The sequence below is a fragment of the candidate division WOR-3 bacterium genome (genome assembly GCA_016926475.1).
Taxonomy (GTDB): domain Bacteria; phylum SDB-A; class SDB-A; order SDB-A; family SDB-A; genus JAFGIG01.
On sequence record JAFGON010000038.1, the window covers coordinates 1 to 40,698 of the forward strand.

The window sequence follows — 40,698 nt, forward strand, 5'->3', positions numbered from 1 at the left end:
AAACCATCTTTTGTTTTCAAAATACGCCAAATAATCCAAAGCTTCTGTTACGTGTTCTTTGAACATATCAAAAAACTTTTGGAGGTCCTTTTCTGAATATTTAGTGCATTTGGGCTCATAAATTCTCTGGGCTTGAAATTTTTCTATGAAAATATCGTCGTAGAAATCGGCGTTTATGCAGATTTCGTAAAATATGTTGTATAACTTGTATGGTTCACAAAGCTCAAGAGGAATTTTTATCCTGAAGAAAAGTTTGCTTTCTTCGAGAACTATCTGAGTTAGAAACAGTATTGAAAAATTTATTTCTGAAACCTGCCTTAAAAGAGGATTAACTTTGCTTTCCGGAATACTCAGGAAAGGGGCGTCTATATACAGGGAATCTTCGGAGATTTTCAAGTTCAGTACTATAGAACCGTGAGGTATGCTGAATTGGTCTCCGGTTTTATTTCCGTATTTCTTAATAACTTCCGGATTCAGGTAATTTAAAAAGTTGATGACTGTTTGTCTGAATTTCTTGTCGTTGAAGGAATCGATGGTGACTTGCCATCTATTGGTAAAATCTGTCAGACCTATTAAACCTCCGATAGGTTTTTCATAAAGATACGAATTGTTCATCATACCTCCGTTCCCTGAGATTGTTTTTAGCCAACATTTACGAAAGAAAGATTTTTTTGTTCAGAAGTTAAAACTATCACTTTCTCCGGTTTAAAACCTATTACTTTATTTTTGCACAAAAATCAACGATATACCTTCCCGAAGCGAAACTTCAGCTGTGTCGCTTGTGAAAACATTGCTCAAACCCCTGCTGCCTAACCTGATGTCGGTGTTGATGACTTCGTATTGGAATCCTTTCAAGGAAAGACCTTTTATGTTTTCGCCAAAAGGAAAAATTGAAAATATTTTGTCTTTGAAGTTTCCTTTCAATGTTATTTCGCAAGGACCAGAAACGGCAGAAATAGACCATTCGTCGTCAACAATTTCAATTACTTGGGGCTTTTTGAATAGAAGAGATAGATTTGAAAAATAATGATCAGGTCTTTTTCCAAGTGCGTTTACAAGATAAATTTTTTCAGGATGAAACGAAAGCGCGAAATCAACAGAAAGTTCTGCGTCGCTGAAATCTTTTTCAGAGGGAAAAATAATTTTTTTTGTCTTTTCAGGAACTTCCAACGAGGATGAATCGTTGTCTCCAATAAAATAGTCGGGAATTATGCCGTAAATTGCCAATTTATCGTAGCCTCCGTCAGATGCAATTACAATATCGGATGCATGGGCTACTTCTGGGGTCTTTTTAGTGTTTTCTCCGGAGAGGGAAATACAAATTTTCATTTGATTAGAGATGATCCTGCGACTTCATCGGCTAAAATTTTGTTTTTGAATTTTTCTAAAATTGAAAGGGCAAAATCAAATACTGTGCCGGGGCCCTGGCTTGTCAAAATACTGCCGTCAAGACAAATCCTTGAATCTGAATAACTGCCGCTATGAATCTGGCTTTTTACAGACGGGTGACACGTGAATGATTTTCCTTGAAGGATTCCGGCTCTGTCCAAAATCAGCGGAGCTGCGCAGATTGCGGCAATGTTTTTTTTCTCGCTGTAGAAATAATTCACGAGATCGAGTATCGATTGTGATTTTGCAAGCGTTTGGACTGCTTTTAACCCTCCAGGAAAAATCAGAGCATCGAATTCTTTGGCTGTTGAATAGTCATATATAGAATCGGTCTCGATAACTATTCCATGGCTTCCGCGGACTGTTGAATTTTCGAAACCTGAAGATGTGATTTCCAGACCGCCTCTTCTTAAAAGGTCAATCACAGAAACCGTTTCTATCTCTTCAAACCCTTCGGCTATTAAAATCACGGATTTAATTTCAGTCATTTGAACTCCATTCAAAGTTTCAACCCATCAATTTTGAGACAAGGCTAAAAAGAGCGAATTTGTATAGAACGGCGGAGAGAATAGCCGCCGCCGGAAGCGTCAAAAGCCAGGAAACAATAATTTTTTTCAAAACCCCGTAATCCACGACTCCAAATCCTCTCGCGTATCCGACTCCGACCACTGCGCCTACCACTGCGTGTGTAGAAGATACTGGAAGACCTAGAAATGAGGCGATCATCACAGATGTCGCGGTAGAAATGTCTATTGTGAAGCCCCTTGTGTTGTTCAAAACTGTTATTTTTTCTCCTACTGTTCGCATGACTCTGTATCCAAGAACAGCCACTCCTATGGCTATTCCTATACCTCCTAAAGCAAGAAGATACTTGTTGACGGACACTGGAGTGGAACAGGCAATAATTCCGGATTTGACTATCAGTATTATTATTGATATAGGTCCGATTGCGTTAGCTACGTCGTTTGCTCCGTGTGCAAAAGAAACAAAACAGGAGGTCAAGACCTGGATCTTTTTGAAAACCTTTTCGACGGAATATTCCTCGGTATTTTCAAACTTTATAAACTTTATCAGAATTAATCCAGCTAAGTATGCGGCTATGGCAATGAGAGCAGAAGTGATAAAGGATAATAAAAAACCTTTTGACATAGTCTTTGCAGTGAAAAGCAGCGATAGGACAAAAAAGGAAAGTCCCACGATTACTGGCATGGTTTTAGTGGTTGCGAGGAAAGGATTTTTTTTTCTCAATATGAAAATTGAAATAGCCTTGAAAACCATGAAAGAGAGCAATCCTCCCAAAACGGGGGAGAGAACCCAGGATACGACGATGAAGACAACTTTAAACCAGTTGATAAATTTTACCCCCCCTGCGAGCAACCCAAAACCGATAAGACCTCCGACTATCGAATGGGTTGTAGAAATTGGCATGTCGAATCGTGTCGCTGCAAGAATGAATATTGCCGAAGCAATTATAGCGGAAAAAGCCCCAGCAACAAGGACAGCCGGGTCTGTAAAATTCGTCAGGGGGACAATTCCTTTGCATATCGTCTCGGTGACGGTTTTCCCGAAAAAAAATGCGCCGGAGAACTCGAGGACAGCTGCTATAAATACGGCTTGTTTTATGGTTATTGCTTTTGCTCCTACAGCCGTCGCCATCGAATTCGCAACATCGTTGGCGCCTATGGCAAAAGCAATAATAAAACCTGCGGCTATTGCAGAAATGTATATGACGGTCATCAGCTTTTTATGAATCTCAGGAGAAGTTCTGCGCCGTTCTCCGCGTAATCACCCATTTTCGAGAGTATAATAAGAACACTTTCTATAAAATAAAAGTCCACGGGTTGTATTTCATGTTTTTTTGTGTACAATATTTTCGCTATTTCTATTGACTTCTTGTCGACAAGAGACTCAATCTTTTCGACCTTGAAAACCTCTTCTTTTTCAATTTCAGATTCTTTCGAAGAAAAAGAAAAATAGACAAGAGGTTTAAGAGTTCGAATGGCATTTTCCAGATAATCAACCGCTTTAATGACTTCGTCGAGAAGTTCAAAAATATCAGCAATGAGTTTTTTTTCGAGGGTGACTCTGTTCAGTGAAAGTTTTTTTGCTATGTCTTTCGTTTGGTCGATCAATGTTTCCTGCATGCACAGATAATCAAGGAAATCGCTTTTGTCAAAAGGAATTTTGATGCCTGAAGATATTATCTCACGGATATTGAACTTCAAGTCATCTGCGCGACTTTCGTTGGTGCAGATGACCGCTGAGTGCTCTTCTATGCTTTCACCAGCGAAATATTTCTCGAACATAGGTTTTAGGTGTTTGATTGATTCTTCGAGAAGCTGCGCGTGTTCAACGAGGAGGTTTAATGGTTCGCTCTGGGGAAAAAGTTTTTTGAAAATTGACGTATTCATTTTTTTACTCCAAGATTAAAACTGACTTTCTGGATTCGTTTATTTTAGGTAAAATTGGTGAAAAGTTCAATGTTAAAAAAGGAGACATTTTGAAACCTTTGATTTCAGTGTTTATAATTATGTTTTTATTTTCACATTTATGCGCTTCTTTGTCACAAGATGTCGTCTCTTCTCTTGAAAATGCTGCACCATCTTTTGGCGCTTTGATTGCAAGTTACAGCCTTTCTACAGGCAACACTCCGGGTTTTGGGCATATTTCGTTTTCTCTGGGGATGAGTTTTACGAAGATGAGTGTATCGTCTCCAATCCATGGAATTGAACCATATGAAATTTCTTCACCGTCTTTTCACGGTGAAATTCAAGCCGGAATTTGGAATGGAAGGTATATGCCGATGACAGGAATCAGGCTTTTCAGAACCGCCGTATTAGCCAGGTATGGTATGTATTTTCACCCTTCTGCGGTTGGAAGACCGGCCGAGAATTCATCTTCTTATTATTATTCTTTGGGTTTGAAAATAGGAGTACTGCAGGGAGGTTTACTTTTTCCAGACGCATCATTGAGCGCAATTTATACTGCCACCGACGAAATGGATATTTATTCGATGCCTGTAACAGAGCACGACACTTCGTTTTCAATCTCCGCCAGACCTAAAGTTTTAACAATTTACGCAGATGTCTCCAAAAGACTTTTTTTTATGTGCCCGTATATTGGAATAGGCATGAATTTCACAGACATAGGAGGTGAATTCAGCCTGTATCCTCCTTCGGCGAGTTCAAACATCGAACCTTATTCAAGGGGAGAAGTCGGCGGTTTCGAAAATTCTTATGTGTGGAGGATTGGAAGCGAAATTTCCCTGATGCCGTTTGTCAACCTTGACGCTGAAGCGGGTATGTCAGGAGGAAAATGGACTTTGTCAATCGGAGCAAGAGCCGGTATTTAGATTACGAGCCAAAAAACTTGCACGATTTGTTGTGGTGTTGATAATATTGCATAGCTCAAAAACAATCAATGGAGAGATAATTGAACTCTGAGAATTCAAAGTGGATGAGAATAGTGAACTTCAAGAAAGGATTTCCTTCCAACGATGAATTACTCCAGGCTTCCGTTTTTTCCGGATTCAGTGGAGTTGAAAACATTGCCGAAGGCAGGGTTTATCTTGTAAAAGGTCTGCTGAAATCTGAATTGGAAGAAATCAAATACAGCCTTTTTTGCAACGGATTAACCGACATTATTCTCGAGGAATATTATCCTTTAAGTCTTGGTAAACCGCTCGAGATAGCTTTTTTTCAAGGCGTCATGGATCCAGTCGCGGTAACAATGGAAAAAATTCTTTCGGATTATTTCAAAAAAGAAGTAGAAATCAAAACCAGGAAATTGTTTTTAGTAAAAGGTGATTTTGATAAAAAAATGCTTGTTCAGAAAGTGCTCTCCAACCCCATAATAGAAGAAGAAATACAAGTAGGCTCTTTACCTGAAGAAATCAGTAAGTTCCACAGAACAGTCGTCAACAGATTCAACATATCCGACAAGACTTCAAAGGAACTTCTAAAATTGTCCAAAAACATGGTGCTGAGTTTAAACACGGAAGAGATGATTGCAATCCAGGAATATTATTCAGGGTTGAAAAGATCTCCGACTGATGCTGAAATAGAGACCATTGCCCAAACATGGTCAGAACACTGCGTTCATAAAACCCTTAAAGGTGTTTTTAATTTTGAAGGCGAAGTGATTGATGACCTTTTCAAGAGCACTATCGTCGAAGCGACGAAAAAGATACAAAGAGAAGATTGCGTAAGTGTTTTTAAAGATAACGCAGGTATTGTCTCTATTGACGGTGAAATGGCTTATTGCGTAAAAGTAGAAACTCACAACCACCCTTCAGCTTTAGAACCATACGGAGGAGCTGGAACAGGATTAGGCGGGGTAGTAAGAGACATTCTTGGAACGGGGCTGGGAGCAAAACCTGTCGCCGGAATGGATGTTTTTTGCACTGGAGATCCGTGGAATAATACAGATTCTCTACCTGAAGGGACATTGCATCCCAGAAGAATACTTCAGGGAGTTGTTTCGGGAGTGAGGGATTACGGAAACCGGATAGGAGTGCCCACACTAAGCGGCGCGATTGTTGTCGATCAGGGTTTTATGTGCAACCCTTTGGTGTTTGCCGGATGTATAGGTTTATTACCTGTCAAAGACGCTGAAAAAAGAGTCATACCCGGAGACAGAATTGTTCTCATCGGAGGCAAAACCGGCAGAGACGGGCTTCATGGCGCAACATTTTCGTCAGTTACTTTGGATACAAATTCAGAAAAAAAATCGCAGGGGTCTGTTCAGATCGGAAACCCTATTGAAGAGAAAAAAATAATAGAAGCGGTTCTAAGAATAAGAGAAGAAGGCCTTTTAAACGCCGTCACAGATTGTGGAGCGGGTGGATTGTCTTCCGCTGTTGGGGAAATGGGCGCACAAACAGGGGCTTTGGCGAGGCTCGAAAATGTTCCGCTGAAATACGAATACATATCTCCCTGGGAAATATGGCTAAGCGAATCACAAGAGAGAATGGTTATGGCTGTACCGCTTGAAAACATCGACAGGGTTTTTGAAATTTGTGAACAAGAGGAGACAAATGTCAGTGTCATAGGGGAATTTACCGACACCCAAAAGTTGGAGGTTTTTTACTACGATGAAAAAATAGTGAACCTCGATATGAAGTTTCTCCATGAAGGTGTTCCTAGAAGGCACATACACGCAAAGAGAAAATTTTCACACGAACAAAAATGCGTCAAGGAAAAGCCCTGCGTTGAGAAAACAATTTTAAAACTCTTATCCCTGCCAGATATCGCGAGTAAAGATTGGATTGTAAGGCAGTATGACCATCAAGTTCAGGGAAAAACTGTCAACGGACCTTTTTCGGGAAAAGCTCAAAAATCCCATAGCGACGGATGTTCGTTTTCGGTTGACTACGGTATGGACCATGAAATTGCTATGGGCCTTGGGATAAACGTTCAGTTCGGAAAGTATGATTGCTTCAGGATGGCAACCTTTTCCGTTGAAGAAGCTCTCAGAAACCTCGTATGCGCAGGTGGAAATCCAAAAAAAGCAGTTTTACTCGACAACTTTTCCTGGGGAAGTTCCGAAGATCCTGAAGCAATGGGGGACCTTGTCCTTGCGTGCAGAGCTTGCCATGATTCTTCTCTTGCTTACAGAACCCCTTTTATCAGCGGTAAAGACAGCTTGAACAACACCTACAAAGTGAAAGACAAAACCGTGAGTATTCCCCCAACTCTCCTGATAACGGCAGTTGCCGTTAAAGACAGAAAAACTCCCTTGAATGTCTTTTCATCCGAGGGAGATTCTGTTTTTCTCATAGGCCCCGACCCCAAAGGTCTAAAAGGGGGAGCTTTGGAGAGGATAACAGGTCCTTTGGGGAGTTCTCTACCGGATATTGACTTTGAGCTTTCGAGGGAAGTTATCGGATGGATTCACGATAATCTCGAAAAGTTTTCTTCGATTCACGATGTGTCCGACGGAGGGTTGGCTGTATGCCTCTCCGAAATGGCAATCGGGAGCAATCTCGGGGTTTTCATTAAAATACCAAAGGAAACTGATGAAATTGAGTACCTTTTTTCCGAGTCACCGAGCAGATTCGTAGTGACTATCAAGGAAAATAGCGAAATGAATTTTCTAAATGGAATAAAGGCGACCAAACTGGGAGTTGTTGAGAAAAAACCGGTGTTGACGATTTTGGGTTCCAGTTCAGAAATCCAAATTGGTGTTGACGAAATGGAGAAGGCGTATTTTTCCAAAAGACTATAAAAAAATTGCAATAATCCAGGCGCCCGGAACAAATTGCGACGCGGAAACATTTTATTGTGTTTTTAAGTCGGGTTTTGATCCAGTCAAAGTCAAACTTCGGGATTGTATCTATTCCAGTGATCTTTTTAGTGAAATCCGGGGATTGATATTTCCTGGCGGGTTCACTTACGGTGATTATTTGGGGTCAGGTGTAATATTCTCTTTTATCGTCAAGACGAAATTGGAAGACACGCTGAATGATTTTATAAGGAGGAAAGGTAAAATACTCGGTATATGCAATGGATTTCAAATACTCGCCAGGCTTTCAATATTGCCCTTTCCGGGAAAAAGCCCTTCTATGTCTCTTGAAGAAAACGAAAGGGGAAGGTTTGAATGCAGGTGGGTGCCGATCAAAAAACACGACTCTAAGATCCAGACTTTTAGAGAGTTGCCAGGTAAATTTCATCTGCCTGTAGCTCACATGGAGGGAAGGGTCGTTTTCAAAGACGATAATTCATTGGAAAAAATCATCGCTGGAGACCAGATAGTCTTCAGTTATGGCGAAGGCGGCGAAAATGTCAAGTATCCTCAAAATCCTAACGGTTCGATAATGTCCATAGCCGGAGTGACCGATCCGACAGGTTCGGTCCTGGGGCTGATGCCTCATCCGGAAAGATTTCTTGATAAAAATCAATACCCTTTCGAGGATTGGAGATTTGAAGAACCTCTGGGGGTGACTTTCATGAAAATGTTTTTCAAGAACGCGGAGGAATAATGTCCGAATACCCTTTTTCTGAAGTTGAAAAAAAGATACAGCAAAAATGGGAAGAAAATGAAGTTTTTAAAACGAAAGAAAACCCCCAAAAAAAATATTATGTCCTCGAAATGTTCGCCTATCCTTCGGGCGACCTCCACGTCGGACACCTGAGAAATTACGTTATAGTCGATTTGCTCGCTCGTTATTATGCTCAGAACGGATTCGACGTTCTTCATCCTGTGGGATGGGATGCGTTCGGACTCCCGGCTGAAGAAGCCGCCATCAAAAAAGGGATACACCCCCTCAAGTGGACTAAGTCAAATGTTGAAAAATCAAAAAATACTCTAAAATCGATCGGCATAGGTTATGATTGGAACACTGAAATAATGACCTGTTCACCCGATTATTACAAATGGACGCAATGGATTTTTTTGAAACTTTATGAAAACGGTCTGGCTTATCAGGACACCTCTCTGGTCAACTGGTGCCCTAAATGCCAAACTGTCCTCGCTAACGAACAGGTTGAAGGCGGTAGGTGCTGGCGTTGTCACTCCGAGGTCACCAAAAGAGACCTCAAACAGTGGTTTTTTAAGATAACCCAATACGCGCAACAACTCTTGGACGATTTGGTAACCTTAAAGGGAAAATGGCCGGAGCAGGTAATAACTGCGCAGAAAAACTGGATAGGCAGAAGCGAAGGCGCAGAGATAGATTTTTCGGTTATTGGGAAAGATATCAAGCTCAGGGTATTTACTACCAGGCCTGACACTCTTTGGGGTGTTACTTTCGCTGCGATAGCTCCCGAACACAAAAAAATCCGAGAGATAATTTCAGATTCCCCTAAGCTTAAAGATGTTGAAAATTATATCAATAAATCAGTATTGAAAACTGAAATAGAGAGAATTTCCACCGCTGAAGAGAAAACCGGGATCTATTCCGGCATAGACCTTGAACATCCGATGACAGGCGAAAAAATACCTTTGTTTGTTTGCGATTACGTTCTCGCATCTTACGGTACAGGCGTTGTAATGGGTGTTCCCGCTCACGATTCGAGAGATTTTGCTTTTGCGAAAAAGCATGGTATCGCTGCTATACGGGTAATCATGCCTTCGGCGGGTGTTTCAAATGAAATTACCGAAGCGTTCACTGATTACGGGATACTCGAGAACAGTGGAGAATTTTCTGGGATGACTTCCGAAGAAGCGATTCCGGAGATTATCAAAAATCTCGAAAATCAAAAAAAAGGAAATAGGAGAATTAATTTCAAACTTCACGACTGGTTAGTCAGCAGGCAAAGGTACTGGGGCGCACCAATACCCATGATTCACTGTGAAAAATGCGGTGTAGTGCCTGTACCGGAAGAAGACCTACCTGTTTTGCTGCCTGAAAACGTAGAAGAATACACACCAAAGGGTAAATCGGTTTTAGCGGCTGTGGATTCTTACATAAACGTTAAATGTCCCAAGTGCGGCGCCGCCGCGAAAAGAGACCCCGACACACTCGACACCTTTGTCGATTCTTCATGGTATCAGTTCAGATACCCCGACTCTAAAAACGATTCAGAACTGATAAACCCGAAAAAAGCGGCAAAATGGCTTCCTATTGACAAGTATGTCGGCGGTATAGAACACGCGACCGGTCATTTGATTTATTTCAGGTTCATAACAAAGGTACTCAATAGATTAGGAATAGTACCGTGTTCAGAACCCGCACTTCAATTGTTCAACCATGGCATGGTCTGCGGAGCGGACGGTTCTGTCATGTCAAAATCAAAAGGAAACGGAGTAGAAGCCGGGCAATTTGTCCTGAATTACGGAGCAGATGTATGCAGGGTGAACACTCTTTTCTTGGCTCCTCCCGGTAAAGATGCTATTTGGAGCGAGCAGGGGGTTTCGGGTGCCAAGAGATTCTTGGACAGGATTTGGAGGCTTGGAGAGAAGTATTCTGCAGGAATTTCCAAAACCCGGATTACCGCTGAAGAGGAGAAAAATATCCGAAGGTCAATGAACATGACCGTAAAAAAAGTCACCGAAGACATTGAAAACTGGAGCTTCAACACGGCGATAGCTTCGATGATGGAATTTGTCAACGATCTCGTCCCGTTGGAAGATTGCTCCTCTCAAATTTACAGAGAAGCTTTTGAAAATTTAATTAGACTGCTCGCGCCTTTCGCGCCGCATATAGCAGAAGAACTTTGGGAGATGTCAGGTATGACAGGTTTTGTTGCAGATTCCGGATGGCCATGTTTCGATACACAATACTTGCAGCCTGAAAACGAAGAAATCGCGGTTCAGGTGAATGGAAAATTGAGAGACGTCCTGGTTTTACCCCATGAAGTGGATGAAGAAACAGCTTTCAGAGCCGCGTTTGAATCTCCAAAGGTAAAAAACCATGTAGATGGCAGAAACATAATGAAAAAGATTTTTGTGCCTCACAGGATGATAAGCATTGTCATCAAATGAAAAAAAGTTTCGGGTTGGTTTATATAGCCTGTTTTTTTGTGCGGCTTTTTTGTCTTCTTGTTCTAAAGACAGTATCTCAGAATCGAACAGCAGATGGGGTGTGAACGGAACTGTCATCGGAATGAAGATATCTTCTTCCGAAAAGGGTATGTTATCATGGACTCTGGAGTCCGATAGCCTTGTATCCTGGACGGACGACACAAACGATGTTTACGGTATAAAACTCTTCTTTTTTGATGCATCGGGAGGTTTAAGTTCGACGATTGCTGCAGATTCAGGCCGGCAAGTCGTTGCAAATGGGGATTTATCTGCTTCGGGTGATCTTCTTATAAATATTTACGAGAACGGGTTTATAAAGTGGCGGATAGACGCCGACAGTGTATGGCAGAAGAACAGGCAACGAAGGATTGATATTTTTGAGCTGAACATGACCGTTTTGGATTCTACCGGAAAGGAAATCGCGTTTATTAAATCCGATTCAGGAACCTATTTTCTGAACAGCAGAGATTTAAGAGCGTCTGGTAATTTAGTTGTGACGCTATCTTCTGGCGCCAATCTTACGACGGACAGCCTTTACTATAGTGAACAATCTCAAACTTTCAACACCAATGGCAGGATAGTCTACGTAGAAAAAGACAATTCGATTGAAGGAGTAGGTTTTGAATGCGACAAGGAAATGAAAAATATTAGGGTTTTCAACGCGGTATCGGGTAAAATCAAAACAGATGAGATATAGAATTCTTTTTTTAAGCGTATTATCGACTTCACTTCTCGGGCAAATCTCCGAAGATCCTGAGGACATGATTGCTTCCGATGAACCTTTTTCTGTAAACGCCGGAATGATGACAACCCAAATCACGGGAGAGGGGTATGTTGTCCATTTGATGGAGGGAGTCCGAATAGTTCATGGTTCGGCTGTTATCACTGGAGATTCAGGTTACGCCGATCAGGAAAAGGGAATAGTTAAAGTTCTCGGGCAGGTCAGTGTAAGAGATGAAGGAGTTGTCATAACATCTCCAGCAGTATTTTATTACAGAGACTCAAGGAGGGCTGAGGCTTCCGGAGGCGCAAAACTCATCAGTCAAGGGCAGGAAATAATGGCGCGAAAACTGCAATATGACAGAAACACGAGAATCAGTTCGGCTTTGGAAGAAGTTACTATGTTCGACCCCCAGAACAACACCTACCTTTTCGGAGATACTGGCCGTTATTATATGCAGGAAGACTACGGAATTATGACTGGAAATTGCAAAATGCTTTCGATTTCCGGAGATGACACATTTCAGGTCACAGGGGACACAATGGAGAATTTCGCCGACAGCGGGTTTTATTCAGTCACAGGAAATATTTCAGTCCAAAGGGGAACGATAACAGCACAAAGCCATGAATTGCTGTATTTTCCGGATGAAGAGAAGGTTGTCTTGTTTGGAAGGTTGCCCTGGATAAGTAACCAACATTCAAAAATTTGGGGTGATTCGATAATCGTCTGGCTTGACGGAGAAGAAATAGCGAGACTTGTATCATGGATAAACGCAGGAGGAACTTTTGAAGAAAACCAGAGCGTAAACCAGATCTACGGCGACAAAATCACGCTCGATTTTTACCACAACAAACCGAGGTTTCTCGAAGTCATCGGCAGAGTAAATGGTTCTCAGCGAACACGGGAAGAAGATGGAATTTAAGAAACTTTATACGAGAGGACTTGAAAAGAAATACGGCAACAGAAAAGTCGTGAACAGTGTCTCTCTAGAAGTTTCCACAGGTGAAATTGTCGGGCTTTTGGGACCGAACGGAGCAGGTAAAACGACGACTTTTTATATGATGCTGGGAATAATAAAACCTCTCATGGGCGATATTTTCCTCGATGAAGAAAGAATAACCAAAACTCCGATGTATATGAGGGCAAGAAAGGGAATATCTTATTTACCTCAGGAAGCTTCGATATTCAGGGGTCTTTCTGTTCGGGACAACATTCTTTCTGTGATGCAGCTCAGAGGAGTAGGGAAAAAAGCTATACAGTCAAAACTTGAAAACATAATGGAAGAACTCGATATAAAACACATTGAAAAAAACAGAGGAGATTCGCTCTCAGGAGGCGAAAGAAGGAGAGTTGAAATAGCCAGAGCCCTGGTCATACAGCCTCAATTTCTGCTTCTCGATGAACCTTTCACGGGAATAGATCCGATTGTGCGATCCGATATTCAGAAAATTGTCTTAAAGTTGAAAGAAAAGGGGATAGGGGTTCTTATCACAGATCACAATGTCAGAGAGACTCTGGAAATTACCGATAGAGCTTATATTATGTACGAAGGGAAAATTCTGCTTTCCGGCGACGCTCAGACTTTGATAAACGACGAAGAGGCAAAGAGACTTTATTTAGGCGACAATTTCAGAATGTGAAATGGCTGAAAAAGGCAAGAATACTTATTTCTCCGGGATTTACCCTTCTCTCTCTGCAAAACTGTCCCTGAAAACTGAATTAAAACTGACGCTTCACCAGAAGCTTTTCGTTGAACTTCTTCCACTGACTTACCTCGACCTTTTAAACGAAGTGACTGTAAGGGCTGAAGAAAATCCACTCTGTGAAATTGAAGAAGAACCTCAAAGGGAATCCGAAGAAGAAGACTATGAATTAGATGATCCCGAGGAGGAAGGAAACATTCAAGCAACAGAATTTTCCATCGAAAATTTTGAAAAAAACAGCGATATTGACTTAGAGGAAGTTTTCAACGATTCGGTCAAAACTCAGTGGGACAGGGATAAAGAAGACTTTTCTCCTTTCTCTTTTCTTTCTTCCCCTAATGATGGAAAGGAAAATTTGAAAATCCAGTTTCATGTCCAATGCCAGGATAAATCTTTGTACTATGCGGGAGAGTTCATAATTGATTCCATAGGTAAAGATGGTTACATGACACTGAATTTAGCTGATCTATCGATGATATCATCTGAATCTCTCGAAAACCTCAAACACGCTTTGGAAATAGTCAAGGGTTTGGATCCTCCCGGGATAGGCAGTTATGACCTTGAGGAAAGCCTGAAAATCCAACTCGAAAGAGCTGGTGAGAAAGAATCTCTCGCATACAGGATTGTCAGCCAAGGAGGGCTTGACTATCTGAAGAACAAAGATTATAAAGCGTTGGCGCGTCTGTTTAAAGTCTCAGCTTCAGATATAGCCAAAGCAAACATGAGAATTAAAGCTCTTGATCCAAGACCCGGAGCTTCAATTTTTCAAAATTCACCCCAATATATCATACCTGACTTCACAATATCGGCAGAGGGAGAAGACCTCGTCATCTCGGCGATTTGGAGAAAAGAAGAAATTCCTTTCGTAAAATTGAAGATATCAAGGTCTCAATACAATGAGATAGTCCAAAATATGAGGGCGGAAATTGAAAAGGGGCAACGGGACAGAAAAGACCTTGTTGATTTCGAGAGACAATACAACGAAGCGCTCTTTTTGAGCAGGCTGCCCAGATATATTCGAGACAGGGAAAATTCTATTGAAAAGGTAGTGAGAGCTATCGTCAGCAGACAACTGGATTACCTAAAAAGAACCGGACCATTGAAGCCGCTGACAGAAAAAGAAATCGCTGAAGAAACTAAGCTTCACCCTTCGACGGTGTCGAGGATAATTCAGAACAAATACATCGAAACGGAGAATGGTCTGATCTCTCTGAAAAGTTTTTTCAGCACTACTGTAAAATCACAATTTTCTTCTCCCAAATCATCAGCCCAGGTGCAGGAGATAATAAAAAAAATCGTCGGAGAGGAAAATACCCTGACTCCTTTAACAGACGATGAAATTTCAAACGTTTTGAAACAAAAGGGTTTTGACGTTGCGAGGAGAACTGTTGCGAAATACAGAGCTGTTTTGGGTATTTTGCCCTCCAACATGAGAAAAAAAATTGATTTTCCCGAAGATTAAACCATCTGTATAATCTTTATTATGAAAAAAGTAATAGTAAGCGGCGACGTCCAGGGCGTAGGTTTCAGATATTTTGTTTTAAAACACTGCAGGCGAATGAACTGCAGGGGTTGGGTCAGAAACCTATTCGACGGGACAGTAGAAATTGTATTAGATCTAAAAGACGAGCCTCTTGATGATTTTTTGGATTATGTTAAGAAAGAATCGCCAGGTTATGTTTATGGTTACAATTTAGAAGATATTCCAGACCAAAATTGCAAATCTTTCGAAATTCATTTTTAATATGAACTTATCCACGCTAAGTCAAGGGAGATAAAATTGACAGGGCTGTTATTTTAATGTAAAGTTAATAAAATGGATGTTTTTAAATTAATTATAGCAATCGACATATCAGTCGTATCGTTGGCTCTGGCGGTTGTAATTTTCAGGCTCTTTTTTCTTATCAGGAAGACGGAGGGAGTTTTGGAAGAAGCCAGAAAGACGGTTTATCTCGCCAACGTTGAGATTCCCAGGATTATTGCTGAACTTCAGGGAGCGATTGCGGAACTGAAGAATATTTCTCATGAAGCCAAGAATATACTCCAGGGTGTAAGCCACTCGATATCTCAATCTATGCAAAGAATTCCTCAAAAATCATCCTCCATGAATTTAGCAGGATACGCCGCTACGAATCTTATTCCTCAAATTGGGAGAATAAGAAATTTTTTGACGATTGCAATTTTCATGTATAGAACTTTTAGCACGATTAGGAAATTTTTCGGTTTTTTGAAAAACAGACGTAAAAGGAGGTAAGAATGTCAAGAGATTCAAACTGCCTCGGTGAAATATTGGTTGGTTTTCTGGCGGGTGCTTTTGTCGGTGCCGGTGTTGCGCTGTTATTCGCCCCCTACAGCGGATCCGAGACGAGAGGAAAAATAAAAGGGATGGCTTCCGATATTTCAAATAAAAGCGTGGATTTATATGGAGACGCTAAAGATAAATTTGAAAATTTTAAGGAAGATGTCGCAAAACTGGTAGATGAAAAGATAGCCAAACTACATCCAAAACATCAGAAATCAGCAGAGTAAAGGATAAGATCAAATGTCAGTCAGAGTTGGAATCAACGGGTTCGGAAGAATAGGAAGACTTGTACTTAGAAACGGAATAAACGCACCAGGTGTTGATTTTGTGGCGGTAAACGACATTACAGATTCGAAAACTTTAGCCCACCTTTTCAAATACGACAGCGTTCATAAAATTTTTCCAGGCAAAGTTGAAGTCGCTGATTCGGAAATAATCGTTGACGGCAAGAAAGTTAAAGTTATCGCGGAAAAAGATCCGACGAAATTGCCTTGGAAAGAACTCGGGGTTGATATAGTGGTCGAATCCACAGGTATATTTACTACGAGAGCAAAAGCCGCCATGCACCTTGAAGCGGGAGCAAAAAAAGTAATCATCTCGGCTCCCGCGAAAGACACTGTCGATGCGACGATTGTTATGGGCGTGAATCACTGTGTATACGACAATTCCAAGCATCATGTGATATCAAACGCTTCTTGTACCACGAATTGCCTCGCGCCGGTGGCTAAAGTCCTGAACGATAATTTCGGTATTGAAAAAGGACTTATGACTACGATACATTCCTACACCAATGACCAGAAAATTCTCGATTTACCTCATAAAGATTTGAGAAGGGCGAGAAGTGCAGCTCTATCCATGATTCCTACTTCAACGGGGGCTGCAAAGGCGATAGGTCTTGTCATACCGGAATTAGATGGAAAGCTCAACGGCATAGCTATACGAGTTCCAACTCCTGATGCGTCGCTTGTGGATCTGGTGGTGAGGTTGAAAAAACCTGCGGAAAAGGATAAGATCAACGAAATGTTTATCAAAGCCGCTGAAGGACCGATGAAACCCTACCTTCAGGTTTCTAATGAACCTCTTGTGTCTGCTGATTTTATAGGCAACCCGGCTTCGAGCACAGTCGATCTTCTTTCGACAATGGTGTTAGGAGATACTGTAAAAGTGTTATCCTGGTATGACAACGAACTGGGTTATTCCAATACAGTCATACACCTCGTGGATTTGATCTCAAGCAAGATGTAATAAATGAAACTTGACTTTTTGACTCTCGACGATGTCGATTTTCACGGAAAAAAAGTATTGCTTCGGGGGGACTTTAATGTCCCCCTTGACAAAGATACAGGTGAAATAAGCGACGATACCAGGCTTGTTGAATCTCTCGAAACAATAAAAAAACTATTGTCAAATAACTGTGCTGTAATCGCTTGCAGCCATCTTGGCAGACCTAAAGGCGGGGCGGATCCTAAATTTTCGTTGAAACCTGTTGCGGAGAGATTCTCCAGACTTCTCGGTGAAGAAGTTCGATTCGTCACGGAGAGTGTAGGTCATATTGCCGAAAAAAGCGCGGGTGAAACTGTTCCCGGGCAAATGCTCCTTCTTGAGAATTTACGTTTTCATCCGGAAGAAGAATCTAACGATCCCGTTTTTTCTAAAAGCCTTTCATCGTTGGCCCAGATTTATGTCAACGATGCTTTTGGAACAGCTCATAGAGCGCACGCTTCAACATATGGAGCTGCGCTTGTTTTTAGAGAAAGAAGCTATGCTTTGGCGGGTTGCCTGATGAAGAGAGAAGTAGAGTATTTAACCAAAGCTATGAAATACTACGAAAGACCGGTCGTATCGATTATTGGCGGCTCAAAAATAACGGGAAAAATTGAGTTGATAGAGAATTTCGCGAGATTTGCCGACACAATACTGATAGGAGGAGGTATGGTCTATACCTTCTTAAAAGCGCAGGGATTTGAAATCGGAAGGTCTATACTCGATGTAAAAGCTATGGACATGGCGAAAAAGATCATAAGAGAAATAGGTTCTGAAGCAAAAGTTAATTTTATATTGCCGAAAGACAGTGCCGTGGTTGAAGAAATCAGTGAAGGCGCAGAAATAGAATATTGCGACAACGCAGAAATACCCCAAAACAAAATAGGCGTAGACATAGGACCACTGAGCATGAGGATATTCTCTAAAGCTATTGAGGACGCAAAGACAATAATATGGAACGGACCTATGGGAATATTCGAAATTGAAAGTTTTTCCACGGGAACAAAAGAAGTCGCGGCGGCTGTCGCAAACGCCACTGAAAAGGGATCTCTTTCCGTCATTGGTGGAGGGGACACTGCGTCGGCGGTGAAAAAATTTGGAATGGAAAACAAATTTTCTCATATTTCGACCGGGGGAGGAGCTTCCCTCGAGTTCATGGCAGGACTTCCAATGCCGTCCCTTGAAGCACTCTCTAAAAGAGGACTTTCATGAAGTTTATTTGCGGCAACTGGAAAATGAACGGGAGTTTTGAGAGCACAAATTTGTGGGCTGAGTCAGCCGTTAAAGCTTCTATTGAATTTCAAAGAGTTCAAATTGGAATTTCACCTCCGTTTGTGTTTATAGAAAAAGCAGTGAAAATAACACAAGATTCAAAAGTTGTTGTCGGAGCTCAGAATTGTTTTTGGAAAAAAAACGGGGCTTTCACAGGAGAAATTTCACCGAAGTTTCTGAAAGAGGTCGGATGCGGCTTTGTTATCCTCGGCCACTCCGAGCGGAGAACAATATTCAAAGAGACGAGTGAGGAAATATCAGAAAAGGTAAAAGCGTCTATTGACGAAAAATTGAAAGTAATACTTTGCGTGGGCGAAACCGAAAAGGAAAGGGAGGAAGATCAGACTTTCGAAATTGTCGGCAGACAACTCGAAGAATCTCTCGCCTCGTGTTCGCCCGAAAGCGCAAGGTTTATAGATATAGCTTATGAACCTGTGTGGGCAATTGGAACAGGGAAGGTGGCAACGGGCGATACGGCTCAGGAAATGCATTTATTCATTCGAAGATTTTTGAATAATAAATTTGGGGAAAACGACATCAGAATCCTATACGGAGGAAGCGTCAAGCCATCGAACTGGGCGGAACTTTGCGAAAAACAGGATATTGACGGAGCCCTTGTAGGTGGTGTAAGCTTAATTCCGACTGATTTCAAAAGAATAATCCAAATAAGCAACAAAGGAGAATGACCTTGATAGGTGTATTGTTATCTCTGCATATTCTGATTTCTATTGTCTTGATAATCGTTATCTTGATTCAGCAATCTCAGGGCGAAGGCCTTTCAGGTGTTTTCGGTGGAATGGGTAATACATTTTTCGGAGGAAGCGGAGGTACAACTTTTTTAATTAAAGTTACAATAGTCCTTTCGGTATTGTTCGCCGTTCTCACTCTCAGTCTCGTGATTTTTGGTTCAAAGAAAATCTACGCCGGACCAGAAAGCCCCGCTCAGAATTCATCTTCCGGCGGGGGAAAAATCGAACTTCAACCTTACATCGGGGAATACACCGATGAGTTAATAGAAGAAGATACTTCCGGGGCTACAACAGAAGACCAGGAGTATTATCAATCTTTGTTATTGACATCAGATACAATAAAAGATACCTTTTCCACTTTGGAAAACTTGGAGGATACAACAGGTGGTATAACGGTGCCTGAAAGCAGTGTGGCGCCAGAATCTATCTGACCGTTGAAATCTATTATCTGAAATTAAAGGAGAGCTTGTGAAAATACAAAAAAAATACGCGATAGTCGAGTTAAACTCTGGGGTTCAAGAGATTGTCTCAGAAGGTGATATTGTCAAAGTCCCCGGTTTTATAAGTGAATCGGGAAAACAGCTTGAATTTGACCGTGTTCTTTTTCTTCGAGACGGAGATAAAATTAAATACGGCGAACCGGTAATTTCCGGGATCAAAGTTATTGGCGAAATCATGGCGCATAAAAAAGGCAATAAAACGAGAGTTTTCAAGATGAAAAGCAAGAAAAACTACCGCAGAACAGCTGGTTCAAGGGAGTATTTCACTGAAGTAAAAATATCTAAAATCGGATAAGGGGTAAATATGGCTCATAAAAAAGGTGTAGGTTCCAGTCGAAATGGAAGAGACTCAAATCCAAAATATCTTGGCGTGAAAAGGTTTTCGTCTGAAAAAGTCCTTGCGGGGACAATTTTGGTCAAACAGAGAGGAACGCCGATAAATCCAGGTGATAATGTAGGAAAAGGAAGGGATGACAGTTTGTTTGCCTTAATTGACGGTATAGTTAGATTTGAAAATCGAAAAAGGAAAAAATTCGTAAGCGTCTTTCCAGAAAAATCTGAAATCAAGCGGGCATAACTCAGTTGGTAGAGTGTCAGCTTCCCAAGCTGAAGGTCGCGGGTTCGAATCCCGTTGCCCGCTATATTCTTCTGGCTAAATCCTGAGCTTTCTTTTTGAAATCCCTTGTATAATCATCGAGGGGGAGGTTTAAAACCTTTAAGCAGTATTCCTCGGCTTTATCTTTTTCATCCAAGTTATAATACGCTTGGGCGATATGATAATACACGTTTGCGAGATTTCCTGGTGGAATTTCCGGTCCGTCATTAATCAAGGTGACAAGTTTTAACCCTGTCTCCACGATTTTTTCATTATCTCCGGTTTTAAGATAGCATTTCAAAAGAGCCCAATGAAATGTCCTGTTTGACGGATAGATGTTTATGAGTTCCATGATGGTTGCTATTGCTTCATGTTTCTTTCCCATTTCCAGATAGAGAAGGCTTAGAAGGTTTTTAGCGGCGATATCGAGATATTCCCCGTTTTCTGCGCAGTTCTTTATTTTCATAATACCTTCGTCTCTTAGCCGGTTTCCTCCGAAAATAGTTGTTTCAAGTTTTCCGCGAAGAAAAAGATAAGCTCCGATACCCAATTCGGCGTCGTGAAGAGAATTTTCAGCGTCAAAAGCTTTTTTTAGTTCTTCATAAGCGGGGGTTGCCAGCGAAAGCGCTCCTAAATAGTTGCCTCTCTGAGCGTTGTTCAGTGCCTGTGAAAATATCATGGAACCTCTGAAGAAGTTTGAAGCAACTGGGTCGTCTTCAGAAATTAAATTGCAAAGTTGAATGACTCTTTCCGAATATTGCCTGAAATCATCATCGTATTTATCTGACAGCATATCGTTGTTGTATAAATCGCAGAGATAAGCAAGAAAAAAATACCCTGCGGGGTGGGTTGGCGAGGATTCAACGGCTTTTTCAAAAAGTGCAAAAGCGCTGTCGTATTCTTCGAGATAGGCGTAATCAAGACCGTTGTGTATATGGTCTCTCGCGTTTTGCGGAACTATATCCGCTGATACGGCCATTAATAATAACAATGCAAAATTCATACAGCACCTCTCACTAAAATTAGTTCAAGTATTTTCTTTTTTAAAGCATCTGGTATTCCGTTGTTCTCAACTATAATGTAGGAATTTGGGATATTTGTCCAGTTTTGATTTCTAAGTACGGATTGAATTTTGGCGGCGCTCCATCCCCGCTTTGACAATCTGCTTTGGATATTGTCCAAAGATGAATTTATGTAGATTATTAGATCAAAATTATCGTCGATCCCCCATTGAGAGAGCAACGCCGCATCGGTCACAGTTCTTGAATTCTCTGCAGTGAGTCTTTTTATTTCCTTTATAATCAAAGGCCATGACAAAGAGTTAAGAGCTTCAATTTTTTCCGCATCCGAAAAAACGATTTCTCCTAGTTTCTGCCTGTCAATTTTCCCGTTTAAGATGATTTCCAACCCAGCGATTTTTTTTACTTTTTTTGCTATTTCTTCGTTTTCAAGAATTTTGTGGCCTATAAGGTCTGCGTCTATGAGAAGAAAACCCATTTCTTGAATGAATTTCGAGGCTAAAGATTTACCCGAGCCGACTTTTCCAGTTACCGCTATGTGATAATTTTTTTTATTTCCTGCCATAGGGTCTTTTCAGCCGTATCTTTCGGTATTTTGGCTATTACAACTCCTTTTTTAAACAACAGGACATAATTCTTGCCCCCCGCTATTCCAATGTCGGCTTCCTTTGCTTCACCTGGACCGTTTACCTGGCAACCCATGACTGCAACTGTTATGTTGCTTTTGTATTTCAATAGTTTGTGTTCGATTTTTTTTGAAATGTTTACAACGTCGTAGGTACACCTCGCGCATGTTGGACAGGCTATAACCCTTGGAAGTTTGTCATAAAGACCTAAAGAAGCGAGAATCTGTTTTGCGACAAATACCTCTTCGACAGGATCTCCCGACAGAGAAACTCTAATAGTATCTCCTATCCCTTCATGAAGTAAAATTCCCAGTCCAACAGATGAAAATACTGTACCGGATCTCACGGTGCCTGATTCTGTGATTCCAAGATGCAAAGGAACTCTGTTTATTTTTGAGAAAATCTCGTTTGCCTTGACCGTCGCCGGAACTGAGGATGATTTAATTGAGACGACAATCCTTTCAACGCCTTTCTGCGTGAAATAATCCGTCCATTTTTCCGCGCTTTTTGCAAGAGCTAAGGGAGGGTTAGCAGAATAGAGCTTGAAGAGTTCCCTTTCGAGAGAACCTGAATTTACGCCAATTCTCACAGCGGTTCCGTGTTCGATTAGAGCTGCTATTATTTTGTCGACTTTTATGTTGGAATTTATGTTTCCCGGATTTATTCTGATTTTCTGTGCTCCTGCCTCGATAGATCTCAGGGCGAGTTCATGGTCAAAGTGAATGTCGGCTATAATTGGGCATGGGGCTTTTTTGACAATTTGTGTAAGAGACCGGGCGGATTCTTTATCTGGAACCGAGACTCTGACCAGTTGGCATCCGCTCTCATGCAAACTGTGAACTTGATCGAGGGTGGCGCTTGCGTTTTTGGTGGGAGTATTCGTCATCGATTGGACGACGATCGGAGAATCGCCTCCAATTACAACATCGCCCACTTTGACGGCATTTTTAGGTTTCCTTTTTGTGCTGTGTCTTTCTGTCATATTCTTTAATCTTGTTGAATAACATTATTTACTATAAAATACAATTAACTTTTACTTTCGGATGAGAGGATTTTATGTCCAGGTTGAAATCGATTTTAGTTTTTTTCTTGAATATTTTCAAACATAACCTTAAATTTAAACTGATAGCCCTTTTTTCCGCTGTAATACTGTGGTTTTATGTTATTCTTCAGACTCCATACAACAGAATTATTGAAGTTCCAGTTCAAATTCAGTTGCCGGACTCGCTTGTTTTCGACGGAGATGTTCCCAATTCTGTTAAGATTGAATTCGTCGGAACCCTTAGAGATTTTTTTCTGTTTGGCAAATTTGGGCAACCCTATGTTTATTTAAACCTGCAATCGGTGACTTCGGGAGAACAGAATCTTGATATTTATCCTGAAAATGTAATTTATCCCGATTGGATAGGGGTTAAAACACAAGGGAAAAACAGTTTGCAAATTTTTCTTCAAAACCTCGACAGTTTGTTTTTGCCATTACAAATCGAAGAATCTCTTCTTATTCAATCTAATTGGAGGATAGTGGAATACTCCATAAAACCGGATTACACATGGGTGGTTGGGGGAAGAGAAGATCTCAAGAAACTAAGGCAGAGACCTTTGACAGTGAAACCGGAATTGGGAGAAGATTTCAGCTTCAGCATACAGTGCACAGTGGAATTGGAAATACCTCAAATGCCTACTAAACCATTTTCAAGAGATTCATTTATTGTTGTCGATTTCAAGTTGGACTCTTTGGTCTTGATTGAAAAAAAACTTCCCGTCACAATAACTGGATCATCGGGTTTTTACGCCATGCCTGATTCGGTCAAACTTTTTGCTCTCGTTTCGGCTTCCTTGATAGATCAGATAAGCACCGATGATATTGTTCTTTTCACAAGACCTACGAGGAGTGATATGCACTCGTCAGAGCTGCAAATAGAATGGCCGTATTACGGTCAAGTTGAGACAACCTGGTTTGAAATATCGCAGGTGAAATTGATTCCGAAATAAGTTCTGATGGTAGCGCCTGCATTTTTGACTTTGGGTGTTGAGACTTCATGCGATGACACTTCCATAGCCATCCTTTCGGGTAGAAAAATACTCGCGCACGTTAAAAAGGAGCAGAGTATTCATTCCGATTTCGGAGGTGTAGTCCCGGAACTAGCAAGCAGAGAGCATATAAAATTTCTTTTACCGATATTCGATAACGCGGTTAAAGTTTCAGGGGTATCGCAAGATGAAATTGAGCTGGTAGCGGTGACGCGAGGTCCGGGATTGATCGGTTCTCTTTTGTCTGGGTTTGTTTTCGCAAAAACATGGGCTTGGGTGCATCAAAAACCGTATATCGGCGTAAACCATCTCGAAGGTCATGTTTACGCAGGACTGCTCGATTGCCCGGACATCGAATTTCCTTTTGTATCCTTGATAGTTTCAGGAGGCAACACGATGCTTGTTCTCGTCAGGGATCATGGAGATTATAAACTACTCGGATCGACGAGAGATGACGCCGCCGGAGAAGCTATAGACAAGGTCGGAACATTGATTGGATTGCAATACCCGGCTGGAGCGGAAATGGAGAAACTCGCTAAAAGAGGGAATAAGGATTTCATAAGATTTCCCAAGCCGAATTTGCCAAATTATGAATTTAGTTATTCTGGTTTAAAGACATCGGTTTTGTATGCACTAAGAGAAATGAGTGAAGAGAAGATAGAAGAACAGAAAAACAACATAGCCCTGTCCTTCTTGGCTTCGCTTTTTGAATCTCTCGTTGAAAAGTCTCTTTCTGCAGTTAAGCATTTTAAATGCGATAGACTCCTGCTGACCGGGGGTGTAGCCGCTAACGATATTTTATACGAAATGGCGAGGATTGAATGCGAAAAGATAGGATGCTGCGTTTTCAGGCCCAGAAAGGAACTTTGCGGTGATAACGCGGCGATGATAGCATATTTGGGGCAGTTTAAATACGCAAAACAAAATGGATCGGATCCTTTTCATTTAAAAGCGGATCCTAGGTTGAAGTTTGTCTGAACTGTTATAACAGATGCAAGGATTTTGAAGAGCCTATCCTGTCGGCTCCTGCGGCAATGAGTTTCTGAGCTTGAATTTTCTCCTTTATTCCACCGGAAGCTTTGATTCCAAGTTTTAGTCCATAATTTTCTTGAACGAAATCGGAAGTCGATTTTAGAAGTAAGACATCCTCCACTGAAGCTCCTCGGGATGAAAAACCCGTCGATGTCTTGACGAAAGAAGCTCCGCTTAATGCTGCGAGATAACACAAGGTAATGATTTGCTCTTGGTTCATCAGAGCTGTTTCGATTATTGCTTTTAAAGGTGTATTTTCCCTTAAAACAGAAGCCACAGCGCTGATTTCTCTTTGGATTCTATTGTAATTTCCCTCGAGTGCACTGCCGATGTCAATTACCATATCTATCTCGTCAGCTCCGCAGTCTATCGCGTTGGAAGCTTCAGCTGTTTTGATTATCGTTGTTGAATACCCCAGCGGAAAAGATATCACTGTTACCAGTTTTAAATCAGAACCTTCAATAAGATTTTTGGCAAAAGAAAGTTTTGAAGGTGGGACGCAAATTCCGTGGAATTTGTTTTCGAGAGCTTCTTTAGCGGTTTTGACGATCTTTTCTTCGGTGGTTTCAGACCCTAGGCATGTGTGTTCGATATATGGTCTAAGGTCGCAGGTGCTATCAATTTCAGGGATTTTTTTGCAATTGTTGATTATCAGATTGATTTGACTTTTTGACAGCATGATCGCTCCTTGTTATGTATTTTCTTGAAGCTTGAAAACATTGATATTAGCATGTAATATAAATTCAACCATAGTTTAAAAAACTCTAACCTGAAAAGGAAACAGAGATACTGGAATGTATTCTGTAATTTTCAGTTCTGTTGTAAATGGAATTGAAGGTTCACTGGTCAAAGTCGAAGTGAACTTGCTAAAAGGGATTCCTTCATTCGCTATCGTAGGCCTTCCGGATTCATCTGTCAAAGAGAGCAAAGACAGGGTTCAATCTGCCGTATACAACTCGGGTATAGAATTTCCCGTTAAAAAGATAACAGTTAATTTGGCTCCGGCAGACGTGAGAAAGGAAGGCGCTTCATTCGATCTTCCAATCGCGGTCACTATCATTCTTGCCTCGAAAGGCATGAAAAAGCTGTCGGATGACGCAGCGGTGATAGGAGAATTGGCTCTTGACGGCTCATGCAGACCGGTAAGCGGTGTTCTGCCAATGGTAGCCGGATTGAAAGAAAATGGCGTTAAAAAGGTTATTTTGCCCCGGGGTAACGAATCGGAAGCTTGTCTTATAAAAGGTTTAAAGATATTTCCTGTGGAAACTCTCCGCCAGACCATTGAAGTGATACTTAATGATTTCGAGAAAGGCTCTAAAAGGTGCGATGAAATTGAAGCTGTTGATAGAACCAGCCATTCTGAATTCGATTTCAGCGAAATAAAAGGACAGTCTTTCGCCAGGAGAGCTTTTGAAATATCAGCTGCTGGAGGGCATAACATACTGCTGGTTGGTCCGCCAGGAGCCGGAAAGACTATGCTGGCAAGGAGATATCCTTCGATTATGCCTGATTTGACAGAAGAGGAGATGTTGGAGACGTCTTTGATTTGGTCAGCGGCAGGTCTGCTTTCAAGAGAAAAACCCTACATAGAAAGGAGACCGTTTCGATCTCCGCACCACACCGCTTCACACGTGGCAATAGTAGGAGGAGGAAGCGAGCCCAAGCCTGGAGAAGTCAGCCTTGCACACAACGGAGTTCTATTCCTTGACGAATTTCCGGAATTTTCAAAAAAATCAATAGAATCTCTTAGACAGCCTATAGAGGACGGTTTTGTGACCATTTCTAGAATAAAAGGATCGGTTGTTTTTCCTTCGAGATTTGTCCTGTTAGCCGCCATGAACCCTTGTCCATGCGGTTTCAGAGGCGACAGATTCCGTCATTGCAATTGTTCTATCGGAGAGGTGAGAAAATACCTGGGAAAGCTTTCAGGTCCCATTCTTGACAGAATCGATATTCACGTTGAAGTCCCGTCTCTGTCTTTTGAAGAAATTGTCTGGTCGAAATCTTCCGAATCTTCCAGGGACATAAGAAAAAGAGTCGCCAAAGCGCGTCTTGCACAATGGCAAAGGTTTCGTGAAGAAGACAAGATTTTCAATAATTCGCAGATGCCAGGTTCAAAAATTTCAAAATATTGCCTTCTAAAAGAGAAATCCGAAGACTTCTTGAAAGGAGCTTTGAACAGATCTACTCTAACAGCGAGATCTTATGACAAAATACTGAGAGTTTCCAGAACCATAGCAGATTTGGAATCAAGCGATACAATAGCGAGGGAACATGTAGCCGAAGCTCTGAGTTATATGCAAGTGGACAAAATTGAGTTTTTATGATATTCAATCAGTTGGATAATGAAAAATAAATTACGAGGATTAATATGATAATTGAATGCCCGAGATGCAAAACCAGATATTCTATCAAAGATTCCGAAATTCCGAACGGAGGGGGTCCGGTTGAGTGCATAGAATGCGGTAATATTTTTACGATTTTCATCGAACCATTGTCTTTGATTATGAATAAAGTCACCCGGGAAGAGTCGGAATCTGAATTTCAGAGATTATCCCACAGACAGCCTTCAAAACCTGAAACCTACCAGAGAGAAGGTGACTTTTTTGGAAAGAAAACAGCTCAGCCGAAAAAAACCAACACAATCTTTGACGACACAGAAATGTTCAGATCTGAATTGGAATCAAACGTCAAGCAGACTAAGAACGAGTTTTCAAGTTTTGGGGACGATTTCAACATAAATAAGCCTGTGACGAAACCCGAGAGAACAACCCCTTTAAAGTCGAACGATTCTTTTGATTTCGAAGGATTCACTTCAAAACCTAAAATTTCTTTTGATGATTCTTTATCAATGCAATCCTCACCTTCCTTGGATCGTCCAAAAACAGAGCAGAGATTCCAAGAGGATTTTGCGATAAAAAAATCGAAAGATTTCGCCCAACCTTCTTCTTCTCTTGAAGAATTTTTCAACATTCCCAAAACTCCCGAAGACAAGTTAAAGAATCTCGCTAACAGGGTGGTAAACGAGCTTAAAATGTATTATCCTCAGGAATCCGACGAAGCCGCTACGACGGGAAAAATTCCGGTTAATTTGCTCAATGAGATCAAAAAAGCTTTACAGTTTTACAGGCAAGAAGCCATTAAAGACACCAGCTGGGAAACAGCCGTTGTTTATTTTCGTGACGCCATAAACACGATTATCGGTAAAAACAAAATTCTTTTCAGGTAGAAATCAAAGGAGGTTTTTTTGAGAAGCGCTTTATTGCTATCTTTTTTTGTGTTTTTGATAACGGGAGTTTTGAACTGCAGCTCATCGCAGGGCTCCAACACAAACAATACTGAAACAACTTCATCAGAAGTGGAAAACCCTCAGTTTTTCACCATTTCTTCCTTTACAAACTCAGATATGAAGACTGGCAGCAATTTTCCTCAGATGACTTGGCTGTCGGAAGGTGAAGAAGTTTCCCTGACTTCTTTGGGTGCAAACGCTTATATCATAGATTTCTGGGCGACATGGTGCGGTCCCTGCAGAGTTGAAATTCCTCATTTGATAAGTTTACAAGATGATTATGGAGACGAAGGTTTAGTCGTAATTGGAATAAGCGTCGACGAAAACGCAAATGTTTTGCCGGCTTTCATCACCTCGAACAAGATTGACTACATTACTCTCCACACGACAAACAACGACTTCATATCTATGGTCCTGTCCCCCGGCGGAGGCGCTATTCCACAAACTTACGTATTGGATTCTACAGGAAAAATCGTCAAGTCTTTCGTCGGTTTTTCACCGAGTATGAAAGGGGAAATCGAAGCCGCTGTTGAAAGCGCTTTGCAGTAAAAAAAGGAGAATACAACGGGCAAGAAAAAATATTTTATTTTTCTCTTGCTTTTATTCGCATACTCTTGCTCTTCCAACCATATGGAAGAGCAAGTAGAGCAAGTGTCGGGTTTTGCCGACAGGTCAGTTAAGATAAACATGCAAAAATTAAAAGAATCCGTTGACCTGTTTATTTTGGAATCTCCCAATTCAAGTTGTCCCAAATCAATATCCGATATGGACCTTCCGGTTGCTCTAAACCCTTATGATCAATCTTCACCGGCTTATGTTGATGGAGTCCCTTGTTTGAAAGGTACGGTCGGTTTTGTAGCTGATTCTTCCGGCTATAAAATACTCGGATTCGGCTCAAATGGCATTATGGAATATGAAATAGTCCAGGAAAAATGAAGAGAATTTATTGTATCGACAAAAACGATTTTCCTTACATTGGCGTTTTTGTGGAAGATGAGAGCGATTATCTCTCGAACTTCTTTTTGATGAACAATCCAATGTCCCGTCTTTTCGGTTTGAGAGGATTTGAGTCCACTTTTCTCTCTGCCATAGATGAAATGCGAAAAATAATTTTTATCAAAACAACCGACAGAAAAAAAATCCAGCTATTCGTAGACGAACTTCACGAAAATGGAGATTATTCCGGATATAAAATTGATATTCCGGAAGAAGCTTTCAATTACCTTGAACTGATTGAAAACCCAAGGGGTTGCTATGAAATTTACACAGTGATGAAATGTGACACCCCACAGATAGCCGGATGTCAGAGACCGAGAGGAAATGTTGTTATAAATAGAAATTCCAGAGGTGAACCACTTGAAGTGAAGATGATTCATGAAGGTGTAACTGTCGCGACCTCATCTGTTTTTTGGATGGATAAAAATGCGGCTGAAATTTCACTGGAGTTTTCGAGTAAAGAAGAAACCGAAAAATGGGCGGTTTACGTTTTATCATCCCTGTCACAAGAATTGATTTCACAGGGAAAAATCCCTTTGTATCTCGCTCCTGAGATCAACCCGAAATCGTGGTCGATTGCTGAAAAGATCGGTTTTAGAGGGACCAATTACAAAATCATAGAAATTAGAGCCGATTCAACTCGCCGTTCGAAAAGAGAAGAATTATGTTAGACAGTGATATTAAAGCTATTTTGAAAGAAATTCAGAAAATGAGAAGAATTGGGGAACACGAAAGAGCCCTTGAGGTCATTGAAAATCTATATAAAACAGAGAAAGATCTGGACAAGGGCATCATAGCATTCCTCCAATATCAAAAAGGGTTGATATATTCCAAGAGGAAAGAAAAAGAAAAGGCGATGGATTCATTCGCGATAGCGATTGATTATTCAAAATCAGCTACGCAAAAAGTCGTAATACAAGCGGCAAATTCAGAAGTCTTGGGTCATTTGGTTGATGCTTATTACTCTTTGAAGAATCTGAGTTTACAGAAGAGTTCGGCGGGAGAAAAAAACATGGCTGACTCGCTGATAAACGAAATGCTTAAGACAAACAACGTTTTGAGAAAATCGATTGAATTCGTAGAAAAGATTGACGAATCAAAAATAGACGACAAAATTGCCGAAGAAATCGGAAATTTGCTGAAGGTCAACAAAAACGATCCTTATATTTGGTGCCTTTTCGGGAAATACCACTCGAGCAAAGGAAAATATGATAAAGCCTTGAACTGTTTCGAGAAGGGAACATCAAGCCAGTTGAAGAAGTTCGAAAGCCTCGTTGGAGCAGTTCATTGCCATATAATGCTTGGAAATGTGGAACTTGCAAAAATCAACCTGAAAGCGGCAAGGGAGACCGCCAAAACAGATCAGGAAATCGCCGACCTCGAAAAGATTGAACAACTGATTGAAAAAATTAAACCTAAAGCGGCAGAAGAACCTCAAGAAGACGAATTGCTTATCGAACATAGTACAACTATGCCTCCCCCTCCTCCTGAAGATTTCACACAGAAAAATATAACTCAGGATGCTGAAGAAGAAGACGATTTTAAACAAGGTGATTTGCTGTCTGTAGTATCAGAGACAGCTCCAAAATCTCAAGAAATTTTAAAACCAGATGAAAACGAAGAGGAAATTGAAACCGAGGGCAAAAAAGAGACACACACCCAACCGGATTTAAAAGTTCCTCCACCCCCTCCAGATGATGAACAATTGGAAATCCTTCCTGAAAAAGAAAGCTCAAAAACTTTTGAAGAATTCGAGCATATAGACGAAGTCGAAAAATCTGCATTGTGGGTAAGGACAGAACCGGAAAAGAAAACCGATGAGAAATATTGGAAAAATCAGAAAAAATACGAGAGAAAGCTGTCTCTTTTAAATTCGGTGGTTTCAATCCTGGTTTTCCTGTCTTTCGCGTCTGGAATCGCTGCGGGAGTGATTATCGCTTTAAAATTACTTTAAAGTATGGAAAGAAGATTACTAAACCTAAACAACAGACAATTGTCGGAAAAATTGAAAGAAGATTCAATCGACACGGTAATTCTCCCTGTTGGAACAATCGAATCTCACGGAGTGACGCCTCTTGGAACGGACGTTATAATCCCCGAAAAAATAGCATTGGATATTTGCAATGATCTCAACGCGATTGTAGCGCCTACCATTTCTTACGGTTTGACAAAAGGGCTGCTTCCGCATAAAGGCTCAATGACTCTATCAGAGACCACTTTCGAAAACATACTTTTTGATGTCGCCCTTTCCTTGAAAAGAATAGGTTTCAGAAAAGTTGTGATAATTAACGGCCATGGAGGCAATATTAATTCTATTAAAAACGCTCAATATAGAATTTACAAAGAAATCGGTTTGTACTCGGTGACTGTGAATTGGTGGATTTTGTGCTCGGATATCCCGGTAAAACTATTCGGTAAAACAGGCGGACACGCTGCGGTCGATGAAACTGCTATGATTCAGGCAATTGATCCAGAACTGGTTCATTGGGAATACTTGTGCGGAGTTGAAAAATTCAGACCTTTTCAAGGCGTTGATTCTATACCTTATCCTTCCAACATTCTCGTCTATGACGAGCTTGGAGGAGAACCCGTCGACGACGAGGTTTTGTCAAAGAAATTTTATGAAAAAGTCGTGTCACGAGTTTCGGAGGTGTCCAAGCAAATTCTTGAAAGCATGGATTCATTGATCAATTCAAATTTATTATCTTAGTTTCACCAATATACTTTTCGGTGTTGTATTCAGTGATATTTCTCAATTTTTTTATTTCATCTTCCATTCTTTTCAAAGCTTCCATTGTCAAATCTATATGCTTTATGATTGCTTGATCTTCACAGATGTTGTGTATTTGTGAAGTAGATAGCATCGCTACCGTGAGTGGTTGAGTTATCCGATGAGAAACAGCTCCTGCCGTTTGAAGAAGAACTTCAGTTCGAAGAAGGTTTTCCCTGTTTTCTTTTAAAATATTTTGTTGTGTCAATATGTGGATTGTCTGGCTGTACATTGAAAAAAGCTCTTCGTTGTACTCGATTTTTTCAGCTTCAGACACGGCTAAAATGAAATTTTTTGGAAATTCGTTTATGTAAATATCTTCATTCATCAGAAACGGGGAAAACAGGATTTTATTTGTGATCGTCTCAGGCGATTTAGTCCTTTCTTCTGTAAAATCAAGGATATGATAATGCTTCTCAGTAATATAAGAAAAGTTGTCTCTGTATCTGCTTTTCAACTGCTCGATGACCTTTTCCTCAAACATTGTATTTTCGAATAGCCCTTTTCTGATAATCAATTTCCCTTTGTCGGAATTTATGTTGAAAAAAATCCCCAAAAATGAATTTTGATAAAAACCTTCAGCGAGGATTTCCAGACTTTCTTCAATGTTGTATGCCTCGGATGCCTTTATTCTGTATTTGTAGAAATTCTGAATTTTCATTTCTTGAGCCGCGTATATTTCCCTTTTTACATGCTGTTCAGTGACATCCCTGTATATAACTACTATACCAATTGGTTCGGTGTCTTTTTTGTTGTAAGTGTCGTCTTCGAAATAAACCGGGCCTCCTGCAATGCTGACCCAAATAATCGAACCGTCTTTTCGAATCCTCGGTACATCATCTTTGCCCAGTCTCATGCCCATCATGATGTTTTTCGTCATTTCTTTACCTGCAGCGTATTCATTTTCAGGCAGAATCAGACGGTCGATATTTTTTTTGAAAATTTCTTCTTTGAGGCCATATCCAAACGTCTCAAGAAATACTTTGTTAGCGCTTATTATATTGCTTTCCGAATCTATAAAAGCGACGGCGTCTGGAATATAATCCAGGAATAAAGATGAAAAATGCCTCTTGAAAAAATCGTCTATATCGAAAAAAGCGTAAATTCTCCAGAGCCAGCGATTGCTAATCTTGATGGATGAAACAAGAATATTAGACGGGTAAATTATCCTGTCAATAACCATGTGAACGCCCAACCAGTAACAGTGGAGTTTTTGAGGATTGTTGAGCAGAGAAATCAACCTTGAATTGCTGGAAAAGTCTTCTGGTTGAAAAAGATCTTTAACAGAATATCCAATTGGGTCCGTTGAAAAAAGAAACTTCATGCTGTCGTTGACGAAAACTATTTTGCCGTTTTCAATAAGAATGCATTTATTTTCTTGAAGGACAAAACTATTTATTTCATCTGGGGATAGAATTAATTTTTTCATCGTTCCAATAGCGATTGATTATTTATCTATTGTATTGTATCAATATTTATCTTTATTGTTAAGTAAAAAGGAGATCTGATGAAATCTAAAATAGCTTTAGTTACTGGCATAACAGGTCAAGATGGTTCATATCTTGCGGAGTTTCTCCTCGGCAAAGGATATGAAGTTCACGGTATGAGAAGGAGAACGTCGATTTTCAACACCGACAGAATTGACCATATTTACGACGATCCTCACATGCCTGGAGCAAAGCTCTTTCTTCATTATGCTGATTTGACTGATTCTTCAAGTATAATAAAACTATTGGGCAAAATAAAGCCGGATGAAATATACAATTTAGGAGCTCAGAGTCATGTTCAGGTTTCTTTTGAAACCCCAGAGTACACTGCCCAGTCTGACGCTTTGGGCACTTTAAGAATACTCGAAGGAATGAGAATCCTAAATATTAACGACAGCGTAAAGTTTTACCAAGCTTCGACAAGCGAACTATACGGGAAAGCGCATGAATTTCCTCAAAATGAAAATACGCCTTTTCATCCGAGAAGCCCTTACGGAGTGGCAAAACTTTATTCTTACTGGATTACCGTGAACTACAGGGAGGCTTTTGATTTTCACGCCAGCAATGGGATTCTATTCAATCATGAATCACCGAGAAGAGGCGAAACTTTTGTGACGAGAAAGATCACGAGAGCGGTCGCGAGAATTAAGCATAAAGTTCAAAAACGATTGTACATAGGAAACCTAAACGCTCAGAGGGATTGGGGGTTTGCCGGGGACTATGTCGAAGCGATGTGGCTGATGTTGCAGCAGGAAAAAGGAGACGATTATGTCATCGCTACAGGTAAGACTTTCTCCGTGAGGTATTTTCTTGAGAATTGTTTCAAAAAGATAGGCGTTGTTATTGCCTGGAAAGGCGAGGGGGTGGAAGAGCAGGGTATAGACGATTCGACGGGGGAAGTTCTTGTAAAAGTAGATCCAGATTATTTTCGACCCGCTGAAGTAGAAAAGTTGGTGGGGGACAGTTCAAAAGCCAGACAAAAATTCGGATGGGAACCGAAAGTATCTCTGGACGAATTGATAGACATGATGATGGAATCAGACATAAAACAAGTCGAGATGGAGATGGCCATAAAAAATTCAGGTTTTAATTATTCAGCGCGGGGAAGGGCTGACAAACTTCTCTGAAGGGTGTTTTTTTGGTAAAATCGAAAATGGAAAAAGATTTATTTTGGGATTTTGTCGAAATTGTTTCTCTTTTGAGAAAGAAATGCCCATGGGACAAGTCTCAGACCTTGGAAAGCCTTTCAAACCATTTAATTGAAGAAACTCAGGAAATCGTAGAATCAATTTCATTATCGCCCGAAAAGTTGAATGAAGAACTGGGGGATCTGCTTCTTGTTTTACTCATGATGTCGGAGGTGGCTGAAGAAAAAGGATTATTTGATATACGAAACGTACTCGAAAAGGTTAAAGAAAAAGTCGTATTCAGGCATCCTCATATTTTTGGCAATACAAAAGCCGGGACTCCGGAGGAAGTGAAGAAAATCTGGAACAGGATGAAAAGTATAGAAAAAGGCGTGTCTTTTCTGAAACAAGCTTCGTTGATACAGAAGGAAGCTTCTGAAAAAGGCTTTGACTGGGAACATCACGAGCAAGTTGTCGAAAAACTTCAGGAAGAAATCCGAGAATTGATCGAAAGCGAAAACACCGCCCAAAGAGAAGAAGAGATAGGCGATATTATTTTCGTGACCGTTCATCTTGCGAATCATTTCGGTGTAGATCCTGATAAAGCATTGAAAGGTACGATTGACAAATTCAATAAAAGGTTTGGTTTCGTAGAGAAAAAAATGGCTGAATCAGGACACGAGATGAATCGGAAAAATATCGATATCATGGAGAATTACTGGAGACAAAAAGCGGAGAAAATTGATTTTAAAAGGGGAAAAAATGATTGATGAAATAAAAGAATCCCTGACTTTTGACGACGTTCTTCTCGTTCCTCAAAAGTCTTCAGTTTTACCCAAGCAGGTCGATGTTTCAACGAAGTTGGCTAAAGATATCGAACTTAAAATTCCTCTTGTCAGCGCGGCAATGGACACTGTGACTGAATTTTCGTTGGCTATTGCAATGGCAAGAGAAGGCGGAATTGGAATCATACACAAGAACATGTCGGTTAAAAAACAAAGTGAAGAGGTGAAAAAAGTAAAAAGATCCGAAAGTGGAATGATCAGTACGCCTATGACTATCGGACCTGAAATACCCCTGAAAAAAGCCATTGAAATAATGAAAATAAACGATATATCAGGTCTTTGTGTTGTCGATGAAAACATGAAACTAATAGGTCTTCTCACTCACAGGGACGTTATGTTCGAAAAAGATTTGGATAAAAAAGTTTTCAATGTCATGACGAAAGATAATTTGAGGACGGCTCCCGTCGGAACGAACATCGAACAGGCGATAGAAATTTTTAAAAAATACAAAATAGAAAAATTGCCGATAGTCGACGATTCCGGTAGGATTTTTGGTCTTATGACCGTCAAGGATGTTGAAAAAAGAATGTGGCACCCCCTGGCTAGTAAAGACAAGGATGGAAGATTGCGAGTAGGCGCTGCTGTTGGAATTTCTGGTGATACTATGGAGCGGGTTCGATCATTGTTAGATTCAGGGGTTGACGTAATCGTAGTTGACACCGCTCATGGCCATTCCGCGAGTGTTCTGAAATTGATAGAGTCAATAAGAAAAGAACACCCCGAATCTACTATTGTGGGCGGAAATGTAGCCACGAGAGAAGGCGTAAAAGACCTTATTTTATCCGGGGTTGACGGAGTGAAAGTAGGTATAGGTCCAGGCTCGATATGCACTACAAGAGTTGTCGCGGGTGTTGGAGTTCCGCAGTTGACGGCTATAACGGAAACAGTTGAACAGGCGACAATAATTGGGGTTCCGGTGATAGCAGACGGCGGAATAAAATATTCGGGAGACCTCGTCAAAGCATTCGCCGCTGGAGCTAACTCAGTAATGATAGGAAGTCTTTTAGCCGGAACAGATGAGAGTCCTGGAGAAATAGTGTATCTCGAAGGAAGAAGTTTTAAGGTTTATAGAGCCATGGGATCTCTACAGGCGATGAAACAGGGTAGCGCGGACAGGTATTTTCAAGAGGGGATGAGTAAGTTTGTTCCGGAAGGGGTTGTCGCGAGAGTTCCTTACAGAGGAAGTTTAGACGATGTAATTTATCAGCTCATAGGAGGGTTAAAAGCAGGCATGGGGTATTTGGGGGCTGAAAACCTCAGCGAATTAAAGGAAAAAGCTGTTTTTGTAAAAATATCTCCAGCCGGACTGAGGGAAAGTCATCCCCATGATATAATAATAACAGAAGAACCTCCAAACTACGGAGTTTTTAAGTGAGTCAAATAAAAGGAACAACTGTTCTCGCCGTCGTGAAAGATAATTCGGCGTCAATAGGAGCCGACGGACAGGTAACTTTCGGCAACACAATAATTAAATCAAAAGCCGTGAAACTCAGAAAAATGGCCGATGGCAAAGTCGTAGTGGGTTTCGCAGGCTCGGTCGCTGACGCTTTTTCTCTTTTTGACAGATTCGAAAAACATATAAAAGAACATCCCGATCAGCTCAGCAGAGCGGCGGTGGCTCTGGCGAGGGAGTGGAGAAAAGACAAAGTTCTGCGGAAACTAGAAGCTATGTTGGTGGCAGTCGACAGAACAGACGCTCTTTTGATATCCGGACAAGGTGATGTCATATCACCTGAAGATGGCATCATAGCTATCGGTTCGGGAGCTCCATACGCTATCGCTTCAGCAAGAGCACTGACTCGCTACACTAAGATGTCGGCTGAGGATATTGTCAGAAAATCTCTCGAAATCACTTCAGAGATTTGTATTTACACAAACAGGGAAATAACAGTGGAGGTAATCGGTTAATGGAAAATGGATTTGAGATCATTGAAGATTTCAGCTCTTCCTTGACTCCGAAAAAAATAGTCGAATTTCTCGATCTTTATATAGTCGGGCAGTCAGAAGCCAAAAAATCCGTGTCAATAGCAGTGAGAAATAGATGGAGAAGAGCAAGGGTGCCCAAAAATCTTCGAGAAGATATTATTCCAGCAAACATTTTGATGATAGGTCCGACTGGAGTGGGTAAAACAGAGATAGCTCGCAGACTCGCAAAACTGCTTCAAGCTCCGTTTGTCAAAGTTGAAGCCACTCAATACACCGAGATAGGGTATGTAGGTAAAAATGTGTCTTCGATGGTTCGAGATCTGGTAAACACGGCTGCGGGAATGATAAAAAACAAAATTTCCGCAGAAATAAGACCTTTGGCTGAGACCAGAGCAGAAGAAAAAATTTTGGACATAATGCTCCCAATAAGCAAACCCGTGATTTTGGGCGGTGATAGTTCGACAAGAGAAAATCTGAGGAAGCTTTTGAAAAAAAAGGAACTCGACGAAAGAGAAATTGAAATACCGATATCTTCTTCAGCGGGAAAACCTTTCATAGAGGTTTTATCACCTGCGGGAATGGAAGATATGGGTATAAATTTTCAGGACATGATTGGAAATATAAAGCCGAGAAAAAGAAAAATGAAAAAAATGAAGGTCAAAGACGCTTTCGAAGTTATTTGCGAAGAAGAGATGGCGTCCATCCTTGAAGAACATGATATTGGAATTGAAGCTTGTCGCCTTGCAGAGGAACAGGGTATTATTTTCATTGATGAAATTGACAAAATCACCGTAAGTGAAGAAAATATATCAAAATCCGGTCAAGATGTTTCAAGAGAAGGCGTGCAAAGGGATCTTCTGCCTTTAATTGAAGGCACCACGGTTCAGACAAGATATGGAGCTGTAAAGACAGACCACATATTGTTTATAGCAGCTGGAGCTTTCAACGTTTCAAATCCCTCTGACATGATACCTGAGTTTCAAGGCAGATTTCCAATCAGGGTCATTCTCAACGATCTCAAAGAGGATGACTATCACAGGATATTGAAAGAACCTAAAAATTCCTTGATAATCCAGTATCAAGAACTTTTAAAACAGGATAAAGTTAACCTCAAATTCGAAGAGGATTCTCTGAAATTGTTGGCGAAATTTGCCTATGAACTCAACAGGGATTCAGAAAATATTGGCGCGAGAAGACTTCAAACAATACTGAACGTTGTTTTGGAAGACATTCTATTCAACGCGACAGAAGAACCGGGTGAAAAGATCATAGATGAAGATGTTGTACGAGGGAAACTTGAGCTAGTGGCAAAAGAAGAAGATTCAAGGAAATATATACTCTGATGAGAATTTTTTATGGGCTACTCATAGGGCTTTTTGTGGCTTTTTTTGAACTTTTTTTTGTGAAATTTCTTTCTATTAAAGGCATTATCCCGAGTTTAATTCCTGTGTTCGTCCTTTTCGCGGCTTTTTACGGAGGCAGGAGGATGGGTCTTTGGGCCGGTTTTATGGCTGGATTGATAATGGATTTTTATGCAAGGTATTATATAGGGATTGGCATAATTTTTTACAGCAGTGTCGGTTTCGTTTTGGGAAACATTAGAAACAAACTCCTCTTTGACAGCACCATAGGCAAACTGCTTTCATTGTTGATCGTCAATTTCCTACAATCTTCAATTCTATGGATTTCTTCCAGACCGGAGAGTGTTTTGAACATTTTCATGGTCTCGATACTGCCGAAAATTTTGTATTCGACATTTCTCGGCGGGATTATTTTGTATATTCTCCTTTTGGTATTTTCAAAAATATCATACATTGCTGCTCTATTCAGGTTCATCAAAAAATGATGGATTTCAAAAGAGGAAAAGTTCTTAAATACTTTATCGCGTTCGCTTTTTTGCTTATTTCAATTAACTTATTCAAACTCCAGATACTGCAGGGAGACTTCTGGCAGGAAAAATCTTCGAGGACAAGCATACAGCTGAGATATATTGAACCGACAAGGGGAGATATTTATGATTCAAGAGGAATTCTGCTGGCGAAAAACAGGCCAGGTTATTCAATTTTAGTCGATCCTCAGCTTCTGAAAAAATACCCTGGTGTAGCGCCGACACTCGCTTATTATCTCGGGGTCAACCAGAATTACATATTTGAAAGAGTTGACACCAATTCTTATCAGGTTAAAAGAATTGCCCGTGATGTAAGCCTCGAACTAATAAGCAAACTCGAAGAGCACAGAGACGAACTTCCGGGAGTGCAAATTGTTGCTGAACCAGTGAGGGAATATCCTCTTGGAAAATATACCGCACATGTAATAGGTTATCTCGGCGAAATTTCTCAGATTGAGCTTGAAACCTTTGATTCTTCAATTTACAGGCTGGGAGACCTCGTCGGAAAATTGGGCATTGAAAAATACTATGACGTATTTCTAAAAGGAAGGATAGGATATGAATTTGTTGAGGTCGATAAACTCGGTAGGGTTTTGCAGCCTTTTTCGGAAAAAGATCCAGTTCTGCCTTCGAGAGGGTGCAATGTATATACAACCATAGATACCCGGCTTCAACAGAAAGTCTATTTCTACCTATGGTATAACGCCTGCACAGCTATAGTAATGGACGTAAACACAGGAGCCATTCTCGCGATGGTTTCAAAACCCTCGTTCCCTCCTGACAGTTTGTCTTTTGGACTAAAAAAAGAAATGTGGGACAGCATAATAGCCAATCCTCTCCACCCTTTTTTGAACAGGGCTATAGCGAGCAACTTTCCTCCAGCTTCGACCATCAAGCCTTTAACAGCTCTGGCGGCACTCTCCGCTGGCGTGCTCGACACAGGCCCCCCACTGGAACCTTGCGAAGGAAACATTGATCTTAAAGACGGTTTGCCCCACAAATGTTCAGGGGGACCTCATGGGCATCTCGATTTGTCGGGCGCATTGATGAGATCCTGCGATATTTTCTTTTATCAAGTAGGATTGAGAATAGGGTACATGCAATACATAACTTGGATGAAAATGTTCGGCTTTGGAGAAAGAACCGGGATAGATATGTATCCTGAAGCCCAGGGAATCGTCCCAGACAGCGAGTGGATGGACACCAGATACGGAATGGGTAATTGGCCTAAAGGAGTTGTTGTCAATCTATGTATAGGTCAAGGCGAATTTCTCGCGACTCCTCTTCAGATAATCAGGTATTTCGCTTCAATAGCAAACGGCGGGTATCTCGTCAAACCTTACATTGTCGATTCAATTCTCAACGAAAGGGATGAAGTTGTCTATAGGTCGAAAATCGAAAAAGAACCCATTCATATAAATCCTTCGTATCTCGAATACGTTCAAGAAGCTCTTGTTTCGGTTGTCAACAACAGTGAGGGTACTGGTTACGAATGTCACATTGAGGGGCTCACCATAGCTGGAAAAACAGGTACAGCAGAGCATATCGGAGAACATGACCATTCTTATTTTGCATCTTACGCTCCAGCGGAGAATCCCGAAATAGCAGTTATCGTGATAATAGAAAACGCAGGTGCGACTGGAGGAAGGATCGCCGCTCCAATCACAAAACTCATCATGCAGTATTATTTCACGACAATATCCCCG

General features: G+C 40.9%; 43 protein-coding genes and 1 tRNA gene. 34 read left to right on the top strand and 10 right to left on the bottom strand.

Going from position 1 to position 40,698, the window contains the following annotated elements:
- The 5 genes from JXA84_03640 to JXA84_03660 form a co-directional block, all read right to left on the bottom strand.
- The coding region (locus tag JXA84_03640; GenBank protein MBN1150299.1) for a hypothetical protein at positions 1-615 on the bottom strand (615 nt) is incomplete at its 3' end.
- Positions 616-720: 105 nt separating this feature from the next.
- Positions 721-1,329, bottom strand: a complete 609-nt coding sequence (locus JXA84_03645; GenBank protein ID MBN1150300.1) for a thiamine diphosphokinase — start codon at positions 1,327-1,329, stop codon at positions 721-723.
- On the bottom strand, positions 1,326-1,877 hold the full coding sequence (locus JXA84_03650) for a DJ-1/PfpI family protein (GenBank protein MBN1150301.1): 552 nt from the start codon (positions 1,875-1,877) through the stop codon (positions 1,326-1,328). Before JXA84_03650 ends, JXA84_03645 begins: the two co-directional genes overlap by 4 nt.
- 19 nt (positions 1,878-1,896) lie before the next feature.
- Positions 1,897-3,126, bottom strand: coding sequence for an inorganic phosphate transporter (locus JXA84_03655; GenBank protein MBN1150302.1), 1,230 nt, complete (start codon positions 3,124-3,126; stop codon positions 1,897-1,899).
- Positions 3,126-3,800, bottom strand: a complete 675-nt coding sequence (locus tag JXA84_03660) for a DUF47 family protein (protein MBN1150303.1) — start codon at positions 3,798-3,800, stop codon at positions 3,126-3,128. Before JXA84_03660 ends, JXA84_03655 begins: the two co-directional genes overlap by 1 nt.
- A gap of 89 nt (positions 3,801-3,889) precedes the next feature.
- Between JXA84_03660 and JXA84_03665 the strand changes: the two genes are divergently transcribed.
- The 18 genes from JXA84_03665 (at position 3,890) to JXA84_03750 (ending at position 20,001) form a co-directional block, all read left to right on the top strand.
- Positions 3,890-4,741, top strand: coding sequence for a hypothetical protein (locus JXA84_03665; GenBank protein MBN1150304.1), 852 nt, complete (start codon positions 3,890-3,892; stop codon positions 4,739-4,741).
- A gap of 80 nt (positions 4,742-4,821) precedes the next feature.
- Entirely contained in the window at positions 4,822-7,614 is a 2,793-nt protein-coding gene (gene purL / locus JXA84_03670) for a phosphoribosylformylglycinamidine synthase subunit PurL (protein ID MBN1150305.1), read from the top strand.
- The gene (gene purQ / locus JXA84_03675; GenBank protein MBN1150306.1) at positions 7,571-8,368 is read left to right on the top strand and encodes a phosphoribosylformylglycinamidine synthase I; all 798 of its coding nucleotides are present in this window, start codon (positions 7,571-7,573) and stop codon (positions 8,366-8,368) included. The genes purL and purQ overlap by 44 nt, the downstream gene beginning before the upstream one ends.
- Positions 8,368-10,812, top strand: a complete 2,445-nt coding sequence (locus JXA84_03680) for a leucine--tRNA ligase (protein MBN1150307.1) — start codon at positions 8,368-8,370, stop codon at positions 10,810-10,812. The genes purQ and JXA84_03680 overlap by 1 nt, the downstream gene beginning before the upstream one ends.
- 49 nt (positions 10,813-10,861) lie before the next feature.
- Positions 10,862-11,548 (top strand): LPS export ABC transporter periplasmic protein LptC, encoded by a 687-nt coding sequence (gene lptC, locus JXA84_03685; protein ID MBN1150308.1) that lies wholly within the window; start codon positions 10,862-10,864, stop codon positions 11,546-11,548.
- Positions 11,538-12,494: a hypothetical protein gene (locus tag JXA84_03690; protein MBN1150309.1), complete on the top strand. Its 957-nt coding sequence runs from the start codon at positions 11,538-11,540 to the stop codon at positions 12,492-12,494. The genes lptC and JXA84_03690 overlap by 11 nt, the downstream gene beginning before the upstream one ends.
- Entirely contained in the window at positions 12,457-13,212 is a 756-nt protein-coding gene (lptB, locus tag JXA84_03695; protein ID MBN1150310.1) for an LPS export ABC transporter ATP-binding protein, read from the top strand. Before JXA84_03690 ends, lptB begins: the two co-directional genes overlap by 38 nt.
- A gap of 1 nt (position 13,213) precedes the next feature.
- A complete protein-coding gene (rpoN, locus tag JXA84_03700) occupies positions 13,214-14,737 on the top strand; it encodes an RNA polymerase factor sigma-54 (GenBank protein MBN1150311.1) in 1,524 nt (507 codons plus the stop codon).
- Positions 14,738-14,758: 21 nt separating this feature from the next.
- On the top strand, positions 14,759-15,019 hold the full coding sequence (locus JXA84_03705; protein ID MBN1150312.1) for an acylphosphatase: 261 nt from the start codon (positions 14,759-14,761) through the stop codon (positions 15,017-15,019).
- A 72-nt stretch (positions 15,020-15,091) separates the two neighbouring features.
- Positions 15,092-15,529, top strand: a complete 438-nt coding sequence (locus JXA84_03710) for a hypothetical protein (GenBank protein MBN1150313.1) — start codon at positions 15,092-15,094, stop codon at positions 15,527-15,529.
- A 2-nt stretch (positions 15,530-15,531) separates the two neighbouring features.
- Entirely contained in the window at positions 15,532-15,804 is a 273-nt protein-coding gene (locus tag JXA84_03715) for a YtxH domain-containing protein (GenBank protein MBN1150314.1), read from the top strand.
- Positions 15,805-15,817: 13 nt separating this feature from the next.
- On the top strand, positions 15,818-16,822 hold the full coding sequence (gene gap / locus JXA84_03720; protein MBN1150315.1) for a type I glyceraldehyde-3-phosphate dehydrogenase: 1,005 nt from the start codon (positions 15,818-15,820) through the stop codon (positions 16,820-16,822).
- A gap of 3 nt (positions 16,823-16,825) precedes the next feature.
- Positions 16,826-18,052, top strand: a complete 1,227-nt coding sequence (locus tag JXA84_03725) for a phosphoglycerate kinase (protein ID MBN1150316.1) — start codon at positions 16,826-16,828, stop codon at positions 18,050-18,052.
- Entirely contained in the window at positions 18,049-18,798 is a 750-nt protein-coding gene (locus tag JXA84_03730; GenBank protein ID MBN1150317.1) for a triose-phosphate isomerase, read from the top strand. The genes JXA84_03725 and JXA84_03730 overlap by 4 nt, the downstream gene beginning before the upstream one ends.
- A complete protein-coding gene (secG, locus tag JXA84_03735) occupies positions 18,795-19,292 on the top strand; it encodes a preprotein translocase subunit SecG (protein ID MBN1150318.1) in 498 nt (165 codons plus the stop codon). The genes JXA84_03730 and secG overlap by 4 nt, the downstream gene beginning before the upstream one ends.
- Before the next feature lie 37 nt (positions 19,293-19,329).
- Positions 19,330-19,656, top strand: coding sequence for a 50S ribosomal protein L21 (gene rplU / locus JXA84_03740; protein MBN1150319.1), 327 nt, complete (start codon positions 19,330-19,332; stop codon positions 19,654-19,656).
- 9 nt (positions 19,657-19,665) lie between these two features.
- The gene (gene rpmA, locus JXA84_03745) at positions 19,666-19,938 is read left to right on the top strand and encodes a 50S ribosomal protein L27 (protein ID MBN1150320.1); all 273 of its coding nucleotides are present in this window, start codon (positions 19,666-19,668) and stop codon (positions 19,936-19,938) included.
- Positions 19,929-20,001, top strand: a tRNA-Gly gene (locus JXA84_03750). The genes rpmA and JXA84_03750 overlap by 10 nt, the downstream gene beginning before the upstream one ends.
- Here the strand turns inward: JXA84_03750 and JXA84_03755 are convergent.
- The 3 genes from JXA84_03755 to ispG are packed head-to-tail and all read right to left on the bottom strand — an operon-like array spanning position 20,000 to position 22,583.
- The gene (locus JXA84_03755; protein MBN1150321.1) at positions 20,000-20,959 is read right to left on the bottom strand and encodes a tetratricopeptide repeat protein; all 960 of its coding nucleotides are present in this window, start codon (positions 20,957-20,959) and stop codon (positions 20,000-20,002) included. The genes JXA84_03750 and JXA84_03755 overlap by 2 nt on opposite strands.
- Positions 20,956-21,540 (bottom strand): dephospho-CoA kinase, encoded by a 585-nt coding sequence (coaE, locus tag JXA84_03760; protein MBN1150322.1) that lies wholly within the window; start codon positions 21,538-21,540, stop codon positions 20,956-20,958. Before coaE ends, JXA84_03755 begins: the two co-directional genes overlap by 4 nt.
- Positions 21,510-22,583, bottom strand: a complete 1,074-nt coding sequence (gene ispG, locus JXA84_03765; protein ID MBN1150323.1) for a flavodoxin-dependent (E)-4-hydroxy-3-methylbut-2-enyl-diphosphate synthase — start codon at positions 22,581-22,583, stop codon at positions 21,510-21,512. The genes coaE and ispG overlap by 31 nt, the downstream gene beginning before the upstream one ends.
- A gap of 74 nt (positions 22,584-22,657) precedes the next feature.
- Between ispG and JXA84_03770 the strand changes: the two genes are divergently transcribed.
- Both JXA84_03770 and tsaD read left to right on the top strand, forming a co-directional pair.
- The gene (locus JXA84_03770; GenBank protein ID MBN1150324.1) at positions 22,658-23,593 is read left to right on the top strand and encodes a hypothetical protein; all 936 of its coding nucleotides are present in this window, start codon (positions 22,658-22,660) and stop codon (positions 23,591-23,593) included.
- A 6-nt stretch (positions 23,594-23,599) separates the two neighbouring features.
- Positions 23,600-24,610, top strand: coding sequence for a tRNA (adenosine(37)-N6)-threonylcarbamoyltransferase complex transferase subunit TsaD (gene tsaD / locus JXA84_03775; GenBank protein ID MBN1150325.1), 1,011 nt, complete (start codon positions 23,600-23,602; stop codon positions 24,608-24,610).
- A 4-nt stretch (positions 24,611-24,614) separates the two neighbouring features.
- Here tsaD and deoC read toward each other — a convergent pair whose 3' ends face one another.
- Positions 24,615-25,343: a deoxyribose-phosphate aldolase gene (gene deoC, locus JXA84_03780; GenBank protein ID MBN1150326.1), complete on the bottom strand. Its 729-nt coding sequence runs from the start codon at positions 25,341-25,343 to the stop codon at positions 24,615-24,617.
- A gap of 115 nt (positions 25,344-25,458) precedes the next feature.
- Between deoC and JXA84_03785 the strand changes: the two genes are divergently transcribed.
- From JXA84_03785 to JXA84_03815, 7 genes are all read left to right on the top strand, one after another.
- Positions 25,459-26,991 (top strand): YifB family Mg chelatase-like AAA ATPase, encoded by a 1,533-nt coding sequence (locus tag JXA84_03785; GenBank protein MBN1150327.1) that lies wholly within the window; start codon positions 25,459-25,461, stop codon positions 26,989-26,991.
- A gap of 44 nt (positions 26,992-27,035) precedes the next feature.
- Complete coding sequence (locus JXA84_03790) at positions 27,036-27,893, top strand: zinc-ribbon domain-containing protein (protein MBN1150328.1); 858 nt, start codon at positions 27,036-27,038, stop codon at positions 27,891-27,893.
- Positions 27,894-27,911: 18 nt separating this feature from the next.
- A complete protein-coding gene (locus JXA84_03795; GenBank protein MBN1150329.1) occupies positions 27,912-28,502 on the top strand; it encodes a TlpA family protein disulfide reductase in 591 nt (196 codons plus the stop codon).
- A gap of 81 nt (positions 28,503-28,583) precedes the next feature.
- Positions 28,584-28,889: a hypothetical protein gene (locus JXA84_03800; GenBank protein MBN1150330.1), complete on the top strand. Its 306-nt coding sequence runs from the start codon at positions 28,584-28,586 to the stop codon at positions 28,887-28,889.
- A complete protein-coding gene (locus tag JXA84_03805; GenBank protein MBN1150331.1) occupies positions 28,886-29,620 on the top strand; it encodes a hypothetical protein in 735 nt (244 codons plus the stop codon). The genes JXA84_03800 and JXA84_03805 overlap by 4 nt, the downstream gene beginning before the upstream one ends.
- Positions 29,614-30,903 carry a hypothetical protein gene (locus JXA84_03810; protein ID MBN1150332.1) on the top strand — a complete coding sequence of 430 codons (1,290 nt, stop codon included), beginning with the start codon at positions 29,614-29,616 and terminating at the stop codon, positions 30,901-30,903. The genes JXA84_03805 and JXA84_03810 overlap by 7 nt, the downstream gene beginning before the upstream one ends.
- Positions 30,904-30,906: 3 nt before the next feature.
- Positions 30,907-31,659 (top strand): creatininase family protein, encoded by a 753-nt coding sequence (locus JXA84_03815; protein MBN1150333.1) that lies wholly within the window; start codon positions 30,907-30,909, stop codon positions 31,657-31,659.
- On the opposite strand, the gene JXA84_03820 is transcribed toward JXA84_03815, so the two are convergent.
- Positions 31,637-33,148: a PAS domain-containing protein gene (locus JXA84_03820; GenBank protein MBN1150334.1), complete on the bottom strand. Its 1,512-nt coding sequence runs from the start codon at positions 33,146-33,148 to the stop codon at positions 31,637-31,639. The two genes, JXA84_03815 and JXA84_03820, sit on opposite strands and share 23 nt — an antisense overlap.
- 78 nt (positions 33,149-33,226) lie before the next feature.
- On the opposite strand from JXA84_03820, the gene gmd reads away from it, so the two are divergent.
- The 7 genes from gmd to mrdA form a co-directional block, all read left to right on the top strand.
- Positions 33,227-34,333: a GDP-mannose 4,6-dehydratase gene (gmd, locus tag JXA84_03825; GenBank protein MBN1150335.1), complete on the top strand. Its 1,107-nt coding sequence runs from the start codon at positions 33,227-33,229 to the stop codon at positions 34,331-34,333.
- A 26-nt stretch (positions 34,334-34,359) separates the two neighbouring features.
- Positions 34,360-35,103, top strand: a complete 744-nt coding sequence (gene mazG, locus JXA84_03830) for a nucleoside triphosphate pyrophosphohydrolase (protein ID MBN1150336.1) — start codon at positions 34,360-34,362, stop codon at positions 35,101-35,103.
- Complete coding sequence (gene guaB / locus JXA84_03835) at positions 35,096-36,553, top strand: IMP dehydrogenase (protein MBN1150337.1); 1,458 nt, start codon at positions 35,096-35,098, stop codon at positions 36,551-36,553. The genes mazG and guaB overlap by 8 nt, the downstream gene beginning before the upstream one ends.
- A complete protein-coding gene (hslV, locus tag JXA84_03840) occupies positions 36,550-37,086 on the top strand; it encodes an ATP-dependent protease subunit HslV (protein MBN1150338.1) in 537 nt (178 codons plus the stop codon). The genes guaB and hslV overlap by 4 nt, the downstream gene beginning before the upstream one ends.
- Positions 37,086-38,447 carry an ATP-dependent protease ATPase subunit HslU gene (hslU, locus tag JXA84_03845; GenBank protein MBN1150339.1) on the top strand — a complete coding sequence of 454 codons (1,362 nt, stop codon included), beginning with the start codon at positions 37,086-37,088 and terminating at the stop codon, positions 38,445-38,447. The genes hslV and hslU overlap by 1 nt, the downstream gene beginning before the upstream one ends.
- Positions 38,447-38,950 carry a rod shape-determining protein MreD gene (gene mreD, locus JXA84_03850; protein ID MBN1150340.1) on the top strand — a complete coding sequence of 168 codons (504 nt, stop codon included), beginning with the start codon at positions 38,447-38,449 and terminating at the stop codon, positions 38,948-38,950. The genes hslU and mreD overlap by 1 nt, the downstream gene beginning before the upstream one ends.
- Positions 38,950-40,698: penicillin-binding protein 2 (gene mrdA, locus JXA84_03855; GenBank protein MBN1150341.1), on the top strand; the 1,749-nt coding region annotated here is incomplete at its 3' end. The genes mreD and mrdA, both read left to right, overlap by 1 nt.

Excerpts from the sequence above, each read along its gene's own strand:
- JXA84_03755 (MBN1150321.1), bottom strand. The coding sequence starts at position 20,959 with ATGAATTTTGCATTGTTATTATTAATGGCCGTATCAGCGGATATAGTT.
- JXA84_03690 (MBN1150309.1), top strand. The coding sequence starts at position 11,538 with ATGAGATATAGAATTCTTTTTTTAAGCGTATTATCGACTTCACTTCTC.
- hslU (MBN1150339.1), top strand. The coding sequence starts at position 37,086 with ATGGAAAATGGATTTGAGATCATTGAAGATTTCAGCTCTTCCTTGACT.
- JXA84_03710 (MBN1150313.1), top strand. The coding sequence starts at position 15,092 with ATGGATGTTTTTAAATTAATTATAGCAATCGACATATCAGTCGTATCG.
- JXA84_03655 (MBN1150302.1), bottom strand. The coding sequence starts at position 3,126 with ATGACCGTCATATACATTTCTGCAATAGCCGCAGGTTTTATTATTGCT.
- JXA84_03790 (MBN1150328.1), top strand. The coding sequence starts at position 27,036 with ATGATAATTGAATGCCCGAGATGCAAAACCAGATATTCTATCAAAGAT.
- mazG (MBN1150336.1), top strand. The coding sequence starts at position 34,360 with ATGGAAAAAGATTTATTTTGGGATTTTGTCGAAATTGTTTCTCTTTTG.
- JXA84_03715 (MBN1150314.1), top strand. The coding sequence starts at position 15,532 with ATGTCAAGAGATTCAAACTGCCTCGGTGAAATATTGGTTGGTTTTCTG.
- JXA84_03650 (MBN1150301.1), bottom strand. The coding sequence starts at position 1,877 with ATGACTGAAATTAAATCCGTGATTTTAATAGCCGAAGGGTTTGAAGAG.
- JXA84_03645 (MBN1150300.1), bottom strand. The coding sequence starts at position 1,329 with ATGAAAATTTGTATTTCCCTCTCCGGAGAAAACACTAAAAAGACCCCA.
- JXA84_03705 (MBN1150312.1), top strand. The coding sequence starts at position 14,759 with ATGAAAAAAGTAATAGTAAGCGGCGACGTCCAGGGCGTAGGTTTCAGA.
- guaB (MBN1150337.1), top strand. The coding sequence starts at position 35,096 with ATGATTGATGAAATAAAAGAATCCCTGACTTTTGACGACGTTCTTCTC.
- coaE (MBN1150322.1), bottom strand. The coding sequence starts at position 21,540 with ATGGCAGGAAATAAAAAAAATTATCACATAGCGGTAACTGGAAAAGTC.
- JXA84_03800 (MBN1150330.1), top strand. The coding sequence starts at position 28,584 with ATGGAAGAGCAAGTAGAGCAAGTGTCGGGTTTTGCCGACAGGTCAGTT.
- secG (MBN1150318.1), top strand. The coding sequence starts at position 18,795 with ATGACCTTGATAGGTGTATTGTTATCTCTGCATATTCTGATTTCTATT.
- JXA84_03770 (MBN1150324.1), top strand. The coding sequence starts at position 22,658 with ATGTCCAGGTTGAAATCGATTTTAGTTTTTTTCTTGAATATTTTCAAA.
- JXA84_03730 (MBN1150317.1), top strand. The coding sequence starts at position 18,049 with ATGAAGTTTATTTGCGGCAACTGGAAAATGAACGGGAGTTTTGAGAGC.
- deoC (MBN1150326.1), bottom strand. The coding sequence starts at position 25,343 with ATGCTGTCAAAAAGTCAAATCAATCTGATAATCAACAATTGCAAAAAA.
- gap (MBN1150315.1), top strand. The coding sequence starts at position 15,818 with ATGTCAGTCAGAGTTGGAATCAACGGGTTCGGAAGAATAGGAAGACTT.
- JXA84_03815 (MBN1150333.1), top strand. The coding sequence starts at position 30,907 with ATGGAAAGAAGATTACTAAACCTAAACAACAGACAATTGTCGGAAAAA.
- rpoN (MBN1150311.1), top strand. The coding sequence starts at position 13,214 with ATGGCTGAAAAAGGCAAGAATACTTATTTCTCCGGGATTTACCCTTCT.
- JXA84_03820 (MBN1150334.1), bottom strand. The coding sequence starts at position 33,148 with ATGAAAAAATTAATTCTATCCCCAGATGAAATAAATAGTTTTGTCCTT.
- tsaD (MBN1150325.1), top strand. The coding sequence starts at position 23,600 with ATGGTAGCGCCTGCATTTTTGACTTTGGGTGTTGAGACTTCATGCGAT.
- mreD (MBN1150340.1), top strand. The coding sequence starts at position 38,447 with ATGAGAATTTTTTATGGGCTACTCATAGGGCTTTTTGTGGCTTTTTTT.
- JXA84_03805 (MBN1150331.1), top strand. The coding sequence starts at position 28,886 with ATGAAGAGAATTTATTGTATCGACAAAAACGATTTTCCTTACATTGGC.
- JXA84_03680 (MBN1150307.1), top strand. The coding sequence starts at position 8,368 with ATGTCCGAATACCCTTTTTCTGAAGTTGAAAAAAAGATACAGCAAAAA.
- JXA84_03725 (MBN1150316.1), top strand. The coding sequence starts at position 16,826 with ATGAAACTTGACTTTTTGACTCTCGACGATGTCGATTTTCACGGAAAA.
- rpmA (MBN1150320.1), top strand. The coding sequence starts at position 19,666 with ATGGCTCATAAAAAAGGTGTAGGTTCCAGTCGAAATGGAAGAGACTCA.
- gmd (MBN1150335.1), top strand. The coding sequence starts at position 33,227 with ATGAAATCTAAAATAGCTTTAGTTACTGGCATAACAGGTCAAGATGGT.
- JXA84_03785 (MBN1150327.1), top strand. The coding sequence starts at position 25,459 with ATGTATTCTGTAATTTTCAGTTCTGTTGTAAATGGAATTGAAGGTTCA.
- lptB (MBN1150310.1), top strand. The coding sequence starts at position 12,457 with ATGGTTCTCAGCGAACACGGGAAGAAGATGGAATTTAAGAAACTTTAT.
- JXA84_03660 (MBN1150303.1), bottom strand. The coding sequence starts at position 3,800 with ATGAATACGTCAATTTTCAAAAAACTTTTTCCCCAGAGCGAACCATTA.
- ispG (MBN1150323.1), bottom strand. The coding sequence starts at position 22,583 with ATGACAGAAAGACACAGCACAAAAAGGAAACCTAAAAATGCCGTCAAA.
- JXA84_03810 (MBN1150332.1), top strand. The coding sequence starts at position 29,614 with ATGTTAGACAGTGATATTAAAGCTATTTTGAAAGAAATTCAGAAAATG.